General features: G+C 73.5%; 51 protein-coding genes (1 of these 51 cut by a window edge). 27 read left to right on the top strand and 24 right to left on the bottom strand.

All coding sequences use genetic code 11. The features are described 5' to 3' along the window. On the top strand, positions 1 to 934 hold the final stretch of the coding sequence (locus AAH991_RS30735) for an N-acetylmuramoyl-L-alanine amidase (RefSeq protein WP_346229417.1). Its footprint begins 1343 nt before the window's first position; only the last 934 of its 2277 coding nucleotides appear in the window; the start codon falls outside the window, past its left edge; it ends in the stop codon at positions 932 to 934. Positions 935 to 1061: 127 nt separating this feature from the next. Here AAH991_RS30735 and AAH991_RS30730 read toward each other — a convergent pair whose 3' ends face one another. Both AAH991_RS30730 and AAH991_RS30725 read right to left on the bottom strand, forming a co-directional pair. Next, positions 1062 to 2156: a hypothetical protein gene (locus AAH991_RS30730; protein ID WP_346229416.1), complete on the bottom strand. Its 1095-nt coding sequence runs from the start codon at positions 2154 to 2156 to the stop codon at positions 1062 to 1064. A gap of 149 nt (positions 2157 to 2305) precedes the next feature. After that, complete coding sequence (locus AAH991_RS30725; RefSeq protein WP_346229415.1) at positions 2306 to 2647, bottom strand: PadR family transcriptional regulator; 342 nt, start codon at positions 2645 to 2647, stop codon at positions 2306 to 2308. Positions 2648 to 2898: 251 nt separating this feature from the next. Here AAH991_RS30725 and AAH991_RS30720 point away from each other — a divergent pair, with 251 nt between their 5' ends. The 3 genes from AAH991_RS30720 to AAH991_RS30710 all read left to right on the top strand — a co-directional run bounded on the left by AAH991_RS30720 (position 2899) and on the right by AAH991_RS30710 (position 6174). Next, complete coding sequence (locus AAH991_RS30720) at positions 2899 to 4248, top strand: TrkH family potassium uptake protein (protein WP_346229414.1); 1350 nt, start codon at positions 2899 to 2901, stop codon at positions 4246 to 4248. Position 4249: 1 nt separating this feature from the next. After that, positions 4250 to 4903, top strand: a complete 654-nt coding sequence (locus AAH991_RS30715) for a potassium channel family protein (RefSeq protein WP_346229413.1) — start codon at positions 4250 to 4252, stop codon at positions 4901 to 4903. Between the two features lie 230 nt (positions 4904 to 5133). Then, positions 5134 to 6174, top strand: coding sequence for a PP2C family protein-serine/threonine phosphatase (locus AAH991_RS30710; protein ID WP_346229412.1), 1041 nt, complete (start codon positions 5134 to 5136; stop codon positions 6172 to 6174). A gap of 38 nt (positions 6175 to 6212) precedes the next feature. Here the strand turns inward: AAH991_RS30710 and AAH991_RS30705 are convergent, their stop codons facing one another. Together AAH991_RS30705 and AAH991_RS30700 are read right to left on the bottom strand one after the other, a co-directional pair. Then, on the bottom strand, positions 6213 to 8075 hold the full coding sequence (locus AAH991_RS30705; protein WP_346229411.1) for a thiamine pyrophosphate-dependent enzyme: 1863 nt from the start codon (positions 8073 to 8075) through the stop codon (positions 6213 to 6215). Continuing rightward, the gene (locus AAH991_RS30700) at positions 8065 to 11238 is read right to left on the bottom strand and encodes an FAD-binding and (Fe-S)-binding domain-containing protein (protein ID WP_346229410.1); all 3174 of its coding nucleotides are present in this window, start codon (positions 11236 to 11238) and stop codon (positions 8065 to 8067) included. The genes AAH991_RS30705 and AAH991_RS30700 overlap by 11 nt, the downstream gene beginning before the upstream one ends. A gap of 271 nt (positions 11239 to 11509) precedes the next feature. On the opposite strand from AAH991_RS30700, the gene AAH991_RS30695 reads away from it, so the two are divergent. From AAH991_RS30695 to AAH991_RS30685, 3 genes are read left to right on the top strand one after another with little or no spacing between them, the layout of a single operon-like run. Continuing rightward, positions 11510 to 11719, top strand: a complete 210-nt coding sequence (locus AAH991_RS30695; RefSeq protein ID WP_346229409.1) for a hypothetical protein — start codon at positions 11510 to 11512, stop codon at positions 11717 to 11719. 53 nt (positions 11720 to 11772) lie between these two features. Beyond that, positions 11773 to 13539 carry a thiamine pyrophosphate-dependent enzyme gene (locus AAH991_RS30690; protein ID WP_346229408.1) on the top strand — a complete coding sequence of 589 codons (1767 nt, stop codon included), beginning with the start codon at positions 11773 to 11775 and terminating at the stop codon, positions 13537 to 13539. Positions 13540 to 13548: 9 nt separating this feature from the next. Then, on the top strand, positions 13549 to 14586 hold the full coding sequence (locus AAH991_RS30685; protein WP_346229407.1) for a glycosyltransferase family 9 protein: 1038 nt from the start codon (positions 13549 to 13551) through the stop codon (positions 14584 to 14586). A gap of 3 nt (positions 14587 to 14589) precedes the next feature. Here AAH991_RS30685 and glf read toward each other — a convergent pair whose 3' ends face one another. Further along, the gene (glf, locus tag AAH991_RS30680) at positions 14590 to 15741 is read right to left on the bottom strand and encodes a UDP-galactopyranose mutase (RefSeq protein ID WP_346229406.1); all 1152 of its coding nucleotides are present in this window, start codon (positions 15739 to 15741) and stop codon (positions 14590 to 14592) included. A 143-nt stretch (positions 15742 to 15884) separates the two neighbouring features. On the opposite strand from glf, the gene AAH991_RS30675 reads away from it, so the two are divergent. Together AAH991_RS30675 and AAH991_RS30670 are read left to right on the top strand one after the other, a co-directional pair. Next, positions 15885 to 16772 (top strand): NAD(P)-dependent oxidoreductase, encoded by an 888-nt coding sequence (locus tag AAH991_RS30675; RefSeq protein ID WP_346229405.1) that lies wholly within the window; start codon positions 15885 to 15887, stop codon positions 16770 to 16772. Continuing rightward, the gene (locus tag AAH991_RS30670) at positions 16769 to 17524 is read left to right on the top strand and encodes an SDR family NAD(P)-dependent oxidoreductase (RefSeq protein ID WP_346229404.1); all 756 of its coding nucleotides are present in this window, start codon (positions 16769 to 16771) and stop codon (positions 17522 to 17524) included. Before AAH991_RS30675 ends, AAH991_RS30670 begins: the two co-directional genes overlap by 4 nt. Here the strand turns inward: AAH991_RS30670 and AAH991_RS30665 are convergent. Beyond that, positions 17521 to 18177 (bottom strand): TetR/AcrR family transcriptional regulator, encoded by a 657-nt coding sequence (locus AAH991_RS30665; protein WP_346229403.1) that lies wholly within the window; start codon positions 18175 to 18177, stop codon positions 17521 to 17523. The genes AAH991_RS30670 and AAH991_RS30665 overlap by 4 nt on opposite strands. A gap of 158 nt (positions 18178 to 18335) precedes the next feature. Between AAH991_RS30665 and AAH991_RS30660 the strand changes: the two genes are divergently transcribed. Further along, entirely contained in the window at positions 18336 to 19217 is an 882-nt protein-coding gene (locus tag AAH991_RS30660; RefSeq protein ID WP_346229402.1) for an aldo/keto reductase, read from the top strand. Here the strand turns inward: AAH991_RS30660 and AAH991_RS30655 are convergent. Beyond that, entirely contained in the window at positions 19210 to 20067 is an 858-nt protein-coding gene (locus AAH991_RS30655; RefSeq protein WP_346229401.1) for an AraC family transcriptional regulator, read from the bottom strand. The two genes, AAH991_RS30660 and AAH991_RS30655, sit on opposite strands and share 8 nt — an antisense overlap. 99 nt (positions 20068 to 20166) lie before the next feature. Between AAH991_RS30655 and AAH991_RS30650 the strand changes: the two genes are divergently transcribed. Further along, entirely contained in the window at positions 20167 to 21456 is a 1290-nt protein-coding gene (locus tag AAH991_RS30650) for a glycosyltransferase family 4 protein (protein WP_346229400.1), read from the top strand. A gap of 21 nt (positions 21457 to 21477) precedes the next feature. On the opposite strand, the gene AAH991_RS30645 is transcribed toward AAH991_RS30650, so the two are convergent. From AAH991_RS30645 to AAH991_RS30635, 3 genes are read right to left on the bottom strand one after another with little or no spacing between them, the layout of a single operon-like run. Beyond that, a complete protein-coding gene (locus AAH991_RS30645; RefSeq protein WP_346229399.1) occupies positions 21478 to 22740 on the bottom strand; it encodes a cytochrome P450 in 1263 nt (420 codons plus the stop codon). A 1-nt stretch (position 22741) separates the two neighbouring features. Then, the gene (locus tag AAH991_RS30640) at positions 22742 to 22942 is read right to left on the bottom strand and encodes a ferredoxin (protein ID WP_346229398.1); all 201 of its coding nucleotides are present in this window, start codon (positions 22940 to 22942) and stop codon (positions 22742 to 22744) included. Beyond that, a complete protein-coding gene (locus AAH991_RS30635) occupies positions 22939 to 23556 on the bottom strand; it encodes a TetR family transcriptional regulator (RefSeq protein WP_346229397.1) in 618 nt (205 codons plus the stop codon). The genes AAH991_RS30640 and AAH991_RS30635 overlap by 4 nt, the downstream gene beginning before the upstream one ends. Before the next feature lie 113 nt (positions 23557 to 23669). Between AAH991_RS30635 and AAH991_RS30630 the strand changes: the two genes are divergently transcribed. The 5 genes from AAH991_RS30630 (at position 23670) to AAH991_RS30610 (ending at position 30200) form a co-directional block, all read left to right on the top strand. After that, a complete protein-coding gene (locus AAH991_RS30630) occupies positions 23670 to 24806 on the top strand; it encodes a sensor histidine kinase (protein ID WP_346229396.1) in 1137 nt (378 codons plus the stop codon). A 200-nt stretch (positions 24807 to 25006) separates the two neighbouring features. Continuing rightward, entirely contained in the window at positions 25007 to 26158 is a 1152-nt protein-coding gene (locus AAH991_RS30625) for a glutathione-independent formaldehyde dehydrogenase (RefSeq protein ID WP_346229395.1), read from the top strand. Positions 26159 to 26275: 117 nt separating this feature from the next. After that, positions 26276 to 27181, top strand: a complete 906-nt coding sequence (locus AAH991_RS30620; RefSeq protein WP_346229393.1) for a D-isomer specific 2-hydroxyacid dehydrogenase family protein — start codon at positions 26276 to 26278, stop codon at positions 27179 to 27181. 113 nt (positions 27182 to 27294) lie between these two features. Beyond that, a complete protein-coding gene (locus tag AAH991_RS30615) occupies positions 27295 to 29481 on the top strand; it encodes an MFS transporter (RefSeq protein WP_346229392.1) in 2187 nt (728 codons plus the stop codon). 35 nt (positions 29482 to 29516) lie between these two features. Then, on the top strand, positions 29517 to 30200 hold the full coding sequence (locus AAH991_RS30610) for an endonuclease V (RefSeq protein ID WP_346229391.1): 684 nt from the start codon (positions 29517 to 29519) through the stop codon (positions 30198 to 30200). Positions 30201 to 30245: 45 nt separating this feature from the next. On the opposite strand, the gene AAH991_RS30605 is transcribed toward AAH991_RS30610, so the two are convergent. From AAH991_RS30605 to AAH991_RS30590, 4 genes are all read right to left on the bottom strand, one after another. Then, positions 30246 to 30554: a thiamine-binding protein gene (locus AAH991_RS30605; RefSeq protein ID WP_169988881.1), complete on the bottom strand. Its 309-nt coding sequence runs from the start codon at positions 30552 to 30554 to the stop codon at positions 30246 to 30248. A gap of 50 nt (positions 30555 to 30604) precedes the next feature. Then, positions 30605 to 31090 carry a DUF6194 family protein gene (locus tag AAH991_RS30600; RefSeq protein ID WP_346229390.1) on the bottom strand — a complete coding sequence of 162 codons (486 nt, stop codon included), beginning with the start codon at positions 31088 to 31090 and terminating at the stop codon, positions 30605 to 30607. A 131-nt stretch (positions 31091 to 31221) separates the two neighbouring features. Further along, positions 31222 to 32079, bottom strand: coding sequence for a universal stress protein (locus AAH991_RS30595; RefSeq protein WP_346229389.1), 858 nt, complete (start codon positions 32077 to 32079; stop codon positions 31222 to 31224). Between the two features lie 179 nt (positions 32080 to 32258). Beyond that, positions 32259 to 33701, bottom strand: coding sequence for a cellulose binding domain-containing protein (locus tag AAH991_RS30590; protein WP_346229388.1), 1443 nt, complete (start codon positions 33699 to 33701; stop codon positions 32259 to 32261). 225 nt (positions 33702 to 33926) lie between these two features. Here AAH991_RS30590 and AAH991_RS30585 point away from each other — a divergent pair, with 225 nt between their 5' ends. Genes AAH991_RS30585 through AAH991_RS30575 form a run of 3 tightly spaced genes read left to right on the top strand, consistent with a single transcriptional unit; the run spans position 33927 to position 38788 of the window. Further along, positions 33927 to 35060, top strand: coding sequence for a carboxylate-amine ligase (locus tag AAH991_RS30585; RefSeq protein WP_346229387.1), 1134 nt, complete (start codon positions 33927 to 33929; stop codon positions 35058 to 35060). Positions 35061 to 35066: 6 nt separating this feature from the next. Next, the gene (locus AAH991_RS30580) at positions 35067 to 36848 is read left to right on the top strand and encodes an N-acetylglutaminylglutamine amidotransferase (RefSeq protein ID WP_346229386.1); all 1782 of its coding nucleotides are present in this window, start codon (positions 35067 to 35069) and stop codon (positions 36846 to 36848) included. Further along, positions 36848 to 38788, top strand: a complete 1941-nt coding sequence (locus AAH991_RS30575) for a S9 family peptidase (protein WP_346229385.1) — start codon at positions 36848 to 36850, stop codon at positions 38786 to 38788. Before AAH991_RS30580 ends, AAH991_RS30575 begins: the two co-directional genes overlap by 1 nt. Positions 38789 to 38792: 4 nt before the next feature. On the opposite strand, the gene AAH991_RS30570 is transcribed toward AAH991_RS30575, so the two are convergent. Together AAH991_RS30570 and AAH991_RS30565 are read right to left on the bottom strand one after the other, a co-directional pair. Beyond that, positions 38793 to 39002 (bottom strand): hypothetical protein, encoded by a 210-nt coding sequence (locus AAH991_RS30570; RefSeq protein ID WP_169988874.1) that lies wholly within the window; start codon positions 39000 to 39002, stop codon positions 38793 to 38795. Between the two features lie 168 nt (positions 39003 to 39170). Then, positions 39171 to 39836 carry a hypothetical protein gene (locus AAH991_RS30565; protein ID WP_428834055.1) on the bottom strand — a complete coding sequence of 222 codons (666 nt, stop codon included), beginning with the start codon at positions 39834 to 39836 and terminating at the stop codon, positions 39171 to 39173. Between the two features lie 32 nt (positions 39837 to 39868). Between AAH991_RS30565 and AAH991_RS30560 the strand changes: the two genes are divergently transcribed. After that, positions 39869 to 40054, top strand: a complete 186-nt coding sequence (locus tag AAH991_RS30560) for a hypothetical protein (RefSeq protein ID WP_346229430.1) — start codon at positions 39869 to 39871, stop codon at positions 40052 to 40054. 89 nt (positions 40055 to 40143) lie between these two features. On the opposite strand, the gene AAH991_RS30555 is transcribed toward AAH991_RS30560, so the two are convergent. Next, positions 40144 to 40893, bottom strand: coding sequence for a sulfite exporter TauE/SafE family protein (locus AAH991_RS30555; RefSeq protein ID WP_346229383.1), 750 nt, complete (start codon positions 40891 to 40893; stop codon positions 40144 to 40146). A gap of 162 nt (positions 40894 to 41055) precedes the next feature. Continuing rightward, the gene (locus tag AAH991_RS30550; RefSeq protein ID WP_346229382.1) at positions 41056 to 41499 is read right to left on the bottom strand and encodes a protein-tyrosine phosphatase family protein; all 444 of its coding nucleotides are present in this window, start codon (positions 41497 to 41499) and stop codon (positions 41056 to 41058) included. 112 nt (positions 41500 to 41611) lie between these two features. On the opposite strand from AAH991_RS30550, the gene AAH991_RS30545 reads away from it, so the two are divergent. Next, on the top strand, positions 41612 to 42340 hold the full coding sequence (locus AAH991_RS30545) for a type 1 glutamine amidotransferase (protein ID WP_346229381.1): 729 nt from the start codon (positions 41612 to 41614) through the stop codon (positions 42338 to 42340). On the opposite strand, the gene AAH991_RS30540 is transcribed toward AAH991_RS30545, so the two are convergent. After that, complete coding sequence (locus AAH991_RS30540; protein ID WP_346229380.1) at positions 42320 to 42859, bottom strand: GNAT family N-acetyltransferase; 540 nt, start codon at positions 42857 to 42859, stop codon at positions 42320 to 42322. The genes AAH991_RS30545 and AAH991_RS30540 overlap by 21 nt on opposite strands. 90 nt (positions 42860 to 42949) lie before the next feature. Here AAH991_RS30540 and AAH991_RS30535 point away from each other — a divergent pair, with 90 nt between their 5' ends. After that, positions 42950 to 43999, top strand: coding sequence for a LacI family DNA-binding transcriptional regulator (locus AAH991_RS30535; protein WP_346229379.1), 1050 nt, complete (start codon positions 42950 to 42952; stop codon positions 43997 to 43999). 22 nt (positions 44000 to 44021) lie between these two features. On the opposite strand, the gene AAH991_RS30530 is transcribed toward AAH991_RS30535, so the two are convergent. The 5 genes from AAH991_RS30530 to AAH991_RS30510 all read right to left on the bottom strand — a co-directional run bounded on the left by AAH991_RS30530 (position 44022) and on the right by AAH991_RS30510 (position 51757). Next, positions 44022 to 45392 carry a GH1 family beta-glucosidase gene (locus AAH991_RS30530; RefSeq protein WP_346229378.1) on the bottom strand — a complete coding sequence of 457 codons (1371 nt, stop codon included), beginning with the start codon at positions 45390 to 45392 and terminating at the stop codon, positions 44022 to 44024. A gap of 41 nt (positions 45393 to 45433) precedes the next feature. Continuing rightward, positions 45434 to 46273 (bottom strand): carbohydrate ABC transporter permease, encoded by an 840-nt coding sequence (locus AAH991_RS30525; protein WP_346229377.1) that lies wholly within the window; start codon positions 46271 to 46273, stop codon positions 45434 to 45436. After that, on the bottom strand, positions 46266 to 47273 hold the full coding sequence (locus tag AAH991_RS30520; protein WP_346229376.1) for a carbohydrate ABC transporter permease: 1008 nt from the start codon (positions 47271 to 47273) through the stop codon (positions 46266 to 46268). Before AAH991_RS30520 ends, AAH991_RS30525 begins: the two co-directional genes overlap by 8 nt. A gap of 209 nt (positions 47274 to 47482) precedes the next feature. Continuing rightward, a complete protein-coding gene (locus AAH991_RS30515) occupies positions 47483 to 48802 on the bottom strand; it encodes an ABC transporter substrate-binding protein (protein ID WP_346229375.1) in 1320 nt (439 codons plus the stop codon). Positions 48803 to 49315: 513 nt separating this feature from the next. Then, a complete protein-coding gene (locus AAH991_RS30510; RefSeq protein WP_346229374.1) occupies positions 49316 to 51757 on the bottom strand; it encodes a hypothetical protein in 2442 nt (813 codons plus the stop codon). Positions 51758 to 52110: 353 nt separating this feature from the next. On the opposite strand from AAH991_RS30510, the gene AAH991_RS30505 reads away from it, so the two are divergent. From AAH991_RS30505 to AAH991_RS30485, 5 genes are all read left to right on the top strand, one after another. Continuing rightward, positions 52111 to 53223 carry a hypothetical protein gene (locus tag AAH991_RS30505; protein WP_346229373.1) on the top strand — a complete coding sequence of 371 codons (1113 nt, stop codon included), beginning with the start codon at positions 52111 to 52113 and terminating at the stop codon, positions 53221 to 53223. Next, complete coding sequence (locus AAH991_RS30500; protein ID WP_169988861.1) at positions 53220 to 53618, top strand: phage holin family protein; 399 nt, start codon at positions 53220 to 53222, stop codon at positions 53616 to 53618. The genes AAH991_RS30505 and AAH991_RS30500 overlap by 4 nt, the downstream gene beginning before the upstream one ends. Further along, complete coding sequence (locus tag AAH991_RS30495) at positions 53594 to 54310, top strand: DUF3618 domain-containing protein (protein WP_346229372.1); 717 nt, start codon at positions 53594 to 53596, stop codon at positions 54308 to 54310. Before AAH991_RS30500 ends, AAH991_RS30495 begins: the two co-directional genes overlap by 25 nt. Positions 54311 to 54532: 222 nt before the next feature. Further along, complete coding sequence (locus tag AAH991_RS30490; RefSeq protein ID WP_346229371.1) at positions 54533 to 55120, top strand: HXXEE domain-containing protein; 588 nt, start codon at positions 54533 to 54535, stop codon at positions 55118 to 55120. Positions 55121 to 55280: 160 nt separating this feature from the next. Continuing rightward, positions 55281 to 56297, top strand: a complete 1017-nt coding sequence (locus tag AAH991_RS30485) for a zinc-dependent alcohol dehydrogenase (RefSeq protein ID WP_346229370.1) — start codon at positions 55281 to 55283, stop codon at positions 56295 to 56297. Positions 56298 to 56470 lie beyond the last annotated feature (173 nt).

Genomic DNA, 56470 nt, shown 5'->3' with positions numbered 1-56470 from the left:
GGCCGGCACCAACTTCCTCCCGCTCCGCCAGTCGCCGTCCGAGACCGCGCCGCTCGCCGCCGACCCCGGCTGGAAGCCCACCGGCGAGGCGGGCACGACGTACGTCAGCGACATCAGCGCCCGCGTCGTCTCCGGCCACAAGCTCGTCGTCGCGCAGGTGCAGGGCGACTGGCTGGGCGTGTGGTGGGCGGGGGCGCTGGTCTGGCTGCGCAACCCCGCCGACCGGCCCGTCGTGATCCCGGCCTCGGCCAAGACGGTCACCGTGAAGGCGGGGGCGAGCACCCCCGCCGCCGTGTACGGCCGGGCCTACCCCGAAGCGCCGGCGTACGACGGCACCGGCATCCCCGTGCAGGCGATCTCGCCACTGGAGTACACCGTCCCGGCCGGGCAGGCGTACGCCGTGAGCGACGACGACGTGGTCACCGACTACTACCGGGCGACCACGTTCGACGGGTCGGCGCCCGGCGACCGCACCGACCTCAGGGGACAGGACCGCTACTACCAGCTCTGGTACGCCCATCGGCAGGTGTTCGTCCGCGCGGCCGAGGTGGACCTGCACGACGCGCGGCCGGTCGCGGTGGTCAACACCACTCCCCCGGTCGTGCGCGGCGTGGCGAAGGCCGGCCGCACGCTGACCGCGTCCCCGGGCGCATGGACGCCGTCGCCGAAGCGGGTCCGCTACCAGTGGCTGCGCGACGGCGCCGAGATCAGGGGCGCGACCGGGCGGACCTACCACGTCAAGGGCCGCGACCGCGGCGCCCGGCTGTCCGTACGGGTGACGGCGTCGGCCCGCGGCTACGAGCCCGGCGTCGCCACGTCGGCGGCCACCTCACCCGTGCAGCCCGCCAGGCCCGCGCGGCCAAGACACCCCGCGCACCCCACGGCGTCCCCGTGGCGCTCCGAGCCCCGGCAGGTCGACTGGTCGCGCCGTTAGCGGGCGGGGCGCGGACAGAGGCGTCCGCGCCCCGTGCGTCGCCGGTCATCGCCCGAGGTGGAGCCGCGCCCCGTCCGGCGGCCCTGGCGACCGGAGGCCCGCCACCGGACGCCAGGGCCGCCGATCGTCACCGCGGTTGCCCGGCCGGTGGCCGCGCGTACACCGCCGTGTCGTCGTCCGTCGCCCGCAGCGCGCGTACGCCGGCGACGGCGAGGGCGATCCCGCTGGCCAGGAGCACGGCCAGCTGCACGCCACCGGCGAGGCCGGTCATGCCGAGGCCGGGGTCGGTCCCGCCCGGAGACAGGGTGCCCGCGCGGGCGAGCACGGCGGGCACGGCCAGGATCGCGCCCGCCAGCGCGGCCGGCCCGGGCCACGTCAGCGCCCTGCCCATGGCCGTGCACCACACCGTCAGCGCCAGCAGCGCCAGGGAGGCGAGGCCGGGAGTGTCGATCCACATCCAGGCCTGCACGAGGATCGGCACCGGGGCCGCCCCGGCCCTCGTCGCCGCCCCGAGCACGCCGACGGCCAGGGCGAGCAGGAGGCCCGCGGCGACCGGGATCGCGAGCACGGGCAGGGCCCGCCGCGCGGGCAGCCGGGCCGGCGGCGCGTCACGGTGGAACCCGATCACCAGGGCCAGCACCGTGACCACGGCCGGGAGGACCGAGCAGGCCCAGCGCAGCACGCTCTCCCCGTTGAGGAACAGCGGCGGCACCAGCGCGTACGGCAGCACCAGGGCCGCCGTGGCCGCCGCTTTGGCGATGCCGGGGCGGCCGCGGACCAGCGCGCCGAGGGCCACCGCCCACAGCAGCGGCGCCAGCTCGGCCAGCACCAGCCGCACGCGCTCGGGCGACCCGGCGTCGCCGATCCCCATGACGGAGCCGGGGAGCGAATCCGGAGGGAAGCCGTAGGTCAGCACGGCCTGCCCGGCGTAGACGCAGCCGATCATCGTCCAGTAGACGAGACCGAACAGGGCCGCCCGGCGGACCGCCTCACCCCACAGGTGGAACCGAGGCGGGGACCCCGGGCCGCCGAGCCGAACCCGCAGCGCGAGCGCGGCCACACTGGCGATCTCCATGAAGCGCGGGCGCTGGTCGTCGTATCCCGCCCGCCCGGACTGGGCGCCCTCGAGGAAGGCCCAGACCATCTCCTCCTCGCGCTCGGCCCGGTAGGACGCGGGCAGCAGCCGCAGCCACCGCCGGTAACGCTCCTCCAGAACGCTCATGCCACCCCCTTCGCCTCGCGGCTCGGGGTCGCATTCGCGAAACGCACTGTGCTCACTGACTCGCTCGCTCCGCTCACTCATGCCACCCCCCTCGCCCAGCGGCCCGGGGTCGCCTGATCGCGGCGCGCCGTGCCCACTGATCCGCTCGCTCATGCCGGACCTCCCGCCTGCCTGAGCCGCAGCCGCTCGACGGCGCGGCGCGCGTTGTCGGCCAGCCGTACGGCTTCCTCCTCCAGCGCCCGCGCCCCCTCGTCGGTGAGGCGGTAGTAGCGGCGCAGCCGTCCCTGCCGCACCTCCTCGCGGTCCGCCTCCACCAACGCGTCGGCCGCGAGCCGGTCCAGCACGCCGTACAGGGTGCCGATCTTGAGCTGGACGCGTCCCCCGGAGAGCCGCTCGACCTCCTGCGCGATGCCGTAGCCATGCCGCGGCTCGTCGACCAGTGCGGTGAGAACGAGAAAGGCGGGCTCCGTCATCGTCCGTGCTGCTGTCACGTTGCCACTATATATCGGGAGACATGATATTCGCGCGCGCCGAACGTAGCCGGGGCCGCGAACCCTGATGTGCCTGACCCGTAATGTGCTGTTACGGTAGGCCGCGGTGTGCCGGGAAGTCGGGTCGGCGACGTCGTCGCATCGCCCGTACGGAGGTTTCCGGTGATTCTCAGGACAGCGGTCCGGCACCGTGCCGGCGGCACACGCGTCCGGGAGCGCGGGGACGGCCGCGAGAGCGCGGAGCGACGGTTATGAGACTGTTCTGGGCCGTGCTGGGGCGTTTCCATCATCCGGCGCAGGTCATCACGACGGTGTTCGGGCTGGCGATCCTCCTGGGGACCACCCTGCTGTCCAGCCCGATGGCCACGGCCTCGGGCGAGCCCGCGGGCTTGGTCACCGCCCTGTTCACCGCGACCTCGGCGGTGTGCGTGAACGGGCTGACGGTCGTCGACACGGCCACGCACTGGTCGGCGTTGGGCGAGATGGTCATCGCCGTCCTGATCCAGGTCGGCGGGCTCGGCATCATGACCCTCGCGACCGTCTTCACCCTGCTCGTCTCCCGCAGGCTGGGCCTGCGCGCCCGGCTGTCCGCGCAGGCCGAGGCCAAGGTGCTCAACGCCGGCGACCTGCGGCGCGTGGTGGGCAAGGTCGTCGTGTTCAACCTGTCCTGCGAGGCCGTGGTGGGGACCGTCCTCACGCTCAGGTTCGTGCTCGGATACGGCGAGCCCGTCGGGCGCGGCCTCTACCTGGGCGTGTTCCACGCGGTCTCGTCGTTCAACAACGCCGGATTCGCGCTGTGGCCCGACAGCCTGGTCAGATTCTCCGCCGATCCGTGGATCTGCCTGACCGTCGCGACGGCGGTGATCGTCGGCGGGCTCGGCTACCCGGTGGTGTTCGAGCTGCGCCGGTCCTGGCGCCGCCCCGGACGCTGGTCGCTGCTCACCCGCATCACGCTCGCGGTCACCACCGTCCTGCTGGCCGGGGGCACGCTGATCTTCCTCGTCACGGAGTGGACCAACCCCCGCACGCTCGGTCCCATGGACGGCAACGGCAAGCTGCTCGCCTCCTTCTTCACCGCCGTCATGCCGCGCAGCGCCGGGTTCAACACCATCGACATCGCACAGATGCACCCCTCCAGCTGGCTGGTCACCGAGCTGCTGATGTTCGTCGGCGGCGGCAGCGCGGGCACCGCCGGCGGCATCAAGGTCACCACCATGGGCCTGCTCGCGTTCATCGTCTGGGCGGAGCTGCGCGGCGAGAGCCGGGTGAACATCGGCCACCGCCGCCTCACCGAGGCCGCGCAGCGGCAGGCGGTCTCGCTCACCGTGCTGAGCGTGAGCCTGGTCGCGCTCTTCACCTACGTCCTGCTGGTGCTGACCCCGCACTCCCTCGACCGGGTGCTGTTCGAGGTCGTCTCCGCCTTCAGCACGACCGGACTGTCCGTCAGCGTCGCCCCCGAAGCCTCTCCCCCCGCCCAGGTGCTGCTCACCCTGCTGATGTTCGTCGGCCGGATCGGCCCGCTCACACTGGGCTCCGCGCTGGCGCTCAAGGAGCGCGGCCGTCGCTATGAACTACCCGAGGAGGACGTCATCGTTGGCTGACATGAGAAACGACCCCGTCGCGGTGATCGGTCTCGGCCGCTTCGGCACCGCGCTCGCTCTGGAGCTGGTGCGGCGCGGCACCGAGGTGCTGGCCATCGACCATCGCCCGAAGGTGGTGCAGAGCCTCGCCGGCCAGATCACCCACATCGCCACCGCCGACGCCACCGATCCCGAGGCGCTGCGTCAGCTCGGACTGCCGGACTTCTACCGGGCGGTGTGCGCCATCGGCAGCGACCTGGAGGCGAGCATCCTCACCTCGTCACTGCTGGTGGAGATGGAGATCGACGACATCTGGGCCAAGGCGGTCAGTCAGCAGCACGGCCGCATCCTCAGCCGGATCGGCGTTCAGCACGTGGTCTTCCCGGAGCACGACATGGGCGAGCGCGTGGCCCACCTGGTGAGCGGCCGGATGCTCGACTACATGGAGGTCGACGAGAACTTCGCCCTGGTCAAGACCCTCCCGCCCAAGGAGTACGTCGGGGTCCCCCTCGGCGAGTCGAGTCTGCGCCGCAAGTACGGCGTGACGGTGGTGGCGGTGAAGCGGCCGGGCGAGGAGTTCACCTACGCCACCGCGGAGACCGAACTCGGCTACGGCGACGTCATCATCGTGTCCGGACGTACGGACCAGGTCGAGCGCTTCGCCGAACTGCCGTGACGGGTTGGCGGGAAGGCCGAATATCCGGCTTCACCGGCCATCACGTCACGAATTCGAGTAACGTCACTACTCATAGTGATCAAATGGGGGCCGCCGCGACTTGACCGACCGGTCCCAAATCGTGCCATCCGTCGCGGACGACGGGGAGTGCCCCGCGCGCAAGACGGGAAGGAGTAAAGCCATCAGGAAAGGAATCATGTGCTGACGTGGGGGCCGGCAATGGAGTCGCGATGAGTTCCCAGAGCGTCCTGCGCGCGTTGCCGTTCATCGCGATTCTCATGGTCGTCATCGTCGACCTGATCAGCGGGCCGGGTGTGGGCTTCCTGCCGCTCCTCACCCTGGGGCCCACCTTCGCCTCGGTAGCGGGGGGCGTCCGGCGCACCACCCTGGTGGGGGTGCTGGCCCTGGTCATCTGCCTCCCCCTCGCGGTCTACGACGGTCTCCTCGGCAGGCCGCAGAACAATCTCACCATCGCGGCCATCATCGGCGTCACCGCCGCGAGCATGCTCGCCAGCAGGCTCAGGAACCGGCGGGAGCGCGAACTGGCCGACGTCCGCCTGGTCGCCGAGGCGGCCCAGCGCGTGCTGCTGCGCCCCGTCCCCCGCCGTGCCGGCGACCTCCGGGTGGCGCTCTCCTACACCTCCGCCGCCGCCGAGGCCCAGATCGGCGGTGACCTCTACGAGGTCGTCACCACCCCCGACGGCGTACGCATCCTGATCGGCGACGTGCAGGGCAAGGGACTGGAGGCGGTGGAGACCGCGGCGTGGGTGCTCGGCGCCTTCCGCGAGGCGGCCTACGACCAGTCCGAGCTCGCGGGCGTGGTCGAGCGCGTCGAGACCAGCCTGGCCCGGCACCTGAGCGGCGAGAAGTTCGTCACCGCCATCGTCGCGCAGGTCCACGACGGGGAGATCTCGCTGCTCAACTGCGGCCATCCGGCCCCCCTCGTGCTGCGGCACGACGGCGGTGTCCACTTCGCGGAGCCGCAGGAGGAGGCCCTCCCGCTCGGGCTCGGCACGCTCGGCTCGCCGCGTCCGAAGCCGCACCGGGTGCCCTTCGGGGACGGCGACCAGATCCTGTTCTACACCGACGGCGTGGTCGAGGCCCGCGACCGGGAGGGCCGCTTCTACCCCCTCATCGAGCGGGCGCATCTGCTGCGCGACGCCGATCCCCAGGCGGCCCTCGACGAACTGCGCGCCGACCTGCTGCGGCACGTCGGCGGCCCGGTCCCCGACGACGCCGCCATGCTCCTGCTGCGCCGCCACCCGGCCTGAGTGCTGCGTCCCGGCCGGGCCGGGTCCCCCGGCGTCCCCTACTCGGGATGCTCGCCTCCCGCTCGGTCGCGGAGCCTGCCCACCAGCGTGGCCGCGGCCTGCCCGACCCTGCGGGGCACGGCGTGCGCCGGGCTGGCCGCGAAGCTCGACTCGTCGAGCATGTCCTTGACCATCTGCAGGGCGATCCGGTTGCGGTTCGGCGTGCCCTGGACCATCGCCTCGGTCAGCTTGCGCACCTGGTGGCTCTTCACCTTCGCCGGCAGCGGCGGCTCGTGCTGGTCGACCAGGCACTCGACGATGACAGGACCGTCCCAGGAGAGCGCCTCGTACATCTGGTCGGCGCAGGTTCTCGGGTCCGTGATGCACATCCCCCGGGCGCCGCACGCCTCGGCGAATTTGACGAAGTCGATCGGGGCGAGGTCGACGCCGTACTCGGGGTTGCCGAGGAACACCATCTGCTCCCACTTGATCAGGCCGAGGGAGTTGTTCTTCGCCACGACGATCTTGATGGGCAGGTCGTGCTGCACGGCGGTGAGGAAGTCGCCGAGCTGCATCGTCAGCGACCCGTCCCCGGTGAAGGCGACGACCTGCCGGTCCGGATAGGCGACCTGCGCGCCGATGGCGTACGGCAGGCCGGCCGCCATCGAGCAGTTCGTGCCGGAGAAGCTGAACATCTGCCCCCTGCGGATCTTGATCTGCCGGGCCGCCCAGCTCGTGACCGTGCCGGAGTCGCCGCACACGATGGCGTCCGGCCGGAGCGCGCCGTTCAGCGCCCAGGCGGGCACCTGCGGTTTCATCGGCGTGTCGGTGCGCGTGCCGCGCTCCTCCATGAGCCGCCACCACGCGCGCATCCCCTGCTGTGCCCCGGTCAGGAACGACCTGTCCTCGTTGCGGGTCAGCAGCGGCAGGAGCTCGGCCAGGGTGGCCCGCGCGTCGCCGGCCAGCGGCACGTCCACCGGGTAGCGCAGGCCGAGCCGTTCCGGCCTGTCGTCGATCTGCACGCACACGGCCTGCCCCGGCGCGGGGTAGAACTCGATGTACGGCATGGTGGACCCGACGATCAGCAGCGCGTCGCACTCCTCCATCGCGTCCTCGCTCGGGCGGCTGCCGACCAGGCCGATGGGCCCGGTGGTGTAGGGGCTGTCGTCGGGCACGCAGTCCTTGCCGAGCTGGGCCTTGACGATCGGCGCGCCGAGCTTCTCCGCGACCGCCTCGAGTTCGTCCACCGCGCCGCGGGCGCCCGCCCCGGCGAGGATGACCGGCCTGCTGCGCCCCGACAGCACCCGGGCGGCCGCGTCGAGGTCCTGCCGGCGCGGCACCCGGATCGGCGGCCGGTACGCCGTGGAGGTGTGGCCCTCGACGTTGCGCCGGAAGCGGCTGCCCGACCCGGCCGGGGCCGCCTGGTAGTCGATCGGGAACGTGAGGTGGGCCGGGCCGCGCTGGGTCAGCGCCGTGCGCACGGCGTAGTCGGTGACGTTGACGACGTGCGCCGGCCCCATGATGCGCTGGTTGTACAGCGCGACGTCGTCGAACATGTAGTCCGTGTTGACGTCCTGCAGGTAGCTGGTGCCGACGAGGTCGTGGTAGGTCATGCCGCTGATCGCGAGGAGCGGCGCCTGGTCGGTCCGCGCGTCGAGCAGCCCGTTGAGCAGGTGGGCCGCGCCGGGGCCCGAGGTCGCGAAGCACACGCCGAGCCGCCCGGTGAACTTGGCGTAGCCGACCGCCGCCATCGCGGCCACCTCCTCGTGGCGGCAGTGGATGTAGCGCAGGTCCCGCCTGCGGTTGTGCAGGGCGTCCATGAAGCCGTTGATGCCGTCGCCCGGCAGGCCGAAGACGACGTCCACTCCCCACTGGATCAGCCGGTCCACGAGGACGTCCGCGGCGGTGAGTTCATCGCCCATGATGGGCCTCCCTCGATGAAACGCGTGCGCGCCGCCTGGCGGCGAGTGCCGCCGCGACGGCGACGGCCGCCCCCGCGCCGACGGCGACGAGCGCGCGCGGGCTCTCACGTTCGCCGGCTCCGTCACCGGCGGCATGCTCGGCAGCGCTTTCGACAGCGCTTTCGACGGCGCCGTCGACGGCGTGGCCGGCCGGCCCGAGTTCGCCCTCGCGGATCGCGAGCGCGAGCACCTCAGCCAGGTGCAGGGGCCTGCGGCCGGTGCCGGCGATGATCTGTCCGCGGCAGCTGAACCCGTCCGCGACGATCAGCGTGCCGGGGTCGGCGGCGCGCACCTTCGGGAGCAGCACCCGCTCCCCCGCCGCCATCGAGACCGCGTAATGCTCGCCCGCCTCGTAGCCGAAGCCGCCGGCCATGCCGCAGCATCCGGAGTCCGGGATCTCCACCTCCAGCCCCATGTCGCGCAGCAGCGCGCGTTCGGCCTCGAAGCCCATCACCGCGTGATGGTGACAGTGCACCTGGACGAGCGCCCCGCGCCGCAGCCGGGGCGGCGGCCAGTGCGGCGCGTGCCGCGTGAGGAACTCCGACAGCAGGTAGCTGTTCGCGTGCAGCCTCCCCGCGTCGAGGTCGTCGGGCAGCAGGTTGGTCAGCTCGTCGCGGAAGACCGCCAGGCAGCTCGGCTCCAGGCCGACCACCGGGATCCCGGCCTCGACGAGCGGGCCGACCACGTCGAGCACCCGGCGCAGGTAGCGCCGGGCGAGCGTGAGCATCCCGTAGTCGTACAGCGGGCGGCCGCAGCACAGCGGGCCCTCGGGCACGATGACGTGGAACCCGGCGGACTCCAGGACGTCCACGGCCGCGACTCCCACCTCCGGCTGGAAGTGCTCGGTGAAGGTGTCCGGCCACAGCAGGACGGGCGGCCCGTCCGGGTTGCGCGGCACGTGACCCGCCATGAGGTGGCGGAACGTGCGGGGCGCGAAGCGCGGCGCGTCGCGCTCCGGCGCGATCCCGGCGGCCAGTTTGACCAGCCGGCCGAGCGCCGGCGCGTGGGTGACGGCGTTGGCCAGGCGCGGGACGCGCGAGGCCAGCCGGGCCCACACGTCGACGAGCCCCAGCGCGTACGCCTGCCGGGGCCGCGGCCGGCCGGCGTAGTAGTGGTGGAGGAACTCGGCCTTGTAAGTGGCCATGTCCACCTTCACCGGGCAGTCGCTCCTGCACCCCTTGCAGGCCAGGCAGAGGTCGAGGGCCTCGCGTACGGCCTCGCTGCGCCAGCGCCCCTCGACGGGGCCCGCGCTCTCGGCCATCTCCTGCAGCAGCCGGGCCCGGCCCCGGGTGGAGTGCTTCTCCTCGCGGGTCACCATGAAGCTCGGGCACATCACCCCGCCGGACAGGTGGCGGCACTTGCCCACCCCGAAGCAGCGGCCGGCCGCCTCGGTGAAGCTGCCGCCGTCGAGCGGGTAGCCGAACACGTGCTCCAGGTCGCGCGGGCGGTACGCCGGGCCCTCACGCAGGTGGGCGTCCAGCGGGTAGGGGTCGATCAGCTTGTGCGGGTTCATCCGGCCGTCGGGGTCCCAGACGCGCTTGAACTCCTCGAAGGCCCGCATCAGCTCGGGCGGGAACATGCGCGGCCACAGCTCGGCCCGCCCATGACCGTCGCCGTGCTCCCCCGACAGCGACCCGCCGTACGCGCCGACGAGGTCGGCGGCCTCCTCCATGAACCGCCGGAAGGCCCGGACGCCGTCGAGGCCGCGCAGGTCGAAGTCGATGCGGCTGTGGACGCACCCCTGTCCCCAGTGGCCGTAGAAGACGGCGTCGTAGCCGTGCCGGTCGAGCAGGCGCAGGAAGTCGCGCAGGTAGGGCCCGAGGACGTCCGGGTGGACGGCGGCGTCCTCCCAGTTGGGCCAGCCGCCGTGGCCGCCGAGCCCGATCGGCATGCGAGCGGTGCCCGCCGAGTGGCGCCGGATCTCCCACACCGCGCTCTCGTCGGCCGGGTCGTCGTAGAACCTGCAGCTCGGGCCGTGCGGGCGCGTCCGCGCGGCGCGGACCAGCCGCGCGGCCCGCGCGTCGGCCTCGCGCTGCGTCTCGCCGCCGAACTCCATCAGCAGCCACGCCCGGCCGGGCGGCAACAGGTCCTCGCCGCCGAAGCGGAAGCCCTTGGCGCGGAGGTTGGCCACAACATGGCGGCTGGTGAACTCCAGCCCGATGGCCCCGAACCGCAGCAGCCAGGGCACGTCGTCGCCCGAGGAGGGGATGTCGGGGTAGCCGAGCACGACGAGCGCGCGGCGGGGCGGCAGCCGCACCAGCCGGCAGGTCGCGTCGAGGGTCAGCGCCAGCGTGCCCTCCGAGCCCACGAGCGCCCGCGCGACGTTGAAGCCGTTCTCCGGCAGCAGGGCGTCGAGGTTGTAGCCGGACACCCGGCGGGGGATGTCGGGCAGACCCCGGCGGATCGCGTCGGCGTAGGTGTCGCGGATGTGGCGCAGCCCGGCGTAGACGGCGCCCCGCCGCCCGCCGGCCGCGATGACGCACGCCAGCTCGTCCTCGCCGGTGGCGCCGACCCGCATGCGGGTGCCGTCGTAGGTGACGATCTCCAGCTCCTCGATGTTGTCGACGGTCTTGCCCGCCGTCAGCGAGTGGGTGCCGCAGGAGTTGTTGCCGACCATGCCGCCGATCGTGGCGTGGTCGTGGGTCGCGGGGTCCGGGCCGAAGGTCAGGCCGTACGGCGCGGCGGCGTCCCTGAGCTGATCGCAGATGACGCCGGGCTGCACCCGCGCGGCGCGGCGCATGGGAGCGAGCTCGGCGATGCGGTCCATGTGGCGGGTGAAGTCGAACACCACGGCCCCGTTGACGGCCTGTCCGGTCAGCGAGGTGCCGCAGCCGCGGGCGAGCACGGGAGCGCCGAATCGGCGGCACACCTCCAGCGCGGCCTCGACGTCGGCGGCGTCCCTGGGTGTGAGCACGCCGACCGGCACCTGCCGGTAGACGGACGCGTCGTAGGCGTACATGGCCCGGTCGCCGCCGCCGAACCCGACCTCGCCCGCGACGGCCTGGGCGAGCCGGTCGCGCAGCTCCCCGGCGTACGGAGGCAGCGGCGGATTCCTGGCCTCCGCCGCCCCCGGCCACGCACGGGGCGGCGCCGACGGCCCCGCTCTCGGGAAGACGCGGGTCATGTCCGCCTCCTCGCGGATCTCGCCGGACCGCCGGAACCGTGCCTACGACGGCGCGTGCGCGGTGGCGTCTGCGGCGGTCCTCCGCGCGACCGTTCCCGCCGAGCGCGGGCAGGACCGCGGGAGCGGGTAAAAGCGCGGCGGGGATTCGCCCATGCGAGCCTGCGAGGTCCGGGTCTGCCGCGGACAAAGCCGCCATGACCTGCCGTTTCGTTTACGCGTACGGGGGGCGGGAAGGGCACCCGGGGCGAGCCGTTCGATGCCGGAGTCGATCATGAACGTGCAGAGCAACGCCCTGAAGAACGCGGGTGACACCGTGGCGTCGGCGATCGGCAGCGTCGCGGGGGCGGTGGCCGACCCGAAGGGCGCTTGGAAGCAGGCGAAGTCGGCCGTGTCGTCTCCGAAGCCGCTCGCAGTCGCCGCCGCCCTCGCCGCCGCCTACGGCCTCGGCTGGAGGCACGGCCACCGGGCCGCGACGCGCTGAGGGCCGCGGGCGCCGCGGTCCCCGTACGGCTCATTTGCCATCCGGAGGCGGACATGACCGAGATCGTGGGTGAGAGCCTGGCCCGGCGGCTGGTGGAGTGGGGGGTCGACACGATCTTCGGGCTCCCGGGAGACGGGATCAACGGCCTGATGGAGGGCTTCCGCCGGCACCGGGACAGGCTGCGGTTCATCCTCGTGCACCACGAGGAGGCGGCCGCGTTCATGGCGACCGGCTACGCGAAGGCGACCGGCCGTCTCGGCGTGTGCGCCGCGACCTCCGGGCCGGGCGCGATCCACCTGCTCAACGGGTTGTACGACGCGAAGCTCGACCACGTGCCCGTGCTGGCCCTGACGGGCATGCAGGAGACCTCGGTGCTGGGCACCCACTACCAGCAGGAGGTCCACCTCGACCGCCTCTACCAGGACCTGGCCGCCTACAACCTGATGGTCACCAATCCGCAGCAGATGCCCGGCGTGGTGGACCTCGCGGTGCGCAACGCGCTGGCCAAGCGGACGGTGTCACACCTGACCTTCCCCAACGACATCCAGGTGGCGTCCGTGAGCGAGGACCCCTACCGGCACGTCGGGCCGGGCAGCCCGCCCGCGAGCCTGCCGACCTGCGCTCTCCCGCCGCTGCGGCCCGCGGAGGAGGACCTGACCAGGGCGGCCGAGGTGCTGCGGCAGGGCGAGCGGATCGCCATGCTCGTCGGCGTCGGCGCCCGGCACGCCCGCGAGGAGGTGCTGGCGGTCGCCGAGAAGCTGGCGAGCCCGATCGTGAAGACCCTCCCCGGCAAGTTCGTGGTGCCCGACGACCACCCGCTCACCACCGGCGGGCTCGGACTGCTCGGCACCGCGCCGAGCGAGGAGCTCATGGAGGAGTGCGACACGCTGGTCATGGTCGGCACGTCCTTCCCCTATGCGAAGTACCTGCCGCCCGCCGGGCAGGCCCGGGTGGTGCAGATCGACGCCGATCCCACCCTGCTCGGCATCCGCCGGCCCACGCAGGCCCCGGTCGCCGCCGACGCGAAACTGGGGTTGCAGGCACTGCTGCCCATGCTCGACCCGGCGAAGGACCGGACGTTCCTGGAGAAGTACCAGCGCAAGATGGACGCCTGGCGCTCGGAGATGAAGGCGCTGCAGGACCCCTCGCGCGACCCCATCGCGCCGCAGTACCTCATGGGCTGCGTCGACGACGCCGCCGCCGACGACGCCGTCCTGACCTGCGACTCCGGGACCATCGCGACGTGGGCCGCGCGCCACTGGACGATCCGCGGCGGACGGGAGTTCTACCTGTCGGGCAACCTCGCCACGATGGCCCCGGGCCTGCCGTACGCCGTCGGGATGCAGCACGCCTTCCCCGGCCGGCAGGTGATCGCCTTCGTGGGCGACGGGGGCTTCGCCATGCTCATGGCCGACTTCCTCACCGCCGTGCGGCACGAGCTGCCCATCAAGGTCGTGGTCAACAACAACAACAGCTACGGGCAGATCCTGTGGGAGCAGATCATCCTCGGCTACCCGGAGTACGCCGTGCGGCACCGGCAGCCGGAGGCCGACTTCTCCGCCTGGGCCCGCGCCTGCGGGGCGTACGGCGCGAAGATCAAGAACCCGGTGGACCTGCCGGGCGCGATCCGCGAGGCGCTGGCGCACGACGGCCCGGCCCTGGTGGACTGCGACGTCAATCCCAACGAGCCGCCCATGCCGGGCAAGGTCAAGTACGAGCAGGCCAAGCACTTCACCGAGGCGTTCCTGCGCGGGCAGCCGCACAAGGCCGGCGTCCTCGCCACGGTGGCCCGCGACAAGATCAACGAGCTGCTGTCGTAGGCCCCGGCCGTGCGCGCTCCGCTCGCCGACCGCCGGGTGGCCGAGGTCGCGATCGTACGGCTCCGCGTGGGCCTGGGCGACCTGCTGTGCACCGTGCCCGCGCTGCGGGCGCTGCGCCGCGCCCGGCCCGACGTCCGGGTGACCGTGGTCACCTGGGCGGAGACGGCGCCGGTGGTGGAGCGGATGGGCGCCTACGTGGACGGCCTGCTGCCCTTCCCCGGCTACCCCGGCATCCCCGACCGGCCGGTGGACGGCCCGGCCCTGCGCGCGTTCCTGCGGTCCGCGCCGCGGTTCGACCTCGCCGTCCAGGCGTACGGCGACAACGCGGCGGCCCGGGAGGTGACCGCCCGGCTGGGGGTGCGCACGGGCGGCTTCGGCGCCCCGGGGGGCCTCGGCGAATGGTGGCTGCCCTATCCCCGCGCCGAGCACGAGGTCTGGCGGCACCTGCTGCTCATGCGGCATCTCGGGGTGCCGCTGCCGGGGAACCCGGCCCGCCTGGAGTTCCCGGAACGGCCGGCCGATCTGCGCCGCCTCGCCGCGCTCATGGAGCGGCGCCGGCTGCGGCCGGGCACGTACGCCGTGGTCCACCCCGGGGCGTCCTCGCCCAGCAGGCGCTGGCCCGCCGAGCGGTTCGCGGCCGTCGCCGACGGGCTCGCCGGGCGCGGGCTGCGCGTCCTCCTCAGCGGCGTCGCCGCCGAGGCGGCCCTGACCGCCGAGGTCCGCGCCGCCATGCGCCGTCCGGCCGCCGACCTCGCCGGGCGCACCGGCCTCGGGACGTACGCCGCGCTGCTGCGCCGGGCGGCGCTCCTGGTCAGCGGCGACACCGGGGTCGCCCACCTGGCCGCGGCGACGGGCACGCCCAGCGTCACCGTGTTCCTGTCGGGCGACCCGGTGCGGTGGAGCCACCCGGGAGGGCGGCATCCGATCGCCCGCGGAGACGCCGCCTGCAGTCCCTGCCCGCATCTGGACTGCCCCATCGACTTCCGCTGCGCCACCGGCGTCGGCGCGGGCGCGGTGCTGGAGAAGGCCGACGCGCTGCTGCGGTGAGGCTCAGCCGAAGTGGGGCCGCAGCCGGTTGTCCACCAGGGTGAGCGCGGCGGCGACGGCCATGTGCATGTCCAGGTACTTGTACGTGCCGAGCCGCCCGCCGAACAGCACACCGGGCTCGTTCTTGGCCAGCCGCCGGTAGGCCGTCAGGCGCGCCCGGTCGCGCCGGGCGTTCACCGGGTAGTACGGCTCGTCGCCTCGGCCGGCGAACCGCGGGTACTCCCGGGCGATCACCGTCCGGTCGGGCGGATAGTGGCGCCGCTCGGGATGCAGGTGGCGGAACTCGTGGATCCTCGTGTACGGGATGTCCTCGTCGGCGTAGTTCATCACCGGACAGCCCTGGAAGTCGCCCGTCGGCCTGACCTCCGTCTCGAAGTCCAGCGTCCGCCAGCCCAGCTCTCCTTCCCGGTAGGCGAAGTAGGCGTCGAGCGGGCCCGAGTAGACGATCGGGACCCGGCCCGCCCACTCCTCGCGTACGGACAGGAAGTCGGTGCCCAGCCGCACCTCGATCCGGGGATCGTCGGCCATCCGGGTCAGCCACGCCGTGTAGCCGTCGACCGGCAGTCCCTCGTGGACGTCGTCGAAGTAGCGGTCGTCGAAGGTGTAGCGGACGGGCAGGCGGGTGATGAGATCGGCCGGCAGGTCCCTGGGATCGGTCCGCCACTGCTTGGCCGTGTAACCGCGGACGAACGCCTCATACAGCGGCCGGCCGATCAACGAGATGGCCTTCTCCTCCAGGTTCGCCGGGTCCCGCACCTCCGCGGACTGCCCGGCGACCAGGGCCCGCGCCTCGTCCGGGGTGAAGACGCGGCCGAAGTAGCCGCAGATCGTGCCGAGGTTGACGGGCAGCGGGTAGACGCGCCGCCGGCAGGTGGACATCACCCGGTGCCGGTAGCCGGTGAAGGCGGTGAAGCGGTTGACGTACTCCCAGACCCGCTCGTTGGAGGTGTGGAACAGGTGCGAGCCGTAGCGGTGCACCTCGATGCCGGTGCGCGGCTCGATCTCGCTGTAGGCGTTGCCGCCGATGTGGTCGCGCCGCTCCAGCACCGCGACCCGCAGCCCGAACTCGCGGGCGCACCGCTCGGCGACCGTCAGGCCGAACACGCCCGCGCCGACGACCGCGAGATCGGGCCCGCGACGCCGCCGACCGGCCATCGCACCCCCGTACGGGAGGGTGCCCGGCCGGGCGACCGGCAACCCGGTGGGCACAATCGTTCAAGACCGTCGCCGCGCGCTGGGCTACAACGGTCCCCGGCGTGCCGCCGGGCCGGCACGGGACGGGCGCGGGAGGCGATCGGATGGACGTGGGTTTCGTCGGTCTCGGGATCATGGGGCAGCCCATGGCCCTCAACCTGGCCCGCGCGGGAACCCCCCTCGTGGTGTGGAACCGCACGGCCGCCAGGAGCGAGCCGCTGCGCGCCGCGGGCGCGCGGGTGGCGGGCAGCGCGGCCGAGGTGTTCCGGCGGGCGCGGGTGGTGCTCCTCATGCTGGCCGACGAGTCCGCGGCCGACGCGGTGCTGGAGCGCGGCACGCCCGGCTTCGCCCGCAACGTCGCGGGCCGGGTCGTGGTCCACATGGGCACCACCTCCCCGGGCTACTCGGCCGGGCTGGAGGCCGATGTGCTCGCGGCCGGAGGCCGCTACGCCGAGGCGCCGATCTCCGGCTCCCGGGTGCCCGCCGAGCAGGGGCGGCTGGTGGCGATGCTGGCCGGCCGGCCCGAAACCGTGGAGGAGGTCCGCCCGCTGCTCGCGCCGATGTGCGCCAAGACGGTGGTGTGCGGGCCGGCGCCCGGGGCGCTGCTGACCAAGCTCGCGGTCAACATCTTCCTGATCACGACGGTCACCGGTCTGGCGGAGTCGCTGCACTTCGGCGAGCGCCACGGGCTCGACCTCGGGATGCTCGTGGACGTGCTCAACTCGGGCCAGATGGCCAGCGACGTGTCGCGGGTGAAGGCGGTCAAGCTGGCCGGGCGCGACTTCACCGCCCAGGCCGCCATCGCCGACGTGCTGAAGAACAACCGGCTCATCGCCGAGGCCGCGCGGGAGGCCGGCATCGCCTCCCCGCTGCTGGACGTCTGCCACGCCCTGTTCGGCGAGACCGTCGCACTGGGCCACGCAGGCCTGGACATGGCCGCCGTCGTCCACGCGATCGAGGCCAGGACACACGGAGAAAGGACAAGCGGATGACCTCACGACCGATCGTCGTCGTCACCGGAGGGACGCGCGGCATCGGCCGGTGCACGGTCGAGCGGCTGTGCGCGGACGGGTTCGGAGTCGTCTTCACCCACTCGGACTCCGATGCCGACGCCAAGGCGCTGGAGGACGACCTCGGCCGTCGCGGCGCCCTCGTCCGCGGCGTACGGCTCGACGTGACCGAGGAGGACGCGCCGGAGCGGCTGTTCGAGCTGGCCGAGTCCGCCGGCGACGTCACTGGGCTGGTGAACAACGCGGGGGTGACCGGCAGGCTCGGGCCGTTCACCGAGCTGACCGACGCCGACCTGCGGCGGGTCACCGAGGTGAACCTCCTGGCACCGGTGCGGCTGTGCCGGGAGGCGGCGCGGCGCTGGACCGGCAGGACGGCCGCGCCGGAGAGCGGCCCGGTGATCGTCAACGTCTCCTCCGTCGCGGCGCGCACCGGTTCCCCGCACGAGTACGTCGCCTACGCCGCGACCAAGGCCGCGGTCGAGACGCTGACCGTGGGCCTGGCCCGGGAGCTCGCCCCCGCGGGCATCCGGGTGAACGCCGTCTCTCCCGGGACGATCGACACCACGATCCACGCCCGGGCGGGTGAGCCGGGACGGGCGCGGCGGGTCGCGGCGCGGATCCCGATGGGACGCCCCGGCAGGCCGGAGGAGATCGCCGAGGCGGTCGCGTGGCTGCTGTCGGACCGGGCGTCCTACGTCACCGGGGCCGTGCTGAACGTCGACGGCGGGCTCTAGTCGTGCCGGGCGGGGGCCGCACGTCGTTCGGCCGCGTCGAGCGCGGGGGCGAGCGGGGCGAGCGCGGCGCGGAGCAGGCCGGGTAGCGAGCCGGAGGGCACGACGAGCCCGCCGGCGACGGAGGAGGCGGCGGCCGGGCTTCCCACCCACCGGTCGAGCGCGACCCGGACCGCGGCGGCGACGCTCGCCGCGAGCACGCGGGCGGTGTCCCGATGGGCGTCGCCGAGGCGGCCGGCGATCGCGTCGGTGAGGGGGTGTTCGATCGCGGCGGCGGCATCGACGAACGCCTCGCGCAGCGCGGGACTTGTGGTGATCAACAGCAGCGCGTCGCCGTCCTGCGCGCCGGGGTCGGTGTACTGCTCCACGATCGCGTCGGCGACGGCGTCGGCCAGGCGGACGTCGTCCGGGCGAGCGGCGATCGCCGCCGCCACCCGGGACTCGCGTTCGGCGGTGACCGCGGCGACGATCGCCTGTTCACGGCTCGAGTAGTAGTTGTTGTAGGTCCTCGGCGAGACTCCGGCGGCCTCGGCTATGTCGTCGACCCGCACGTTGTCCGGGCCGCGTTCGAGAGCCAGCCGCCACGCCGCCTCGCGCAACGCCTGCCGGGTGGCCTGCTTCTTCTGCTCGCGCAGCCCCGTCCGTCCTGCCGTCACCGTCCCACTGTCGCAGAATCTTTGCGCTCACGCAAACTTGCGCGCGCGCACTTTTCGGATAGTCTGAGGCCCCCGGCGCGGCGGGAAGGCCGGCCTGCCGCCGGCAGTGACGGCGTCACGTGGTCCTCGGCCGCGCGTCTCACCACAAGGAGCGAAACATGGGCACCACTGCGGCCGCCGCCGGCGGCGACTTCCCGCTGGGCGGCGACCTGCGCGTCAACCGCCTCGGCTTCGGCGCGATGCGGCTCGCCCTCGGCGGCTCCGCGCCCACCCCCGAGGCGGGCGTCGCGGTGCTGCGCCGCGCCGTCGAACTCGGCGTGAACCACATCGACACCGCGGGCTTCTACGGCTTCGGCGACCTTCACGCCCACGAACTCATCCGGGAGGCGCTGTCGCCGTACCCGGACGACCTGGTGATCGCCACCAAGGTGGGTCCGCTTTTCACGGGCGGCCTGTCGCCCGCCGGCCAGGCCGGGCCGGATCGGCTGCGCGCCCTGGTGGAGGACGACCTGCGCCGCCTCGGCCGGGACCGCCTCGATCTGGTCTACCTGCGGGTGGGCGGTATGGGCCCGGCCGGCGGCGAGTCGATCGGCGAGCGCTTCGCCGCGCTCGCGGAGCTCCGCGGGGAAGGGCTGATCCGGCACCTCGGCGTCAGCAATGTCGACACCGTCCAGCTCGCCGAGGCACGATCCGTCGCCCCGGTCGCCGCGGTGCAGAACCACTTCCACATCCACCACGCGGGCGACTCCGCCGTCCTGGCGGCGTGCGAGCGGGAGGGCATCGCCTACGTCCCGTACTTCCCGCTCGGCGGAGGCGGGCAACGGATCGACCACGCCCGTCTCACGGGCGTCGCCGCCCGCCATCGGGCGACCACCGCGCAGGTCGCCCTGGCCTGGCTGCTGGCCACGTCACCGGTGACACTGCCCATCCCCGGAACCGGCTCCCTCGGCCATCTGACCGAGAACGTCGGCGCGGCCGGTCTCCGCCTCACCGCCGACGACCTCGCCGAGCTGAGCGGAGGCGACCCGCGGGTCACCTGAGCGCGGCCGTCCACCGGGCCGGCGTGAGACCGTAGGCCCGCTTGAACATGCGCGACATGTGCGCCTGGTCGGCGAAGCCGGCGAGCTGGGCCGTCTCGGCCAGGGGCACGCCGTCGCGCAGCAGCCGGCGGGCCCGGTCGAGTTGCCGCATCGTGCGGAAGCGGGTCGGACTGGTGCCGAACGCGACGCGGAACTGACGCGCGAGCGTCCACCTGTCCAGGCCCGAGACCCGCTCGAACTCGGCGAGCGGGTGCCTGACCGCCGGGTCGTCGGCGATCAGGTCGCGCACGCGGGTCAGCGCCTCGAGCGCGAGAGCGGGCCGCCCGCCCGGCCGCGCGGAAGAGTGACGCACGAGCGTGCGGACGACCCGCAGCGTGAGCGTCAGCCGTTCGGCGTCGTCCAGCGGCTCGTCGATGTCCCGCAGGCACGCGGCGAGCGCGGGGTCGGCCTCGCGCCGCCCGATCACGGGGTCGGCGACGAACGGCAGCGGCCCACCGCCCAGCGCCTCCCGTACGAGGCCGGGGTCGAGGTAGATGATCCGGTAGCCGAACCCCTCGTCGGTGCCCGCCACGCCGTCGTGCGGTTCGTCGGGGTGCAGGACGTGCCACTCCCCCGGCAGGCAGTGCCGCAGCTCGCCGCGGTAGCGGAACGTCTGCACACCCCGCAGCGTCATCCCGATCGCGTACGTGTCGTGGCGGTGGGTGGCGAACCCCTCGCCGACGAGCGACGCCTCCAGCCGCTCGATGCCCTCCGCGCCGGCGCCGAACCGCAGCCGGTGGCCGGGCAGGGTCCCGCCGGCCGGCAGATGCCGGCGCAGGCCCGCGCCGGCGTCCGGTGACTCGTGCCGCACGCGCCGAGACTACAGCCGTCCGCGGCGGCCGTCGCGGGCCTGCCGGTCGCCGCGGGGGGCATGTTGGCCGAGGGCGGGGTGAGGGACTAGGTTCGCGCCGTGCCCACCGACGATCATCCCTCCCCCCGCCTCCGGGTGTACGCCGTCTGCTCGGAGGTCCCGCCCGACGTGGTCGGCGGCCTCGGCCGGTACGCCGAGCGGATCATGGACGCCCTGCGTGATCGCGGCACCCCGGTCGTGGTCCTCGGGGCCGCCCGCCGGGGGGCGGCGTACCGGGCGGAGCGCCGGGGCGAGGTCACGCTGCACCGGCTGCCCACCCCCGGGTACGGCCTCGGGGGCGGCTCCCGCGTTCCCGCGCCGGTACGCCGCCTGGCCAGGGTCGCCGGGCTGCTCGCGTTCAACGTGCGGGCGGCCGTCCGGATCCTGCGGGCGGAGGCGGGGCGGACGGGGGCGGTCGTCGCCGTGCACGACTGGATGGGCTGCCTCGCCGGGCTCCTGTGCGGGGTGCTGGGGCGGCTGCCGGTCGTGTTCCACGTCCACACCCGCGAGCTGAACGCGCCCGGAGAGCGGCGCCGCTCGGCGTACGCCGTCCTCCTCGACCTGCTGGAGACGGCCCAGGCCCGGACGGCCCGCCTGATCGTGGTGCCGAGCGCCCGGATGCGCGACGACCTCGCGGCCCGCGGCTGGCCGGCCGGGCGGCTGCTCGTCGTGCCGCACGGCTACGAGGACCCCGGCCTGCTGCGGCTGGCCGGGCTGCCGGGCCGCGAGCGCGACCGGATCCGCGCGGAGGTGCGGCGCCGCTACCTGCCCGGCGGGCGGGGCCGGCTCGTCGTGTTCGCCGGGCGGCCGGCGCCGCACAAGGGGGTGCACACGCTGATCCGGGCGGTGCCGCGGGTCGTCGCCGAGCACGATGACACGCGGTTCGTGCTCGTGGGCGCCGCGGCGCCGCAGACCGACGACGCCGCGGCGGTGGCGCGGCTGATCGGGCGGACGGGGATGACCGGGCACGTCGTCGCGGGCAACCGCTTCCTCCCGCCCGACGAGGTGTTCGCGCACTTCCTGGCCGCCGACGTCTGCGTCTTCCCTTCCGTCTACGAGCCGTTCGGCCTGGTCGCCGTCGAGGCGATGGCGCTCGCCCGGCCGGTGGTGGTCGGGCCCGGCTACTCGCCGGAGGTCGTCGGCGACGGAGCGCTGCGCTGCGCCCGCGACGACCCCGCCGAGCTGGCCGGCGCTCTGCTGCGCCTCCTCGGCGACGCCGGGGAGGCGGACCGGCTGGCCCTGCGGGGCGCCGCGTACGTGCGGGAACGCCACGGCTGGGCGCGCACCGCCGCGCGCACCCTCGCGGCGTACGCCGAGGCGGCGCGGCCACGCCGGCCGATCACGCGCTGACGGACCTCGCGCGGCCCGGGGTCAGCCGATGCGGACCGGGAGCGTACGCGGGCCCCGCACCTGGCCGGGGGCCCAGGTCACCGCCGAGGGGTCGGCGAGGCCGAACACGGGAAGCCGTTCCAGCCAGACCTCCAGGGCGACCCGGAGCTCCATGCGGGCCAGGTGCGAGCCCACACAACGGTGGATGCCGAGCCCGAACGCCGCGTGCCGGTTGATCTCACGATCGATGATCACCTCGTCGGCCCGGTCGAACTGCGCGGGGTCGCGGTTGGCCGCGGGGAACGACAGCAGGACCCAGTCGTCGGCCTTCATGTCGACGCCGCGCCAGTGCATGTCCTCCTTGACCAGCCGCGCCATCGTGACCGGCGCGTACGCCCGGAGGAACTCCTCCATCGCGGTCGGCAGCAGCCCGGGCTCGGCGACCAGGCGCTCCCGGTCGGCCGGGGTCTTGGCCAGGTGCCACAGCGAGGCGCCGATCGCGCTCCAGGTCGTGTCGATTCCGGCGATGAGCAGCAGGGCGATCGTGCCGGCGACGTGCGCGGGTTCGAGCTTGCGGCCGTACAGCTCCACGTCGATCAGGTAGGTCGTGAGGTCGTCGCGCGGGTCGGCGACGTGGTCGCGGATCTGGTCGTACAGGTAGTCGAACAGCTCGTCCATGCGCGCCAGCCGCTCCTCCGGCGGCAGGTTGACGCCCTCCAGGGCGCTCTCCACGAACCTGCGGAACCGCGGGCCGTCCTCGGGCGGGAACCCCAGCATGTCGGCGATGACCCGCATGGGGATGTGCTGCGCGTAATCACGGGCGGCGTCGACGACCTCGGCGCCCTCGAACGAGTCGATCAGCGAGTGGCAGAACGCGCGTGTCGCCTCCTCCCGCCTCGCGACCTCCTTCTTGGTGAACGCCGGGAGCAGCAGCTTGCGCGCGTCGTGGTGGAACGGCGGGTCGGAGGAGATCGGCGGCACGGCTCCCATGGGCGCGATCTCCGCGGGCGGCCGGTAGTTGCTCATGATGATCGACCGCGAGGAGAAGCGCTCGGTGTCGTACGCGATCGCCGCGACGTCCTCGTACCGTGTCGGGAGCCACCCACCGCCGAACCTGCCGGTGTGCGCGATCGGGCAGCGCGTTCGCAGGTCGTCCTGGATCGGGTACGGATCGGCGGCCCACTCGGGCTCCAGGTGGGAGAAGTCGGTCGCCCAGTCCGACACCGGACCGGCGATGACCTCGTTGCGCGTGCCGGCGGGCGGCTCCTGCCGGAATTCGCGGGTGAAGCGGTCGTCGACGGTCATGTCAGGCCTCCTCGGCGAGCACGATCGCCCGTTCGGGGCAGTTGGCGGCGGCGACGCGTGCCGCCCGCTCCCCGCCAGGCGGCACGACGCCGTCGCCGAGGACCCGCCCGTAGCCCTCGTCGTCCTCGCCGAACAGCTCCGGGGCGAGGTCGTAGCAGCGGCCGTGTCCCTGGCACCGCTGCGGATCGATGGTCACTTTCACCGCGTGTTCCCCTTCGTGGAGTCCGGCCGGATGGGGGCGAGCGCGGCCACCAGGCGGGTGAGCAGCGCGCTCCAGTCCTCCTCGTCGACCGCGTGCTCGCCCGGCGGGACGAGCGCGCTGCCCAGTGCGAGCAGGAGACAGAAATGGGCGATCGCGGCGGGCGACAGCGCGGGGTCCAGTTCGCCGCCGTCCTGGGCGGCGCGCACGAGCCCGGCGAGCCGGTCGGCCCGGTCGCCGACGTAGCCGCGCATCGGCCGGGCGACCTCCTCGTCGCGACGGGCCGCGACCATGGCCTCGACGATGAGGTGCCCGCCGGCGTCCCGGCGGCGCTGAAGTCTGCGCCCCACGGCGATCAGCAGGTCCGCGACGGGCCGGTCCGGGTCGGCGGCCAGCAGGTCGGCCAGCAGCCGCGGCCCGTGGGTGCGCAGCGCGGCCACCAGCAGCTCGGCCTTCGAGCCGAAGTGCGCGTAGAGCGCGCCGTTGCTCACGCCGGCCGCGGCGGCGATGTCGGCCACGCGTGTGCCCTCGTACCCGCGCCGGGCGAAGACGTCGGCGGCCGCGCGCAGCAGCCTGTCCCGCGTCTCGGCGGCGGTGACACCCGCGATCCGCCCCATAACGGAATTAAATGATTGTTCATTTGATTGCGTCAAGACCGCGTATTCGCCCTGCCAGTCCAATCCCGATGCCCGGTGTGACGACCGTCAGATAAAAGACGCAAACTAGCAGAATGTGGAGCAAATGGGGCATAAATGATCGATTCGTCGACGCGGCGCTGGCGGGGGCCGTCCTCGCCTTCACCATTCCCACCACGCTCATCGGTCACAGCTTCTCCCTCTGGGGCGGCGCCCCGGACGGGCTCGAGATCGTCGCGGGGATCGTCACGGCGGCGGCCATGCTGGTGCGGCGCCGCACCCCCTGGCCCGCGGTCCTCGCCTCGGCCGCGTGCGCCTGCGTCACGGGGCAGGTCGTGCCGATGATCCTCGCCGTCTACTCGATGACGGCCGAGCACCGGGTGCGCCGGTGGCAGTACGTCGCGCTGGTCCTGACGGTGGTCTACTTCGCCGTCGACTTCCGCAACCCCCACACCGACCACTCGGTCTACCTCAACGCCGTGCGCGCGCTGACCCTCATCTATCTGCCCGCCGTGGTCGGCACGTGGGTGTACGCCTACCGCGGGCTCATCCGGGAGCTGCGTCTCGGCGTACGCGAACGCGAGGAGATCGCCGCCTCCGAGGAGCGCCGCAAGATCGCCAGGGAGATGCACGACACCGTCACCCACGCGGTCACCACCATGGTGCTCAACGCCGGCATGGCCCGCGACGCCACCGATCCCGGCGAGGTCGCCGAGCTGACCGCGGTCATCGAGGACAAGGGAGTGCAGGCGCTCGACGAGCTGCGGCAGTTGCTCACCGTGCTCCGCCGCCAGGAAGGAGACCTCGCCGAGGGCACCGAGGCGATCACCCGGCTGGTCGGCGAGGCACGTGCGGGCGGGCTCCGGATCGACCTGCACCTCGACGCTCCCCCGGGATCACTGCCGAGACAGGTCTCGCACGCGTGCTACCGCCTGGTGCAGGAGGGACTGAGCAACGTGCGCAAACACGCGCCGGACTCCCGCGTGCGGGTCAGCTGCGAGGTCAGCGGCGACCAGGTGGCGGTCTCCGTGGTCGACACGCCGGAGCACGCCGGGCCCGGCGGGCCCGGCGGGAGGAAGGTCAGGGCCGCGCCCTCCCTCGGCGGGGGATACGGCCTGGCCGGGATCCGGGAGCGCGTCTGCCTCGCCCAGGGCCGGTTCTTCTCCGGGCCCACCCCCGAGGGCGGCTTCGCGCTCGCCGCCCGCATCCCCCTCCGAAGGACGGGCGGCTGACCCACCGATCGCGGCCCCTCGTCACCGGGCACGGCCGGGCGCCGGACGGCCTCGCGGGGGCACCGGTTTCCGCCCCGCCCGGCGGGGTACGGCCCCTCACACCGATACAGCGCACACCGGCCCGGGCCGCCGTCGCGGGACAACGGCGTGCCGCGCCTGTTCGCCCGCGTCTTCCGTAACGATCGCCTTTGAAGGTAGCCATGAAAGCCGTGGTCTACGAAGGCCCCCGAAAGGTCAGCGTCACCACCGTGCCGGACGCCCGGATCGAGCGGCACACCGACGTCCTCGTCCGCGTGACCACGTCCAACATCTGCGGCTCCGACCTGCACATGTACGAGGGCAGGACCAGCTTCGAGCCGGGCCGGGTCCTCGGCCACGAGAACCTCGGCGAGGTCGTCGAGATCGGGGACGCCGTCGACCGGGTCAAGGTCGGCGACATGGTGTGCCTGCCGTTCAACATCTCGTGCGGCTTCTGCGCCAACTGCGAGCAGGGCCTGACGGCCTTCTGCCTGACCACCAACCCCAAATCGGGCCTGGCCGGCGCCGCGTACGGCTACGCCGACATGGGCCCGTACAACGGCGGCCAGGCCGAGCTGCTGCGCGTGCCGTACGGGGACTTCAACTGCCTCGTCCTGCCGGAGGACGCGCGGGAGAGGCAGACCGACTACGTCATGCTGGCCGACGTGTGGCCCACCGGCTGGCACGCGAGCGTGCTCGCCTGTGTCCAGCCGGGCGACACCGTCGTGGTCTACGGCGCGGGCCCGGTCGGCCTCATGGCCGCCTACTCGGCCCTGCTCAGGAACGCGAGCGGCGTGATGGTCATCGACCACCATCCGGACCGGCTGAGAAAGGCGGAGGAGATCGGCGCGATCGCGATCGACGACTCCCGGTCCTCCCCGGTCGAGCAGGTCCTGGAGCTCACCCAGGGCATGGGCGCCGACCGCGGCTGCGAGTGCGTGGGCTTCCAGGCACACGATCCGAAGGGCGCGGAGCGTCCCAACATGACGCTCAACGATCTGGTCAGATCGGTGAAGTTCACCGGGAACATCGCCGTCGTGGGCCTGTTCGTCCCCCGCGACCCCGGCGGCGGCGACAAGCTCTACCAGCGGGGAGAGGTGGCCATCGACTACGGCACCTTCTGGTCGAAGGGCCAGACGATGAGCACCGGCCAGTGCAACGTCAAGAACTACAACCGCCAGCTGTGCTCCCTCATCCACGAGGGCGGCGCCCGGCCGTCCTGGATCGTCTCCCAGGAGCTCGACCTCGACGACGCGCCCGAGGCGTACGAGCACTTCGACGCGCGGGAAGAGGGCTGGACCAAGGTGGTCCTGCACCCGAACAAGATCGACTGACGGCACGGCCCCGATCACGCGAGCCGGGCCGGTGATCGGCCGACGCGGGCGGACCGTAATGTGGGGACGAAGCCGCGGCCGCGCGTGCGCCCGGCGCGACCAGGAGAGGACGGGCGCGTGCTCACCGTCTGCGTGGCCCCGGCGGACCCGCCGCTGATCGTCGAGTCGGTCCGCGCCGCGGGCGGCGAGGTCGTCGCGGATCCGCGCCGGGCGGAGGCGCTGGTCTGGACCGACTCGCGGCCCGAGGGCGTGCGGGAGTACCTGACGCCGAGCGTGCGCTGGGTCCAGCTGCCCTCCGCGGGCGTCGAACGCTGGACCCGGGAGGGGCTCGTCGACTCCACGCGCGTGTGGTGCTCGGCGGCGGGAGCCTACGCCCCGCAGGTCGCCGAGCACGCCCTCGCCCTGCTGCTGGCCGGGGTGCACCGGCTGCCCGCCGCCGCCCGGAGCCGTACGTGGCGGCGCGACCAGCCGGGGACGCTGCGCGGGAGCACGGTGGCCGTCGTCGGCGCGGGCGGGATCGGCAGGGCCGTCCTCCCCGGGCTGCGCGCGCTCGGCGCGGGCGTCCTCGCGGTCAACCGCTCGGGCAGGCCGGTCGAGGGCGCGGCCGAGACCGTGCCGTTCGAGAACCTGGCCGCCGTCTGGCCGCGGGCCGACCACGTCGTCCTGGCCGCGCCCGCCACCCCGCAGACGTACCGCATTGTCGGACGGGACGAGCTGCGCGCCCTGGGCCCGAACGGGTGGCTGGTCAACGTGGCGCGGGGTGAGCTCGTCGACACCGACGCCCTGCTCGCCGCGCTGCGCGCCGGCGAGATCGGCGGCGCGGCCCTCGACGTCACCGACCCCGAGCCGCTGCCGGACGGGCACGGTCTGTGGGCCGAGCCGAACGTGCTGATCACCTCGCACAGCGCCAACCCGCAGACCCGCCTCACCGAGAGCCTCGCCGAGCGGGTACGCGAGAACGTCGCCCGCTACCTGCGCGGGGAGCCGCTGCTGGGCCTGATCGACCCCGCACGGGGCTACTGAGGCCGCCGGGATCCCCACCGCCGCCCACGGGCCGAGGCCCCGGCGGCGGGGGCCCCGCGAGCCTGGCCGGAGGCGGTTTGCGGCGGCCGCCCGGATCCGGCGAAGATCACCAGATGGCCTCCCCCAGCCCGGCTCGTCTGCGGCTCGCACTCTTCGCGCTCGCCGCCGTCATCGTCTGCGTCGCCTACCCGCTCATCGAACCGGCCCTGTGGACCGCTGATCAGAGGATCTCGTCGAACCTTCTCAAGATGATTGACGGGGTCGTGGAGCCGGTCGCGATCCTCGTGCTGGCGCTGCCGCTGGGCGTGCTGATCGACCGCGTGCGGCGCCGGTCGGTCCTGGTGGTGTCCGCGCTGGTGGGAGCGGCCCTCACGTCCGTCGCGGCGACCGGGGCTCTCGGGGCGCCCACCTGGCCGCTCGTCCTCGCGATGATCTCGGCGGGCGGCGTCCTGCCGACGGTGACGGCGCTCGGCCAGGACGCGTACCTGCCGTCCGTCGTACCGCGTGCGCGCCTGCTCCCGGCGAACGCTCTGCTGATCCTGCTGCCGTGCATCGCCGTCGTGCCGATGACGCTGACGCTGACCGTCTGGCAGGGGTCCGCGTTCCTGTTCGCCGCCGGCCTGGCGCTGGCCGTGGTGGCGGCGCTGTTCCGCGGCGTCTCCGCCGCCGAGAGGCCGCCGCCGAGGACGGGGCTGTGGCGGGAGACGGCGGAGGGGATCCGCTTCACGGCCCGGCATCCGGCCCTCCGGGCCATCGCCCTCTATCTGCTGCTGTCGTCCGTGCTTTACGAACTCGGCGACGAGGCGGCCGACGAGGCGCGGGCGACGGCGTTCTTCGGTCTGAGCGCGACACCGATCGAGTACCCCTGGCGGCTGGCGATCACGTCGGCCTACGGCCCTGTCGTCCTCGGGGCGCTGCTGGCGGTGCTGCTGCACCGCAGGCTCGGCGCGTTCCGGCTGGCCTGGTGGGCCCTGCTCGTGAGCGCGCCGTTCACTTTGCTGCTCGCCCTTTCCGGGCCCGGGGCGGAACGGATCTGGTACGTCCTCGGAAGCGGCGTCCCGGCGACCGGCACGGTGATCGCCGCCGTCGCCCTGCTCAGCCACCGGCAGGCCGTCACGCCCGACCGGCTGCTCGGCCGGACGGGCGGCCTGCTGCTCCTGCTCACCACCGTCGCCGAGGAGGCGGGCGATCTCCTGGAGGGGCCCGCGGAGCGGCTGGCCGAGCTGGGCGGCGTCGCGCCGCCGGCGCTCGCCGCCGTCGCCGCGCTCGCCGCCGCCGCCCCGCTCCTGTGGGCCAGGCGGTCCGCGGCCGCCCACGATGCCGATACGGCCGATGACTCCCGCCAGGCCGACGGGACGAGCCCGGACCAGGCCACCGATTGGCCGCCCTCGGCGATCGCCGGCGCCGTCCGGCGGGCCGGGCCGCCGCTCGCGGTGCTCGCATTGCTGGCCACGCTGCCGGCCGCCGACCTCGCGTACGGCCGCATCACCACGGCCGACCAGTGCGCGCCCCGGTACGGCGACGCGGCGAGGGTGCCGACGGGCGAACGGGCGTTCATCTGCGGGGTGCGCCGCAGTGGTCGGTTCGCGGCCGTCTCCGACCGGGACCTGCTGGCGTACGGGCGGGCGATGTGCGCGATCTACCCCGGCCCCCACGCGGACGAAGGACTGATCGCGCCCATCTGTCCCCCGGCAGCCGCGAGGATCCAGGCGGCGATCGACGCCGAGGAGGCAGAGTATCGGGCGCAGGAGGCCGCCAACCAGAAGGCGTGCGACCGTTCCCGGCACCGGCCGCTGATCAGACCCGTACGCGTCGCCCGCGAGCGGACGTGGACCGACTACGGCGTCCTGGAATCCTTCGAGTACGACGAGAGCGTGCCGTCGGACCCGTTCGACGACGGTCTGCTGGACACGGCACAGGACGACGGCCTGGTCGCCGCCGTTCCCGGGCACGTGATGATCCTCAGCCACTCCGACTACGACATCTGCGTGACCACCGAGATTTACCGCACGCGGCCCCCGGTCGAAGTGAAGGGCTGGCACCGGGTGGTGGAGATCGGCTACCGGAGCCCCACCGGCCACATCGAGTTCAAGGACCCGATGGGAGGAGATGCCCTGCCGAATCTGGCGTTCCGCGGCAAGGGCCATTACCGGATCCGCGTCCACTATCGGAAGCCGGACGGGGAGGCGGGGACACCTCAGCACCTTCTGATCATGGTGTTCCCCGGCCGGAGCGACCGCGTGGTCGAGCACCACCGCTCATCCCGTGCCGGAGGGCGCGAGCGTGCCGGTCTGAGGTGACGCGACCGAGCCGCCGGGAGCGTTATGGTCGCCGCATGGAGGTCTGTTCCGTCACGGCCCCGGCCACCGTCGAGGAGGCGGAGGCGATCCAGGACGCCCTGCGGTCCCGGCTCGACCTGACCGGCCCCGGTCCCCGCGACCCCGCCCTGGTCGCGGGGGTGGACGTGGCCTACTCCGACGACCTGCTGGCCGCCGCGGTCGTCGTGCTCGACGCGGCGAGCCTGGACGTGGTCGAGCGGGTGACGGTGCCGGGACGGCCCGCCTTCGACTACGTGCCCGGCCTGCTCGCCTTCCGCGAGCTGCCCAGCCTCGTCGAGGCGCTGGAGCGGCTCACCGTCACGCCCGACCTGATCGTCTGCGACGGGTACGGCCTGGCGCATCCCCGGCGGTTCGGCCTCGCCTGCCACCTCGGCGTGCTCACCGGGCTGCCCACGATCGGCGTCGGCAAGACGGCCTTCGTCGGCTCGTTCGAGCAGCCCGGCCGGGAGCGCGGCGCGTGGAGCGACCTGCTCCTGGACGGCGAGGTGACCGGCCGGGTCCTGCGCACCCGGGACGGCGTCAAGCCGGTCTTCGTCTCCGTCGGCCATCGGGTCGACCTGGAGACCGCCTGCCGGCATGTGCTCGCCCTGACCCCGCGTCACCGGCTCCCCGAGACGACGCGCGCCGCCGACCGCCTGTCGCGTACGGCGCTGAAGACCGCCATGGCGGGCTCCCCCTGACGGCGACCCGCCGTACGCGGCGGTGCGGCGCCTCTCCGGCCGTGATCAGGACGGGCGTTCGGCGAGGTGGCGCTCCACCGTGGCGACCTTGGCGTCGAGCCTGCCCTGACCTGCTCGGGCGTCGGCCTTGAGCACCAGGCTGACGCGGGAGCAGCGGGCCTCGACGGCGGCGACGGCGTCCTTGACGACGCCGAGCACCTCGTCCCACGTCTCGCCCTCGACCGTGGTGAACATGGCGTCGGTGCGGTTGGGCAGGCCGGACGCGCGGACCACGCGCACGGCCTCCGCCACCGCTTCCCCGACATCCTCACCGGCGCCGATCGGCGTGACGCTGAACGCGACGAGAACCGACACGAGACCTCCTCGAAGATCGCGACTCCGGAGTCACGCTAACACCCGTCCGGTCACGCGCGGGTGGCCTGGTCACCGGTCCCGTGGCGGGCGGCCGCGCGGGCGTGCGCGCCGGTCAGGAGGGTGCGCACCCGCCCGGCGGTGGCGTCGCCGGGGTTGACCACGCAGATCCAGGACTGGGCGGCGTAGACCGGGTGGGGCAGGATCAGGTCCGGTACGCGGTAGTCCACCGCCTCGTGGTGGGCGGGGTGCGCGGCCGGCGGATAACCGAGCAGCTCCTCGAACACGGCGCGGCCGACGCCGATGTTGACCCGGAAGACGCCCGGCCGGTTCAGGTCGGAGGCGGTGTCGAACCCCTCGTAATCCTTGACGACGATCGTGGCGAAGGGCATCTTCCGGTCGGCCGGCACGTCGTCGGGGTCGTAGTAGAAGAAGGTGTCTCCCCACGCGGCCGGTGGGGCGCCGTTGTCCTCGCCGGCGGTGAAGGCGACGACGCCCGGGAGGCCGGTCGCGAATTCGATGACGTCGTTCTCGGTCACAGGAGTCCTTTCTCGCCGGATGTCCTCCTTCAAGTGTCCCATTCAACTCCTTTATGAGACTTTCCCGGCGAATCCGCTGGTAGACCGTCACCGACTCTCAACTCGCGGATGAGACCTCGCGCGTACCGGCATCAGTCCCGGGGAGGCCGCACCACCGCGACGGCGCAGTGCGCGTGGTGCAGGACCGCCCGGCTCACCGAGCCGAGCACCGCCGCGCCGACGGCTCCGCGGCCCCGCGACCCCACGACGAGCAGGTCGGCCTTCTCCCCCGCCTCCACCAGCGCGGCGACCGGGTGCGCGCACACGGCCCGCATCTCGGCGCGGACGTCGGGGTAGCGGTCCCGGTGGGCCCGCAGCGTGTCCGCCACGTAGTCCTCCTGGGCCTTGCGCACTTCGTCGATGTCGTAGGTGATCTCGGGTGCGAAGGCGTGCACCGGGAGCTGCCAGGCGTACAGGGCGAGCAGCCGGCAGTCGCGCCGTCGCGCCTCCTCGAAGGCGTAGGTCAGCGCGGTGCCGGCCTCGTCGGAGCCGTCGACGCCGACGACGACCAGCCCGTGGGGCGCCGACACCCCGGGACGCACCACGACGACGGGGACGTCGACCTGGCCGGCGACGTGCATGCTGACCGAGCCGAGCAGCATGCCGGCGAACCCGCCGTGTCCCCTGCTGCCGACCACGATCTGCGCCGCGTTCCCGGCCTCCTGGCGCAGCACCCGGGACGGGTCTCCCTCGATCAGGGCGGTGGTGACGCGGACGACCGGGTGGGTCTCCCGCACGACCTGCTCGGCATCCTCCAGGATCCGCCGGCCCGCCCGGTCGAGCTGGTCCTCCACCGGGATGGGATAGCGCGCGATCTCGTACGGCAGGCGGTCCACCGCGTGGACGATCCGCAGCGGCAGGCCCTTGCGCGCCGCGTCGCCCGCGGCCCACTCCACCGCGGCGGTCGCGGCGCGCGATCCGTCGGTGCCCACGATGACGGGTTGGGTCATGGCTCCTCCTTCTGCTCCTGCCCCCATCCGACCCCCTGCGCCCCGTCAGGGGCAGGGCCGCTGGTCCCCGCGCCGCGGGACCTTTCTCCTCCCGCGGGTACGGTGCCCGGGCAGGGGGTGGAATCCGGAGCGAGGCCGGCCCGCCCACCGCCGTCCGGGGGCGGCGAGCCGGCCGGAGGTCAGGAGCAGGCGATGCCGCTCGCCCCGGGCGTGGAGGGGCCGGACGCCTGGAAGCCGAAGCTCGCCGACGCGCCGGGCGCGAGGTCCCTCGCCCACGAGGGCGCCTTCGCCGTCCAGCGGGCGCCGCCGGTCGTGACGGTCGCGCTCCAGGCGTTGACGAGGCTCACCCCGGACGGCATGTCCCAGGCGACCCCCCAGTCCGTCCAGGCCGCGGTGCCGGTGTTCTTGACGGTGACGTTCGCCGTGAACCCGCCCTGCCACGAGCTGGCCACCTGGTAGGTCACCTGGCAGTTCCCGGGCTTCGGAGAGGGAGACGCGCTGGGCGAGGCGGACGGCGACACCGACGGCGACACGGACGGCGACACGGACGGGGATGCCGACGGGGATGCCGACGGCGAAGCGGAGGGCGACACGGACGGGGAGACCGACGGCGAGGGCGACGGCGAGGGCGACACGGACGGGGATGCCGACGGCGAGGGCGAGGGCGACCCGCTGGGCGTCGTCGTGGTGTAGCTCACCTCCGTGTAGTCGGCGCCGCACTGCGATCCGCAGGACGCGGGCAGGGCGAAGCTGTAGACCCGGCCGCCGTTGACCAGTGCGTCGGACGCGTCGCGCACCCGGATCTGGAACCGGGTCGCGCCCTGCGTCACCCCGCCGATGATGTACGACTGGCCCATGTCGGAGTTCATCTGGGCCTGCTTCCAGGCGCCGTCGGCGTAGTACTCCACCCCGTGGATGCCGTTGGGCAGGTGGGAGACCGCGATGGCGGGCCACCACGCCTGCGCGCCCTTCATGAACCCGATGCGGATGTCGCCGCTGTAGCCGGGCGCCGGGACGAACGACCAGGTCACATGGCGGTTGTTCCAGTGGTTGGGGTACATGTCCCCGACGGGCGTCCCGTTCTTGACGAACTTGTTGAGCGAGGGCTTGGACAGGTCGAGGTGGTAGCGGTCGTCGCGGCACCAGCCGTTGGGGTCGCCGCAACTGTCGGCGACGATCATGGTCAGCGTGGCGCCGCTGTAGGCGTCGGAGACCCAGGAGCCGTTGCGGCAGAACGCCTGGCCGGCTCCGCCGTCGTTGACGCCCGTGCAGTAGTCGGAGATCGTCACCTTGACGTACCGGCCGCAGTTGAGGCCGTTGTTCCACAGCCCGGCCTTGGACGCGTTCGCCCCGGTCAGGGGCCGGGGGTAGAAGGCGTAGTCCCCGGGGGTGTCGTACACGTTCAGCGCGACGAAGTCCTGCGAGTCCAGCTCCGACTGCGGGATGCCGCAGCCGCCGTACGGCGCGCCGAGGGCGTCGAAGTAGGTCGCGTTGCCGGTCACCGGCGCGGGTGGGTCGTCGACCGCCCCGGCCGGGGTGGCGGCGGGCCAGGCGGTCAGCAGCACCGCGGCGACGGCGGCCGCCCAGACACGGCGTCGGAAGGAAGATGTGCGGCCGTTCATCGGGCTCCCTGCGCTCACGGTCGGCTCGGAACGCGGCGATCGTGGCGGCGTGGCCCTTTCCCGTCAAGGGTCCCGGCCGAGGCGGCCCCGCCGCCGCGCCGGTGAGCTGGGCGACCCTCCGGTGAGGACCTGTAACTTTCATCACCATGCCAAACCAGAGACGTGCGTAAGGCGACTTTCGGGGCAGAGGACGCGAAAGCACTCATCAGCCTGGGGAGCGACCATATGACGGATTCCGCGCGGGACATGGCGATCGGCGTCGAAGAGGAGTTCCACGTCGTGGACCTGGGAACACGGGAGCCCGTCCCGCGCGCCGGCCTGCTTCTCCAGCAGTTGCCCCCCGACCGGTTCACCCAGGAGCTGCAGCGCTCGGTCGTGGAGGCCACGACGCGCCCGGTCACCCGTCTGGAGGACCTGTCGCGGGAGCTGACCGGACTGCGGGCCGACGTGGTCGCGGCGGCGGACGGCCTCGGCCTGGGCATCGTCGCCGCGGGGACGCTCCCGCTGGTCGACCCCGAGACGATGAAGATCTCCCCCGATCCGCGCTACGAGCAGATGCTGGCCGACTACCAGGCGCTCGCCCGCGAGCAGCTCATCTGCGGCACGCAGGTGCACGCGGAGGTGCGCGACCGGGATCTCGCGGTGGCCGTGACGCACCGGCTGGCTCCCTGGCTGCCGCCGCTGCTGGCCCTGAGCTGCAGCTCGCCGTACTGGATGGGCGCCGACACCGGATACGCGAGCTTCCGGTCGATGGTGTGGCAGCGGTGGCCCACCGCCGGGCCGGCGGCGCGGTTCGAGTCGGCCGAGGAGTACGACGCGATGGTGGACGAGCTGGTGCGGTCGGGGGTGATCAGCGATCCCGGCATGCTCTACTTCGACGTCCGGCCGTCGGCGCACGTGCCCACGGTCGAGCTGCGGGTGTGCGACGCCTGCCCCCGGGTGGACGACATCGTGCTGATCGCCGGGCTGTTCCGCGCGCTGGTCGCGCGGGAGCTGGACGCCGCCACCGGTTCGCCCGGCGCGGCCGAGGAGTCCGTGCGTACGGAAATGGTGCGGGCCGCCTCCTGGCGGGCCGCGCGTTCGGGACTGGACGGCGAGCTGGTCGACCCGGTCGAGGGCGTGCCGCGGCCGGCCCGTGAGGTGATCGGCCGGATGCTGGAGGGGCTGCGGCCACAGCTCGAGGAGTCCGGCGACTGGGCGCTGGTCTCGTCCCTCGCGGAGCGGGCGCTGGCGGACGGCGGCTCGGCCGCGCGGCAGCGTGGGGCCTTCCGGCGCGGCGGCCGCCTGACCGACGTCGTGGACCTCCTGCTCGCCGAGACGAGGGCCGGGGACCGCCGGCTCGCGGCGGCCGGGAGGTAGGACGACATGTGCGGACTGAGCGGCGAGATCCGGTTCGACGGGCGGCGCGCCGACATCGGCGCGGTGGGCAGGATGACCGACGCGATGCACGATCGCGGCCCGGACGGGTCGGGACTGTGGTCGTCGGGCCCGGTAGCCCTCGGCCACCGGCGCCTGAAAATCATCGACCTGTCGGACAAGGCGGCCCAGCCCATGGCCGACCCCTCCCTCGGCCTGGCCGCGGTCTTCAACGGCTGCCTCTACAACTACCGCGAGCTGCGTGAGGAACTGCGGGCCGAGGGATACCACTTCTTCTCCGGCTCCGACACCGAGGTCCTGGTCAAGGCGTTCCACCACTGGGGACCCGACTGCGTGCGCCGCTTCGCGGGGATGTTCGCCTTCGCCGTCTTCGAACCGGCGACGGGCCGGCTGACGCTCGCCCGCGACCGCCTCGGGATCAAGCCGTTGTACGTGTCCGGGGACGGACGGCGGCTGCGCTTCGCCTCCACCCTGCCCGCGCTGCTCGCCGCCGGCGAGGTGAGCACCGACATCGACCCGGTCGCGCTGCACCACTACATGACCTTCCACTCGCTGGTGCCGGGCGAGCGCACGATCCTCACCGGCGTGCGCAAGCTGCCGCCGGCGACCGTGCGCACGGTCGAGGCCGACGGGACCTCCCGCGACACGGTCTACTGGGACCCGCCCTTCACCCGGCTGCCGCGGTACGCGGGGATGGACGCGCACGACTGGCGCGAGGCGGTGCTCGAGCGGCTGCGCGCCGCCGTCCGCAGGCGGATGGTCGCGGACGTGCCCGTGGGCGTGCTGCTGTCGGGCGGCCTGGACTCCAGCGTCATCGTGGCGCTGCTGGCCGAGGAGGGCCAGCGGGACCTGTCGACGTTCAGCATCGGGTTCCACGCGGCCGGCGGCGACGCGGGCGACGAGTTCCGCTACTCCGACCTGGTCGCCGAGCGCTTCGGCACCGACCACCACCGCATCCTCATCGAGGACTCCCGGCTGCTGTCCGGGCTGCCGGAGGCGGTGCGGGCGATGAGCGAGCCGATGGCCAGCCACGACTGCGTCGCCTTCCACCTGCTGTCCGGGGAGGTGGCCAGGCACGTCAAGGTGGTGCAGTCCGGGCAGGGCGCCGACGAGGTGTTCGCCGGGTACCGCTGGTTCCCTCCCGTGGCCGCCGTGCCACGCGAGGACGCCTTCGCGGCGTACGCCGGGGCGTTCTTCGACCGGCCGCACGAGGACCTGGCCGGCATCGTCGCGCCCGCCCACCTGGCCGGGGAGGACGAGAGCGCCCGCGTCGTCCGCGACCACCTCGACCGGCCGGGCGCCGAGACCGCGCTCGACGCCGTCCTGCGCCTGGAGACCCGGCTGATGCTCGCCGACGACCCGGTCAAGCGGGTGGACAACATGACGATGGCCCACGGTCTGGAGGCCCGCACGCCGTTCCTCGACCACGAGCTGGTCGAACTGGCGGCGGCGTGCCCGCCCGAGCTGAAGCTCGCCGGGGGCGGCAAGGGCATCCTGAAGGAGGCCTCGCGGGCACTGCTGCCGCGCGAGGTCGTCGACCGGCCGAAGGGCTACTTCCCGGTGCCCGCGATCCGGCACATCGACGGGCCGTTCCTCGACCTGGTGCGCGACGCGCTCACCGCGCCCGCCGCCCGCTCCCGCGGCCTGTTCGACCCGGCGTACGTCGCGAGACTGCTGGACGACCCGGGGGCCGACCGCGCCACGACGGGGGTCAACACGCTGTGGCAGCTCGGGCTGCTGGAGATGTGGCTGCAGTCGCAAGGGATCTGATGGCGGAGCACCTCCTCGGCACCGAACCGCCCGACGCCGCGTTCCCGGAGAGCGCGTTCCCGGGGGCCGCGTTCCTTGGGGCCTGGGGCTGCCGGACGCCGGCCATGGCTCCGGACCGCGGCGCCGTCGCGTACGTCAGCGACCGGGACGGCACGCCGCGGGTCTGGGTCCAGCCGGCGCGGCCCGGCGCGGGGGCGCGGGCCGTCGACACCGGACCCGAGCCGGTGGCCGAGGTGAGCTGGTCGCCGACCGGCGAGCGGCTCGCCGTGCTCGTGGTGCCCGGCGGCGGCGAGCACACCCAGGTCTGGACGGTCCGCCCGGACGGCGGCGACCTGCGGCCGCTCGCCGCGCCCGAGGGCGGGTCCGCCTGGTTCGTCGGGTGGACCGGCCGGGGCGACCTGCTGCTGACGGCCGAGGTCTCGGCGCACGGGCCGGCCGAGGCCCTGCTGGTCGACGCGGGCACCGGGAGCCGGGAGACCGTCGCGGCCGGGCCGCTCGTGCATCCGGAGTCGGTGAGCCGCGACCACGCGCGGGTGCTGCTGCGGCGCGGCCCGAGGGGGATGCGGCGCATGTACCTCAAAGACCTGACCCTGGGCGGCACGGAGCAGCCGCTGCTGGCGGGCCTGCCCGGCTCGACCGACCACGGCGTCCTGTCCCCCGACGGCGAGACCGCCTACCTGCTGTCCGACGCGGGCCGGGACCGCGCCGCGCTGGTGGCGGTGAGCCGGGGCGGCGGCCCGGTGGTGCTGGCCGAGCGCCCGGACGCCGAGCTGGACCGCTTCGCGCTCGGCGCGGACGGCCGCCGTCTGGTGCTGGTGTGGAACGTCGCGGGCCGCTCGGAGCTGGAGGTGCTGGAGCCGGGCGACGGCGGTCACGGCTGGGGGCACGCCGGCGGCGTCGCCGACACCGCCCTTGTCACCGGCGGAGTCACCGGCGGAGTCACCGGCGGGACCGCCGGTCACGATGCCGGGCACCCGGTGCGGCGCCCGCTGCCCCCTCCCCCGGGCGAGCTGGTGACCTCGATCAGGGTGTCGCTGGACGACCGGATCGCCCTGCTGGCGGTGGAAGGGCCGGCCCAGCCCTCACAGGTGGTGTCGTGCGACCTGGACACGGGCCGGTACCGGACGCTCGCCGGGGCGGGACGCGTCGCCGGGGCCGTGGACGCCGAACTCGTGCGGCTGCCGGCCCGCGACGGGCTGGAGATCGGCGGGTGGCTCTACCGCCCGCCCGGCGCACGGGGCCCCGCGCCGTACGCGCTGTTCCTGCACGGCGGGCCGGAGGACCAGGAGCGGCCCGCGTTCACCCCGCTGTACCAGTGCCTGGTGGCCGCCGGGATCGGCGTCTTCGCGCCGAACGTGCGCGGCTCGGCCGGGTTCGGCCGGGCCTTCCGGGAGGCCGACGACCACGCGCTGCGGTTCCACGCCATCGACGACGTCGCCGACTGCGCCGCCTTCCTCGTGCGGACCGGCCTCGCCGACCCCGTCCGGCTGGCCTGCACGGGCTGGTCGTACGGCGGCTATCTCACGCTGGCCGCGCTCGTCACCTATCCCGGGCTCTTCCGTGCCGGGGTGGACGTGTGCGGGATGGCCGACTTCGCCACCTTCTACGAGCGCACCGAGCCGTGGATCGCCGCGGCCGCCGTGAGCGAGTACGGCCATCCGGAGGCCGACCGCGACCTGCTGCACGCGCTGTCGCCCCTGCACGCCTTCGACCGCCTGGCCGCTCCCCTGCTGGTGGTGCACGGCGCGCGGGACACCAACGTCCCGGTGTACGAGGCCGAACAGGTCGTCGGCGCGGCCCGCGCCCGCGGCGTGCCCTGCGAGCTGCTGCTGTTCGAGGACGAGGGGCACGAGATCCGGCGGCGGGCCAACCAAGTCAGGTTCACGCGGCGGGTCACCGAGTGGCTCGGACGCCATCTGACCTGCCCGTCGTCCGCCTGAACGGTCAGCGCGACTCGTGCAGCCGCGCCAGGTCGCTCTCCATCTTGGCGATGACCCGCTGGTATCCCTCCCATCCGTACTGCCGGAACAGCTCGGACTTCAGGCGCAGCGTCTCCTCCTGCACCGCCTCCGGACCCTGGCGGCGTATCGCGTCGAGCGCGAGACGCGCCCGCCGCTCCCGGTCGGTGGTGCCGGCGAGATCCTCGCGTCTCATCTCAGGAGTAGGCATGGGGCTCTGCCCTCCGGGTCTGGACGAACGGTGCCTACACCTGACGCGCCTGCGGCGCCGGAGGTTGACCGCCCCGGGGAAAACTTCGCCGGGGCGTTATCGAGACGCACTCCGTCAGCGCGCCCGCACCGCCGGGGACACCGCGACGGGCGGTCAGGGCGCCTCCCCGCCGGGGACGTCGACCGCGATCTCGCCGCCCAGCCGATGCCCCCCGCCGAGGACGAGGTTGTCGCCGCTCCAGAACCTGCCGGGGTCGTACCAGTTCGGGCGGCGGCCCTCGGGCAGCAGGCCCATCGCCTCGTAGGTCACGGCGACGACCTCCGCGCAGTAGGCGGTCTCCAGTGCCCTGTCGCGGGTCCGCCGCTCCGCGTCGCGGAGCCCGCGCCACGCCGCGGGCCGGAGTGCGGGCAGCCGTCCGCGGAGCCAGCGTCCCGCCAGGCGGGCCGTGGACGGGAACGGCGTGCCGTCCAGCCGTGCGATCGTCCGCAGGACGGCGTCCTCCATCTCCCTGCTCACGCCCGGCTCCAGCTGGCGCAGCCAGGCGCGCTGGCCGTACCTCGCGGCCCAGACGCAGACCGCGTCGCGCATGTCGTGCAGCTGGACGCCGCGCTGGTGGGTGCCCGACCACATGTCGGGCAGCGACCGGCCGAGTTCGGCGTGCCACATGAGCGGCGGCAGGTCCTCGACGACCACGGCCATGCCCACGTGGTTGACCGGGCTGTTGGTGGTGACCTGGATGGCGCGGTCCGGGACGCTGCGCCCCCGGAACACCCAGACGTCACCGGTACGGGCCAGTTCGAGTGCCTTGTCGAGGCTTATCCGCGTATGAGCCACGGCAGTAGCCTAGGCACATGCGGTGGTGGAAGATACTCGGTCTGGCGGCCTTCACGGGTGTCGCGGCGACCGGTGTGGTGATCGCCCGGGCCGAGCGCCGCAGGCGCGCGTACACGCCGGAGGAGATCCGGGATCGCCTGCGCGCCCGGCACGCCGAGGCCGTCGCCGCGGTGGACGCGTCCCCCGGCACGACCTCTCGGTGAGCCCGGGCAGCCGCCCGGCGGCGTAGCGGCCCGGCGGTGCGGACATCCGGCTGAGGCGCCGGCCCGCCCGGCGGGAGACCGCCGCCCGCTCAGCCGCCGTACGCGTCGACGCCCAGCTTGACCGCGACCGCGAGTCCGCAGAGGGCCGCGGCGAGGCGCAGCGTGTCGCCGGGCAGGCGGCGGGCGACCGCCGGGCCGAGCCAGCCGCCCACGAGGAACCCCGCCGCCAGAGGGCCGACCGCCGCCCAGTCGACCGGCCCGAACAGGGCGAACCAGACGGCCGCGACGGCGTTGGCGAACGCTCCCACGACGTTCTTGACCGCGTTGACCCCGGCCGCGGGGCGGTCGAGCGCCGCGGCGAGCACGGCGAACATCATGATGCCGCCGGCCGCGCCGAAGTAGCCGGTGTAGACGGCGACGCAGAAGGCGCCCACCCGCAGGGCCAGGCCCTTCTCCCCGCCGAGGTGCACCCGTCCGGGGCGGGGCGGGCGCAGCAACAGCAGCAGCGAGGCGCCCGCGATCAAGCATGGGGCGACCGCCTCGAACGTCCGCGACGGCGTGACCAGCAGCAGCGCCGCGCCCGTCGCCCCGCCCAGCGCGGTGGCGAGGCCGAGCCGGGCGAGGAGACGCCCCTGCCCCGCCAGTTCCGGCCGCGAGCCGGCCGCCGCCCCCACTCCGGTGAACAGCAGCGCGACCGTGTTGGTGACGTTCGCGGTGAGCGGCGGCAGGCCGAAGGCCAGCAGCGCGGGGTACGACACGATCGACGCCAGGCTCACGACCGTGCTGACGATCCCGGCGATCAGGCCGATCCCGGCCAACCCGAGTACGTCGACAAACACAAGGGAACCCAACCATATGGGTTTTGGACAGCCGAAACCGGCCTCACAGCGAGTCCACAACACGCCCGCGCCGGGCGGGGTCCCGTGCTCTTCGTGCTCGGCGCCGTGGTGACCCTCGCGGCGTGCCGGGCGCTGTCCGCCCCGCGGGCGGCGCCGGGTCCGTCAGGAGGCGGGGAAGCGCAGCACCCAGCGGCGCTGCCAGGGCGTCTCGACGGCCCGCGGGTGATACTCGGCCCGCGCCCAGGCGACGGCCCGCTCGGCGGGCAGGCCCGACAAGATGGCCAGGCACGCGATGACGGTGCCGGTGCGCCCCACTCCCCCGCCGCAGGCGACCTCCACCCGGCGGCCCGCCCGGGCGTGCTCGTGCAGCTCGCGGATCCGGCCGATCGCCTGCTCACGGTCGCGGGGCAGCAGGAAGTCGGGCCAGTCGATCCACTCGTGCGTCCACAGGAGGCCCTGGTCGTACTTGCGCATGAGCCGGGGGGCGCCGAGGTAGAGGCCGAACTCGGGCGGCTCGCCCTCGGGGGCGGGACGCCGCAGGCCGCGTCCGCGGACCCAGGCGCCGTCGGGAAGGCGGATCGCGCCGGTGAGACGAGTCGTGGGCATGCCCCATTGTGCCTCCGCCGCGGCGGCAAGATCACCTGAATACGGGAACGCCGTGGCCGCGCCGTGGGAGAAGCGGAATCGCGCGCGGAGGGGGGCGGTAGAGTCGGGCCTCATGCCGGAAACGCCGCGTGTGCTCGCCGTACAGAACGGATCGAACGGAGGTCCCGGGCGGTTCGGGGAGTGGCTGGACGCCGCCGGCGTCGCCGTCGACGTGGTCACCGCCTTCGACGGGTCCGTGCTCCCGCCGCGGCTGGAGCACGACGGCCTGCTCGTGCTCGGCGGCGGTTACCTTCCGGACGACGACGACAGGGCACCCTGGCTGCCGGCCACCCGCGCCCTCGTCGAGCAGGCCCTCGCCGGGTCGGTGCCGTTCTTCGGCATCTGCCTCGGCGGGCAGATGCTGGCCTCGGCCGGCGGCGGGAAGGTCCTGGGCGACGCGGGGGCGCCCGAGCACGGCAGCACGCCCATCACCATCCGCGCCGAGGCGGCGGACGACCCGGTCTTCGGCGGGCTGCCCGCCGTCGTCCCGGCGATCGAGAACCACATCGACGCCATCACCGCCCTGCCGCCGGGCGCGGTCTGGCTGGCCGAGACCGAACGCTGCCCCTACCAGGCCTTCCGGCTGGGCGAGCGCGCCTGGGGCGTGCAGTTCCACCCCGAGGTGCGGCCCGAGCGCATCCGGCAGTGGGACGTCGAGTACACCCGCCGGCGCGGTCTCGACCTCGACGAGCTGTACGCCGCCGCCGTGGCCGACGACCCGGCCTCGCGGGCCTCCTGGGGTGAGGTGGCCTTCCGTTTCGCCACCCTGGTCAAGGAGGGATCAGTGGGGACGGCCCGTTAGCGGGAACTCGTCCCGGAGGATGGAGTAGAGAAGCTGGTCGTGCCAGCGCCCGCCGCGCCACTGGGCACGCCGTACGACGCCCTCCAGGCTGAATCCGATCTTCTCCAGGCACCTGATCTCGGCCCTGTTCTCCGGATCCGTGGTCGCCTGGACGCGTTCCACCCGGGTGTGCGTGAAGAGATAGCGGACGAGCTCCCGCTGGGCGCGGGTCCCGACGCCCCTGCCGCGCCAGTCCGGCAGCAGGCCGATGGCGATCTCCCAGCACAGCGACGTGTCCCGGCGGCCCCAGCGCCGCTCCAGCCACTCGACCCGCCCGGCGAGCTCGCCGTCCACCGTCACGGCGAGCATGTTGTCGGCTCCCGCCAGCAGTCCGCGGGCACGCAGGGCCTCCCGCAGTCCCGCGGTCGGGGTGAAGCCGAACCACTGGTGGGGCGTCGCTCCGCTCTCGCTCTGGAAGGCCGCGTCGAAGACGTCCAGATCGGCTTCCGTGACGGGCCGAAGTGCCAGCGTTCCGGGCATTCCCGTCGCTCCTCCTCACGTGCCGGTCGGGTGCGGGACGGCCGGGCGACACCGGAGAGCGCTCTCCCCCTCCGTGCTATAAATGGCTGCATGACCAGCGACCTTCCGCCGCTCTCGGGAACTCCCACACTCGAGGACGTGGCCCGCGTGGCGGGAGTGTCCCGGGCGACCGTCTCACGCGTGATCAACGGTATCCGCAATGTGGCGCCCGAAATCCAGGAGGCCGTGCACCGGGCCATCGCGACGACCGGGTACGTGCCGAACCGGGCCGCCCGGTCCCTCGTCACCCGCCGCACGGGGGCGGTGGCCCTGGTCGTCTCCGGTGCGGGCGACGCGAAGGGCGGCGAGCCGTTCGAGTCCCGCGTCTTCGCCGACCCGTTCTTCGGCCGGGTGGCCAGCGGGGTGGTGGGATTTCTGCGGCCGCGCGGCATCCACCCGGTGCTGATGCTGGCGGACTCGGCGCAGACCCGCGAGGACGTCGTGTCCTTCCTCCGGCAGGGCAGCGCCGACGGCGCCCTGGTCGTCTCGACGCACGGCGAGGACCCGCTGCCGAAGCTGCTGGTGGACGCCGGGGTGCCCGCCGTGCTGTGGGCGCGGCCCGCCCGGCCGATCCCGATCAGCTACGTCGACCTCGCCCACCGGGCCGGCGCGGCGCTGGCTGCCGACCACCTGGTGGCGCGCGGCTGCCGGCGCGTCGCCACGATCAGCGGCCCCTTCGACGTCCCCGCGGCGCAGGACCGGCTGTCGGGCTTCCAGGAGGCCATGGCCGGGCACGGCCACCCGTACGTGCCGGCCGTGGAGGGCGACTTCATGCCCGCGAGCGGGGAGGCCGGCATGCACCGGCTCATGAAGGAGCACCCGGACATCGACGGTGTCTTCGTCGCCAACGACCTGATGGCGCAGGGCGCGCTGCTCGCCCTGCGCGACCTCGGCCGCCGGGTGCCCGAGGACGTCGCGGTGGTCGGCTTCGACGACAGCGCCGCGGCCGCCTGCCGCCCGCCGCTGACGACCGTGCGCCAGCCGATGGAGGACATGGCCGCCGAGATGGCCCGGCTGCTGCTCGCGCACGTCGCGGACCCGGGTTTCCGGGTCACCTCGGTCATCGTGCAGCCGGCGCTGGTGGTCCGCGAGTCGGCCTGACGGACCACCGGCGCCGCGTCCGTCAGGCCACCCGCAGCCGCTTGCCCGCCGCGATGATCTCGGCGTAGCGGCGGCCGCTCGCCTTCAGGGTCCGCGCCTGGGTCGCGTAGTCGACGTGCACCAGGCCGAACCGCTTGTCGTAGCCGTAGGCCCACTCGAAGTTGTCCAGCAGCGACCACGCGAAGTAGCCCGCCACCGGCGCCCCCTGCTCGATCGCCCGGCCGCAGGCCGCGATGTGGTCCTCCAGGTAGGCCAGGCGCTGCGGGTCGTCGACCATGCCGTCCGCGCCGACGGCGTCGGCCCAGGCCGACCCGTTCTCGGTGACGTACAGGCGGGGCGCGGCGTACTCGCGGGTGAGGCGCACCAGCAGGCGCTCCAGCCCGCCGGCGTCGACCTCCCAGCCCATGGCCGTGGTCGTCGCCCCCGGCACCTCCAGCTGCCGCGCGTACGGCACGGGCCCTGCGGGGTCGGCCGTCACGACCTGCCGGAAGTAGTAGTTCACGCCCAGGTAGTCGAGCGGCGTCGCGATCGTCTCCAGGTCGCCCGGCCGGATCGGCAGGTCGACGCCGTACACCGCGAGCATGTCCTCGGGATAGCCGCGGCCGGTCACCGGGTCGAGCCACCAGCGGTTGACGTGCCCGTCGAGGCGCCGCGCGGCGGCGTGGTCCTCCTCGCTGTCGGTCGCGGGGTCGATCGGGCTGAGGTTGTTGACGATCCCGATCGACGGCGTCAGCCGCGCGGCGGCCCGTACGGCCTGCACGGCGAGGCCATGCCCGAGGTGGAGGTGGTAGGAGGTGCGCACGGCCGCCTCCAGGTTGCGCACCCCGGGGGCCATGGACCCCTCCAGGTGCCCGTGCCAGGAGCAGCACAGCGGCTCGTTGATCGTCGTCCAGTCGGCGACGCGGTCGCCCAGCCGTTCGGCCACGACGGCGGCGTACTCGGCGAAGCGCTGCGCGGTGTCGCGCTCGGGCCAGCCGCCGCGGTCCTGCAGCGCCTGCGGCAGGTCCCAGTGGTAGAGGGTCACGAACGGCCGGATTCCGGCGTCGAGCAGGGCGTCCACGAGACGGTCGTAGAAGGCGAGCCCGCGCGGGTTCACCGGGCCGGCGCCGTCGGGCACCACGCGCGGCCAGGCCACCGAGAAGCGGTAGGCGTCCACGCCGAGTCGTTCGAGCAGGCCGACGTCCTCGCGCCACCGGTGGTAGTGGTCGCAGGCCACGTCTCCGGTGTCGCCGCCGTCGATCGCGCCGGGCACCCTGCAGAAGGTGTCCCAGATCGAGGGCAGCCTGCCGTCCTCGAGGGCCGCGCCCTCGATCTGGTAGGCCGAGGTGGCGACGCCCCAGACGAAGTCGTCGAAAGCGGTTACATCGGGGGCGTGGCCGCGCTGCGGCTCCATTCGCTGGTTCTCCTTGGTTCGGTGGTGGTGATGGTGAGCGTTCACTTCACGGCGCCCGCGGTGAGGCCCTGCACGAGATAGCGCTGCAGCAGCAGGAACCCCGCCACCACGGGGACGCTGACGACCAGGGAGGCCGCCATGATCTGGTTCCAGTAGACGTCGTTCTCGGTGGCGTACCCCTGCAGGCCGACGGCGAGGGTGCGGCTCGTCTCGTCGGTCATGACCGAGGCGAACAGCACCTCCCCCCACGCGGTCATGAAGGCGTAGATCGCGACGGCCACGATACCGGGGGTGGCGGCGGGGAGCACGACGCGCAGCAGGGCCCCGATCGGGCCGCTGCCGTCGACCTGGGCGGCCTCGTCCAGGGCCGTCGGGATCGAGTCGAAGTAGCCGGCCAGCATCCAGATCGAGAACGGCAGCGAGAAGGTCAGGTACGTGATGATCAGCCCGGTGCGGCTCGCGTACAGCTCGACCCCGAGCGCGGTCCCGAGGTTCACGTAGATCATGAACAGCGGGAGCAGGAACAGGATGCCGGGGAACATCTGCGTCGACAGCACGGTGACCGAGAAGATCCGCCGTCCGGGGAAGCGGAAGCGGCTGATCGCGTACGCCGCGAAGATGGCGATGAGCACCGACACCAGCGCGGCCACCGACGCCACGATCAGGCTGTTGGCGAAGTAGCGGGCGAGCGGGACCGTCCGCCACATGTCGGCGAACGGGCGCAGGGTGATCGTCGTGGGGATCCACTGGAAGTCCCCCTGCACGTCCCGCAGCGGCTTGATCGCCGAGGTCAGCATCACGTACAGCGGGGTCAGGGTGAACAGGCCGAGCAGGCCGAGGCCGAACCACCGCGCCCACGGCAGCCAGCGGGGCTCACGCATCGCTCCTCCTCCCGGACGTCGCGACCAGGTACACGGCCGTCACCAGCAGCAGGAACAGCAGGAGCAGCACCGACATGGCCGAGCCCGAGCCGAAGTTCCAGGTGACGAACGAGCTCTGGTAGATGTGTATCGAGATCAGGTCCGCCTCGTGCGGGGCCGACTTGCCGAACAGCACGTACGGCGTGTTGAAGTCGTTGAACGTCCACAGGAACAGCACCAGCACGAGCACCTGGTTGACGGGGCGCAGCATGGGCAGTGTGACCGCGCGCAGCCGCCGGCCCCAGCCCGCGCCGTCGATGGCCGCCGCCTCGTACAGGTCGCCGGAGATGTTCTGCAGCCCTGCCATCAGCACGAGGAAGGCGAACGGCCACGACCGCCACACGCAGACCACGATGAGGGACACGAAGCTGTTGGAGCCGATCAGCCAGAACGGCCGCTCGCCGAACAGGTGCAGCTGGTCCACCAGCACGTGGTTGACCAGTCCCGAGTCGCGCTGGAGCAGGAAGCTCCAGGTGATCACCCCGGCGTAGACCGGCAGGGCGTACGGCACGAGGAACAGCGCGCGCAGCAGGGCCCGGCCCCTGAACGAGCCCTGCATGAGCACCGCGCCGCCGATGCCGAGCAGCCAGGACAGCCCGACGGTGAGCACGGTGAACGCGACGGTGACGAGGAACGAGTGCAGCAGCGAGCGGCCGACCGCGCCGTCGAAGTCGACGGCGACGCGGTAGTTGTCCAGCCCCGCGAAGGGCGCGGCCGACCAGTTGCGCAGGAAGAACTGGGTGAGCTTGAGGAAGCTCATGCCGATGCCGATCACCATCGGCACCAGGTGGACGAGAAGTTCGAGCAGCACGGCCGGAAGGATCAGCAGGTACGGCAGGGCGGCGCGGCGCAGCCACGCCGGAACGCGGCCGGCGATCCCGCGCCGCGGGCCGCCCGGAGGCGGAGTGCCACCTGGGGACGCGGGTCTCCGTCCCGCGCCGGGCCGGGACGTGGTGGACACGACCATGGACTTCCTCTCGGTGTCGGGCAGGCGGCCCCCGGAGGGGGCGGGAACAGACGGGCAGCGCCCGGAGGGCGACGCGTTTTCCGGGGACCTCCCGTGGAGTGGCGCGCCTTCCGGGGACTTTCCGTGGGGTGGCGCGCCGCGGCGGGAGGCACGCGGGCGCCGGGCGGGGCCGCCGCCCGGCGCCGGGATGCGGCTATAGCCGCTCAGCCGCCCATCTGCTGGTCGGCATCGGTCAGCTTGGCCTTGACGGCCTCCTCGGTGACCGGCTTGCCGCTCGCGACGTCCGCGAACAACTGGTTCATGGCGTTGCCCACGAGCGTCTCGAACTGGCTCTCCTGGGCCACCTGCGGCAGCGGCGCGGCCGTGGTGGAGAGGATCTGCTGGAAGGTCTTGATCGTCTCGCTCTCGAACGCCGGGTCGTCGTAGGCGTCCGTGACGGTCGGCAGCGAGCCGTACGCCTTGTTGAGGTTCTGCTGGGTCTGCCTGGACGTCATGAACCGGGCGAACTTCAGCGCCCCGTCCTTGTTGGCGGCCGTCTTGAACACGGCGAGGTTGATGCCGGCGACCATGGCGTTGACCTGCTCGCCGCCCTGGGACGGGCCGGGCAGCGGGATCGGGGCCAGGCCGTAGTCGTCCTCGGACCAGCCGGCCTGCTTGAGCTGCGTGGCGATCGACTGCCACATGAGCATGCCGGCCTTGCCGGAGACGAAGTCCTGCACCGCCTCGGTGCCGTTGGCGTACTCCGCGTTGCTCGGGTTGACGATCTTGTGGACGGCCATCAGGTCGAGGTACTGCTTGATGGCCTTGGTCTCCTGATCGGAGTCGAAGTGCGGCTTGCCGGAGGCGTCGAACAGCTCGGCGCCGTGCTGCCGGCCGAAGATGAAGGCGTGGTGGGCGTTCTCGCTGACGCTCGCGCCCTCGACGGCGAGCCCCCATCTGCCGTCCTTGGTCAGCTTCTTGCCGTCCGCGATCAGCTCGTCCCACGTGGCCGGCGGCTTGTCGATGCCGGCCTCCTTGAACATCTTCTTGTTGTAGAAGAGGCCGTACGTCATGCCGTAGATCGGCACGGCGGTGGGCGGCTGGCCGGGGGCGCCGGTCGCGGCGAGGCTGGGGCCGAGGAAGCGCTCCTTGCCGCCGAGCGTCTTGAGCAGTGCGTCGTCCCACGGCACGAACGCCCCGGTCGCCTGCAGGGAGGCCGACCAGGTGTTGCCGATGTTCACGACGTCGGGGCCCTTGCCCGACGTGGTCGCGGCGAGGATCCGGTTGAGCAGGTCGGCCCAGGGGACGACCTCCAGGTTCACCGTGATCCCGGTCTCCTTGGTGAACCTGTCCAGCTCGGGCTTCAGCACCTCCTTGTCGTTCTCCAGGCTCGTGCCCTGGTTGGACGCCCAGTAGGTGATCGTCCGGGTCGCGCTCCCGCCGGCCGACCCGGCCGTGGACGGCGAGTCGTCGGCGCCGCAGGCCGTCGCGGCGAGCACGAGGGCTCCGGCGACGGCGAGGAGATATGGCTTGCGTCTGCGCACGGGTGTTGTCCTCACTCTTGCGGGGGGCGACCGCCCGCCCGCGAGGGCGGGGGCCTGGGGGGTGAACAGTCCATGTCCTGCGACTGCGGGGCGCGGACGGCCCCCGCCTGCGCGAAAGCCGCCCCAGGTTCCGGGCATGCCTCGCGAGCACGGGCTCTCCTGACCGCCACGGCTTGGAGAGCGCTCTCCAAGCAGGAGAGTGTCGCGGAAGGCCGGACGTGTCAAGAGGGGGCCCTTGCCCGGCCCGCCGCGCCCGGCCGACCATCCCCCGATCTCACCCGGTTGAGCTGGGGATTCCGGTAGGGACGCGAGCTCGTCTTGACAGGGCGGCCGCCGGAGTCCACGCTCTGGAAAGCGCTCTCCCACTTTCCGTTCCCTCGTCACGAGAGAGGTGGTCGCTTCCCAGCCGCACGCCGGGCACGTCCCGGGCTCCCCACCGGCCGGTCCCCCGCCAGGCCGGCGCTCACATACCCGGCGCTGCTCCGGCAGCCGAGCAAGGCGCGTCCGCCGACGTCAGGAGGGAGCGGACGTCTCCGCGCGGAGCCGGGTCAGGTCGTCGCGCCAGCGGGTGGTGTTCCGGTCCCTCGGGCCGTTGATCCTGGTGAACTCGGCGACGACCGCGGCGAGTTCGCCGTCGCCGCGCTCGACGTCGCCTTCCTTCATGCGGCACTTCGCGACGCCGCCCCGGCAGTACAGGGCGAGGGTGTGGCCGGCGGGGAGATCGGCCCGGAGTTCCTCCCAGTGCCGCCGTGCCTCGGCATACTCGTCCAGGGCGTAGAGGAGGTCGGCCAGACCTTCGCGGACGTCCCAGGTGAGTTCGTGGTCGACGCCGTGGATCCGCCGGCAGTCGTCGAGCAGCCGACCAGTCATCCGCAGCCCCTCGTCCCGGTCCCCGCTGAGCGCCGTCCAGCGCGCCAGTGCCAGCCGGCTGTAGACGCGTCGGATGTTGGTCCGGCCGAGACGCTCGGCCAGGCGCACGGCCCGCCCGGCCTGGGCACGGGCTTCCTGGAAGCGCCCTTCATCCGCCAGGTGGAACGCGAGGGCTCGGTAGTAGTCGATCAGGACGACGGAGCCGGCGCCCGAGATGGCGAGTTCTTCGTCGATGGCTCTCTCCCACAGGCTCACCGCCCTTGTGCCGTCGCGCCAGGCCTCCTGCAGGGTCTGTTCGAAGCGGGCCGATACGGCACAGTCGTTCAGGGGGCCCAGCGCGGTCGCGGCCGATTTCGCGGCCGCGTGCGCGAGACGGCATGCTTCTTCCGCCTCGCCCGCGAACCCCAGGCATCGGGCCAGCACGATCTGCGCCCCCAGGGTCGTCTCGGCGGTCTGCCCCAGAGCCGTTCGGCATTCGGCCACCAGGGCGCGTGCCAGCGGCACCGCCTTGGCGGCCTCCCCCGACTCGTGCGTCCACCAAGCCAGCTCGACCCTGAGAGCCAGCAGGGCCTGCTCTTCCGCGGGTGCGACGATCCCTGCCCTGGTCGTGGCCTCGGCCAGCAGAGCGATGGCCTCGCTCGGCCGGCCGGTGATTCCCAGAACCGACGCCAGCCCGCGGGCCCCTTCCAGGTTTCCCGCGGCCCAGGCTTTGCGGAAGGCCGATTCGGCGATGTCGTCCCTGGCGCATTCCCGCGCTTGTGTGGCGATGTCGACGCAGTCCCGGGGCCCGCCGTGATCGATCAGCGCCTCCCACGTGAACGTCGGCACCGGCGCCTGTCTCCCGGACTTGGCCAGGGTGTCGGCGAGGTAGTCGAAAGCGAGGTAGGTGTCCGGCATGTCTCCGGGCATGATGAGGCTGCTGGTTCCGTGCAAGGGCTGAGTCGCCCAGCGCAGCGCGCGCTCCCACGGCTCCGGGCGTACGGCGGGGCCGCCGAGTTCGCTCAGGTAGCCCTCGTGCAGACGGCGGAGGAGTTCGGCGGGCAGCGGAGCGTGAAAACCCGCCCGCCGCGCGTCGACCGCCGCGGCGACCAGGGCGCCGCCGCGCGGCCCTCCGGCGCGTGTGTCGTCCGGCGTGCCCGCACATGCCAGGGCGTCACGCCAGTCCCGATAGAGCTGCGGCCCGGCGGCCAGATACTCGGCGACGCCGAACCTGCCCGCGTGCTGTCCCGCGGTCGTGACACGGTCGTCCTCGCTGGCGGCGGCCCGCGTCAGCTCCGCCTCCGACCAGCGGCGGTCAAGCTCGACCTCGCGTGCCAGAGCGAGCACCTCGCGGACAGTCCGGTTGCGCCGGCGGGAGGCCGGACTGAGCAGGTCCTCGCCACGGACACCGAACACCGCCCGCTCCCGTGCCCGGATCGTGCCGACGACTCGTACGGCGCGATCATCCGCCGTCGCCAGCTCTCGGAAGGTCTGGGCGGTGAACCCGGCCGCGCTGGCATACCGCTCGATGTCGTCCAGCCAGAGCACCGCCCGCCGTACTCGTCGGGCGGCGGTGACCGCGGCGGGGAACGACTCACGGGTCTGCGGGTAGACCAGGATGTGCTCGGGCAGCACCGCCCGCACGGCCTCGTAGGCGGCCCGTGTCTTACCCGCCGTGGAGTCGCCCACGACGAGCACGAAGGGTGCCTCCGCGATGGCCTGTTCGAGCTCTCCACTGAGGTCACGGCGGACGAAGGACGGCGCACCCGACGTCGGACGGGGCGCGGGATGCACGCCGAGAGCCACGGGGTCGTCGAGGTCGCGTACCCGGGGCAGCCGGCCGTGCGTATCGCGGTAGAGCTGATCCTGCACGACCGGTGCGGCGCCCGGGCCGGTCGGTCCGGACGCGCGGAGCCGTGAACCCCCGGCCCAGGCGACCACCGCGGCGACGGTCGCCCCGGCCGCGATCGCAACCGCGGCCAGGTCGGCCAGGCTGACCTCGGCCTCCGGACGAACCGCGCGGGCCACCACGAACACCGCCGCTGACAGCGCCGCGACAGCCGGCACAGCGGCGATCACCTGCCAGCGAATCGGGCGTCGCCTCACTCCGACATCATCGCTGCCACTCACGCGAATCGTGCCCGTTTCGACCGTGATCGTGGTCAGGTGGATCAGGCGACGGCTGCAGGCGGCCTCGGGGCCGTACCGTGCCACGAACGGATTCTCCCGGTCGACCGGGCGTGCCCCTCGGACCGGGAACCTGCTCATCCCGGTGCCCGCTCACGCCGCGATCCGGCCGGCCGTCGCGGGGCCGGGACGCCGACCGAGACGCCCCAGCGGACCGCCGCCGTTTACCGTGTCAATATGCGTTCTTGACTTTTTTTGGCGATTTGTGCGTCCGTTCGAACTTCGGGGGTAGCTCGCCGCTCCAGGGACGATTTCGACCCAAGGAGGCTTCAGTGAGCGACTTCCATACCGAGACGCGAACATACGCCGGGGGAAGCGAGCTGCCGCAGGACGCCGGCCGTCCGCAGGCCGGGCAGCAGGGCACCGCGCAGGCCGGCCCCGCGCAGACCGGCACCGCGCAGACCGGCACCGAACAGGCCGGTACCGCGCAGCAGGTCCGGCAGGCGGCGCAGGAGACGGCGCACGAGGCCAAGTCCGCCGCCGGCGAGGTGGCGCTGACCGCGAAGGACCAGGCGCGGACGGTGGCCCATGAGGCCAGGGAGCAGACGCGGCACGTTCTCCACCAGCTGCGCAGGCACACCGACGAGCAGGCCACGCACCAGAGCAGGCGCGCCGCCGACACGATCCGGCAGTGGACCGGCGAACTGGAGGCCATCGGCGACAACGCCAATCCCGACTCCCCCATGCGGGGCGTGGTCCAGCAGGTCGCGGAGCGGGGCCACCGCGCCGCCGACTACCTGGAGACCGAGGGCATCCAGGGCGCGGTGCGCGACGTGCAGGACTTCGCGCGGCGCCGCCCGGGGCTGTTCCTCGCCGGCGCCGTGGTCGCGGGGTTCCTCGTGGGACGGGCCGTCAAGGCCGTCGCCTCGGCCGAGGACCCGCACGCGAGCGGCCCTTTGAACGGCCCGGCGAACGGCCCGGCGAACGGCCCGGCGAACGGCACCGTGGACGGTGACGCCAGATGGTCCGGCTCCGGCGCCGCGTACACCTCTGGATACGGCTCCGGGTACGGCTCCGCCTCCGGCGACGGGAGCGACGCGGCGTACGGTTCCGGGTCGCCCTCGTCCGCCCCGTACGGCACGCGCCCGGTCACGACGTACGGCACGGGCACCCGGAACACCCCGGCCGGAGAGCCGGTGAGCGGGACCACGGGCGCCGGCGGCCCGGGGAGCGGCGTGACCGCCTCCCCCTCATACGGCAACGGCAACGGCAACGGGACCGGCGACGGATACCGGACCGGTGACGTGACGCGGAACGGCACCGGAACCGGCTACACCACCGGCGAGCGCTACCCGTCGGACGAGATCCGGGACGGCCGTGCCGACGGGCGGCGCGACTCGGACGGGTTCCCCGGCACGCCGGGCGCCGGAGGTGAGCCGCGATGAGCTACCCCAGCCCGCCCGCCGAGCCCTCGCTGGGCAAGCTGGTCGGGGAGATCGGTGAGGACCTGTCCAAGCTGTTCCGCCAGGAGGTGGAGCTCGCGAAGGCCGAGATCCGGCAGGAGGCCACGAAGGCCGGCAAGGCGGCCGGGATGCTCGGCGGGGCCGGTTTCGCCGGATACATGGTGGCGCTTCTCGTCACGCTCGCCGTGATGTTCGGGCTCGGCAACGTCATGGACCTGGCCTGGGCCGCGCTCATCGTCGCGGTCGTGTGGGCGGTGATCGGCGGGGTCCTGTTCGCGCGCGGCAGGGAGCGCATGCGCGAGGTGAACCCCACGCCCGAGCAGACCATCGAGACGCTGAAGGAGGACGTGCAATGGGCGCGAGCCCAGAGGAGATAAGGGCCGAGATCGAGGTCACGCGGGCGGAACTCGCCGCCGACGTGGACCGGCTCGCCGACCGGACGAGCCCGGCGCGCATCGTGCGGCGCCGTACGGACAGGATGCGCGGGATGGCGCACTCGGTGAAGGAGAAGGTGATGGGAGTGCCGGCACACGCCACCCACACGGTACGCGACCAGGCCGGTGAGGCCGCGGGGACGATGCGCGACGCCGCGGCGCACGCCGGCGAGACGGTCCGCGACGCGGCGGCGCAGGCGGGCGAGACGGTGCGCGGGACCGCGGCGGAGGCCGGCGAGATGGTCAGGCACGGCGCGCAGCAGGCCGCCCAGACCGTGCGCGAGGCGCCGCACCAGGCCATGCGGAGCACCCAGGGCAATCCGCTCGCCGCAGGGCTGATCGCCTTCGGCGCGGGACTGCTGGCCGCGAGCCTGCTGCCGAAGACCTCCGCGGAGGAGCGTGCGGCCCTGCAGGTCAAGGACCGGGCCGAGGAGATGGTCGAGCCGGTCAAGCAGGTCGTCCAGGAGACCGCCCAGCGTGTGGGCGAGGACGCCAGGGAGGCGGTCCAGCAGGTGCGCGAGACGGCCGCCGAGGCGACCAGGACCACCGGCGAGGAGGCCCGCGACCAGGCACGGCAGGTCACCGAGCAGACCCGCGACCAGGCACGGCAGATGACCGGGCAGTCCCGGTCATAGCGGAGGCTGTGGGAACGTTCCGAGGGCCGGGCCGGCAGTGCGGGCCCGGCCCTCGGCCGCTCCAGCGGGCCGTCCGCCGGGTGCCGCCCGGCTCGGTGTTTTCCCGGCAGGCGACGAGGCGCCGGAGCCGCGATTGACAGGCCGTCCATTGTTGGAAGAGAACTGCGAATGACATCCCTTCGGCGATCAGGCTGAACGGCACGACGAGGGAGCGGCGCGGTAATGTTCGACAACGATGCGGGAAGCGGTGACCGGTCGCTTCCGGCCGCCGTCACCTGGGGATTGCTGGCGGCCTTCCTCGTGCACGACCTGGAAGAGCTGCTGACGATGCCGTCCCACAGGGCCCGGCAGGTGCGGCGATGGCGTGAGCGCCATCCGGCGGTGCCGCCGCGTCTGTGGTCGCTCGCGGAGACCGACACCGTCCACGCGGCGACGGGCATCGCCCTGATGGGCGCGGTGGTCGGAGCCGCCGCGGCGGCGGGGGCGCGGTCGGAGGGCCGGTCTCCCTTCTACCAGACCGTTCTGCTCGGGTTCGGCCTGCACGGCGTGGCTCACCTGGGTCACAGCCTGCTCGCCCGCGCCTACACGCCGGGGGTGCTCACCTCACCGGGGGTGATCGCGTTCTCGTCGTGGGCCTGGCGCAGACTACGCCGCTCGGGCGTGGTGACCGCGTCCGGCGCGCGTGAGACGACGTCGTACGCCGTGCTGTTCCCGGCGGTCATCCTGGGCGTTCACGGGGCCGCCCACGGACTCCGGCGGCTTGCTCGCCGCGCTGTGCGGCGGGCCGGCGCAGCTGATCGTCGCTCGTGATCCCACGCCGATCGGAGGGCGGCGTGCACGGGTGGGTCCCGTCGTGTCCTCGCCGGAGCCCCTTCATCGGCACCGGCGGCACACTTCCCCTGCCGGACGAGGGTTACGATCAAGGTGAAGGACTGACCGAGGGGGCGGCGATGGCACCGGGGACGGGGGCGTGAGGGCCGCCCGGCTGCGGAAGGCGGGCGACATCCGGCTGGCCGAGGAACCGCGGCCCGTCCCGGGGCCGGGCGAGAGCCTGGTGCGCGTCACGGCCGTCGGCCTGTGCGGCTCCGACCTGCACTGGTACGCGGAGGGCGGCATCGGCGACGCGGTGCTGGACGAGCCGCTCGTCGTGGGACACGAGATCGCCGGAGTCGTCGAGGGCGGTCCCCGGCACGGCACCCGGGTCGCGGTGGACCCCGCCATCCCCTGCGGCCGCTGCGCGGTCTGCGCGACGGGATACGGCAACCTGTGCCCGGACGTCCGCTTCGCCGGGCACGGCACGCTCGACGGCGGCCTGCGCGAGTTCCTCGCCTGGCCCGACGAGCTGCTGCACCCGCTGCCCGACGCGCTGTCCGACAGCGACGGGGCCATGCTCGAACCGCTCGGCGTGGCGCTCCACGCCGTGGACCTGGGGCATCTGGCGCTCGGGGCGCCCGTCGCCGTCGTCGGCTGCGGGCCGATCGGCCTGCTGGTGGTCCGGCTCGCCCGGCTCGCCGGCGCCTCGGTGGTCGTCGCCGTCGACCCCCTGCCGCACCGCCGCGCCGCCGCCCTGCGGTTCGGCGCCGACCACGCCCTCTCCCCCGCGGACGCGGGACCGGCCGCGTGGGCCGGGATCGACGGGCTGGACGGCCTCGGCGTACGGGTGGCCTTCGAGGTGGCCGGCACCGACGACGCGGTACGCCTCGCCATGACCGCCGTACGTCCCGGGGGCCGGGTCGTGCTGGCGGGCATTCCCGACGACGACCGCGTCTCGTTCCCCGCCTCGCTGGCCCGGCGCAAGGGCCTCACGCTCGCACTCGTCCGGCGGATGAACCTCACCTATCCCCGGGCGATCCGCCTCGTCGCCGGCGGCTCGGTGGACGTGTCGTCGCTGGTCACCGAGCGCTTCCCGCTCGAGGCCACGGCGGACGCCTTCGCCGCAGCGGTCACCCGGCGCGGGCTCAAGGTCGTGGTGGAGCCCCACGGCTGAGGGCCCGATGCGCCACAACGGGCGGACATCCGGGGCAGTCGCCCCCGAGGGCGCGGTCTTTCTGAGCCGCGCCCTCTTTATTTCCCCGATGTCCAGCACACCTCCCGAGGTTGCGTCAGCTGAATGCGATTCCCGCCGGTCGTGGCGCCCGGTCCTTCTGGCACCGCGGCCTA

Origin of the sequence: Microbispora sp. ZYX-F-249, from assembly GCF_039649665.1 — a bacterium.
GTDB classification, from domain to species: Bacteria; Actinomycetota; Actinomycetes; order Streptosporangiales; family Streptosporangiaceae; genus Microbispora; species Microbispora maris.
This window is presented reverse-complemented; position numbering and strand designations above follow the sequence as displayed.

Excerpts from the sequence above, each read along its gene's own strand:
- AAH991_RS30730 (WP_346229416.1), bottom strand. The coding sequence starts at position 2,156 with ATGAGCGTTCTGGAGGAGCGTTACCGGCGGTGGCTGCGGCTGCTGCCC.
- AAH991_RS30720 (WP_346229414.1), top strand. The coding sequence starts at position 2,899 with ATGAGACTGTTCTGGGCCGTGCTGGGGCGTTTCCATCATCCGGCGCAG.
- AAH991_RS30715 (WP_346229413.1), top strand. The coding sequence starts at position 4,250 with ATGAGAAACGACCCCGTCGCGGTGATCGGTCTCGGCCGCTTCGGCACC.
- AAH991_RS30710 (WP_346229412.1), top strand. The coding sequence starts at position 5,134 with ATGAGTTCCCAGAGCGTCCTGCGCGCGTTGCCGTTCATCGCGATTCTC.
- AAH991_RS30705 (WP_346229411.1), bottom strand. The coding sequence starts at position 8,075 with ATGGGCGATGAACTCACCGCCGCGGACGTCCTCGTGGACCGGCTGATC.
- AAH991_RS30700 (WP_346229410.1), bottom strand. The coding sequence starts at position 11,238 with ATGACCCGCGTCTTCCCGAGAGCGGGGCCGTCGGCGCCGCCCCGTGCG.
- AAH991_RS30695 (WP_346229409.1), top strand. The coding sequence starts at position 11,510 with ATGAACGTGCAGAGCAACGCCCTGAAGAACGCGGGTGACACCGTGGCG.
- AAH991_RS30690 (WP_346229408.1), top strand. The coding sequence starts at position 11,773 with ATGACCGAGATCGTGGGTGAGAGCCTGGCCCGGCGGCTGGTGGAGTGG.
- glf (WP_346229406.1), bottom strand. The coding sequence starts at position 15,741 with ATGGCCGGTCGGCGGCGTCGCGGGCCCGATCTCGCGGTCGTCGGCGCG.
- AAH991_RS30675 (WP_346229405.1), top strand. The coding sequence starts at position 15,885 with ATGGACGTGGGTTTCGTCGGTCTCGGGATCATGGGGCAGCCCATGGCC.
- AAH991_RS30670 (WP_346229404.1), top strand. The coding sequence starts at position 16,769 with ATGACCTCACGACCGATCGTCGTCGTCACCGGAGGGACGCGCGGCATC.
- AAH991_RS30660 (WP_346229402.1), top strand. The coding sequence starts at position 18,336 with ATGGGCACCACTGCGGCCGCCGCCGGCGGCGACTTCCCGCTGGGCGGC.
- AAH991_RS30645 (WP_346229399.1), bottom strand. The coding sequence starts at position 22,740 with ATGACCGTCGACGACCGCTTCACCCGCGAATTCCGGCAGGAGCCGCCC.
- AAH991_RS30635 (WP_346229397.1), bottom strand. The coding sequence starts at position 23,556 with ATGGGGCGGATCGCGGGTGTCACCGCCGCCGAGACGCGGGACAGGCTG.
- AAH991_RS30630 (WP_346229396.1), top strand. The coding sequence starts at position 23,670 with ATGTGGAGCAAATGGGGCATAAATGATCGATTCGTCGACGCGGCGCTG.
- AAH991_RS30625 (WP_346229395.1), top strand. The coding sequence starts at position 25,007 with ATGAAAGCCGTGGTCTACGAAGGCCCCCGAAAGGTCAGCGTCACCACC.
- AAH991_RS30615 (WP_346229392.1), top strand. The coding sequence starts at position 27,295 with ATGGCCTCCCCCAGCCCGGCTCGTCTGCGGCTCGCACTCTTCGCGCTC.
- AAH991_RS30610 (WP_346229391.1), top strand. The coding sequence starts at position 29,517 with ATGGAGGTCTGTTCCGTCACGGCCCCGGCCACCGTCGAGGAGGCGGAG.
- AAH991_RS30595 (WP_346229389.1), bottom strand. The coding sequence starts at position 32,079 with ATGACCCAACCCGTCATCGTGGGCACCGACGGATCGCGCGCCGCGACC.
- AAH991_RS30590 (WP_346229388.1), bottom strand. The coding sequence starts at position 33,701 with ATGAACGGCCGCACATCTTCCTTCCGACGCCGTGTCTGGGCGGCCGCC.
- AAH991_RS30585 (WP_346229387.1), top strand. The coding sequence starts at position 33,927 with ATGACGGATTCCGCGCGGGACATGGCGATCGGCGTCGAAGAGGAGTTC.
- AAH991_RS30580 (WP_346229386.1), top strand. The coding sequence starts at position 35,067 with ATGTGCGGACTGAGCGGCGAGATCCGGTTCGACGGGCGGCGCGCCGAC.
- AAH991_RS30575 (WP_346229385.1), top strand. The coding sequence starts at position 36,848 with ATGGCGGAGCACCTCCTCGGCACCGAACCGCCCGACGCCGCGTTCCCG.
- AAH991_RS30570 (WP_169988874.1), bottom strand. The coding sequence starts at position 39,002 with ATGAGACGCGAGGATCTCGCCGGCACCACCGACCGGGAGCGGCGGGCG.
- AAH991_RS30560 (WP_346229430.1), top strand. The coding sequence starts at position 39,869 with ATGCGGTGGTGGAAGATACTCGGTCTGGCGGCCTTCACGGGTGTCGCG.
- AAH991_RS30550 (WP_346229382.1), bottom strand. The coding sequence starts at position 41,499 with ATGCCCACGACTCGTCTCACCGGCGCGATCCGCCTTCCCGACGGCGCC.
- AAH991_RS30545 (WP_346229381.1), top strand. The coding sequence starts at position 41,612 with ATGCCGGAAACGCCGCGTGTGCTCGCCGTACAGAACGGATCGAACGGA.
- AAH991_RS30540 (WP_346229380.1), bottom strand. The coding sequence starts at position 42,859 with ATGCCCGGAACGCTGGCACTTCGGCCCGTCACGGAAGCCGATCTGGAC.
- AAH991_RS30535 (WP_346229379.1), top strand. The coding sequence starts at position 42,950 with ATGACCAGCGACCTTCCGCCGCTCTCGGGAACTCCCACACTCGAGGAC.
- AAH991_RS30530 (WP_346229378.1), bottom strand. The coding sequence starts at position 45,392 with ATGGAGCCGCAGCGCGGCCACGCCCCCGATGTAACCGCTTTCGACGAC.
- AAH991_RS30525 (WP_346229377.1), bottom strand. The coding sequence starts at position 46,273 with ATGCGTGAGCCCCGCTGGCTGCCGTGGGCGCGGTGGTTCGGCCTCGGC.
- AAH991_RS30500 (WP_169988861.1), top strand. The coding sequence starts at position 53,220 with ATGAGCTACCCCAGCCCGCCCGCCGAGCCCTCGCTGGGCAAGCTGGTC.
- AAH991_RS30495 (WP_346229372.1), top strand. The coding sequence starts at position 53,594 with ATGGGCGCGAGCCCAGAGGAGATAAGGGCCGAGATCGAGGTCACGCGG.
- AAH991_RS30490 (WP_346229371.1), top strand. The coding sequence starts at position 54,533 with ATGTTCGACAACGATGCGGGAAGCGGTGACCGGTCGCTTCCGGCCGCC.